The 48,175-nt window shown below is 36.8% G+C and carries 41 protein-coding genes (1 of these 41 running past the window's edge); 30 read left to right on the top strand and 11 right to left on the bottom strand.

Translation table 11 applies throughout. The features are described from left to right. Positions 1-218 precede the first annotated feature (218 nt). Entirely contained in the window at positions 219-1,265 is a 1,047-nt protein-coding gene (locus tag ACLI50_RS19085; protein ID WP_202842355.1) for a PA0069 family radical SAM protein, read from the bottom strand. Between the two features lie 122 nt (positions 1,266-1,387). Further along, positions 1,388-1,582 carry a hypothetical protein gene (locus tag ACLI50_RS19080; RefSeq protein ID WP_047426218.1) on the bottom strand — a complete coding sequence of 65 codons (195 nt, stop codon included), beginning with the start codon at positions 1,580-1,582 and terminating at the stop codon, positions 1,388-1,390. Between the two features lie 174 nt (positions 1,583-1,756). Between ACLI50_RS19080 and ACLI50_RS19075 the strand changes: the two genes are divergently transcribed. Further along, positions 1,757-2,107, top strand: coding sequence for a hypothetical protein (locus ACLI50_RS19075; protein WP_110011835.1), 351 nt, complete (start codon positions 1,757-1,759; stop codon positions 2,105-2,107). A 108-nt stretch (positions 2,108-2,215) separates the two neighbouring features. Here ACLI50_RS19075 and ACLI50_RS19070 read toward each other — a convergent pair whose 3' ends face one another. The 4 genes from ACLI50_RS19070 to ACLI50_RS19055 all read right to left on the bottom strand — a co-directional run bounded on the left by ACLI50_RS19070 (position 2,216) and on the right by ACLI50_RS19055 (position 8,829). Then, a complete protein-coding gene (locus ACLI50_RS19070; protein WP_395972009.1) occupies positions 2,216-4,867 on the bottom strand; it encodes an AsmA family protein in 2,652 nt (883 codons plus the stop codon). Positions 4,868-5,066: 199 nt separating this feature from the next. Further along, positions 5,067-5,816 (bottom strand): T9SS type A sorting domain-containing protein, encoded by a 750-nt coding sequence (locus ACLI50_RS19065; RefSeq protein WP_202842352.1) that lies wholly within the window; start codon positions 5,814-5,816, stop codon positions 5,067-5,069. 57 nt (positions 5,817-5,873) lie between these two features. Beyond that, complete coding sequence (locus ACLI50_RS19060) at positions 5,874-7,730, bottom strand: T9SS type A sorting domain-containing protein (protein ID WP_411414425.1); 1,857 nt, start codon at positions 7,728-7,730, stop codon at positions 5,874-5,876. Between the two features lie 34 nt (positions 7,731-7,764). After that, on the bottom strand, positions 7,765-8,829 hold the full coding sequence (locus ACLI50_RS19055) for an Omp28-related outer membrane protein (RefSeq protein WP_411414424.1): 1,065 nt from the start codon (positions 8,827-8,829) through the stop codon (positions 7,765-7,767). A gap of 200 nt (positions 8,830-9,029) precedes the next feature. Here ACLI50_RS19055 and ACLI50_RS19050 point away from each other — a divergent pair, with 200 nt between their 5' ends. Genes ACLI50_RS19050 through ACLI50_RS19040 form a run of 3 tightly spaced genes read left to right on the top strand, consistent with a single transcriptional unit; the run spans position 9,030 to position 13,263 of the window. After that, on the top strand, positions 9,030-9,515 hold the full coding sequence (locus tag ACLI50_RS19050; RefSeq protein ID WP_238349677.1) for a TlpA family protein disulfide reductase: 486 nt from the start codon (positions 9,030-9,032) through the stop codon (positions 9,513-9,515). A gap of 2 nt (positions 9,516-9,517) precedes the next feature. After that, entirely contained in the window at positions 9,518-11,170 is a 1,653-nt protein-coding gene (locus ACLI50_RS19045; RefSeq protein ID WP_202842345.1) for a DUF6029 family protein, read from the top strand. Between the two features lie 29 nt (positions 11,171-11,199). Next, positions 11,200-13,263: a protein-disulfide reductase DsbD family protein gene (locus ACLI50_RS19040; protein WP_411414423.1), complete on the top strand. Its 2,064-nt coding sequence runs from the start codon at positions 11,200-11,202 to the stop codon at positions 13,261-13,263. A 66-nt stretch (positions 13,264-13,329) separates the two neighbouring features. Here ACLI50_RS19040 and ACLI50_RS19035 read toward each other — a convergent pair whose 3' ends face one another. Beyond that, positions 13,330-14,127 (bottom strand): DUF2797 domain-containing protein, encoded by a 798-nt coding sequence (locus ACLI50_RS19035; protein ID WP_137904604.1) that lies wholly within the window; start codon positions 14,125-14,127, stop codon positions 13,330-13,332. An 89-nt stretch (positions 14,128-14,216) separates the two neighbouring features. On the opposite strand from ACLI50_RS19035, the gene ACLI50_RS19030 reads away from it, so the two are divergent. The 9 genes from ACLI50_RS19030 to msrA all read left to right on the top strand — a co-directional run bounded on the left by ACLI50_RS19030 (position 14,217) and on the right by msrA (position 28,000). Continuing rightward, positions 14,217-15,245, top strand: coding sequence for a GDP-mannose 4,6-dehydratase (locus ACLI50_RS19030; protein ID WP_202842339.1), 1,029 nt, complete (start codon positions 14,217-14,219; stop codon positions 15,243-15,245). A gap of 136 nt (positions 15,246-15,381) precedes the next feature. Next, complete coding sequence (locus ACLI50_RS19025; RefSeq protein WP_002662059.1) at positions 15,382-15,603, top strand: DUF2795 domain-containing protein; 222 nt, start codon at positions 15,382-15,384, stop codon at positions 15,601-15,603. A gap of 122 nt (positions 15,604-15,725) precedes the next feature. Beyond that, entirely contained in the window at positions 15,726-18,800 is a 3,075-nt protein-coding gene (secA, locus tag ACLI50_RS19020) for a preprotein translocase subunit SecA (RefSeq protein ID WP_411414422.1), read from the top strand. 151 nt (positions 18,801-18,951) lie between these two features. Next, a complete protein-coding gene (locus ACLI50_RS19015; RefSeq protein WP_343641212.1) occupies positions 18,952-21,129 on the top strand; it encodes a TonB-dependent siderophore receptor in 2,178 nt (725 codons plus the stop codon). Between the two features lie 40 nt (positions 21,130-21,169). Further along, complete coding sequence (locus ACLI50_RS19010; RefSeq protein ID WP_343641214.1) at positions 21,170-22,372, top strand: PepSY-associated TM helix domain-containing protein; 1,203 nt, start codon at positions 21,170-21,172, stop codon at positions 22,370-22,372. After that, positions 22,372-24,486 carry a TonB-dependent receptor gene (locus tag ACLI50_RS19005; protein WP_343641216.1) on the top strand — a complete coding sequence of 705 codons (2,115 nt, stop codon included), beginning with the start codon at positions 22,372-22,374 and terminating at the stop codon, positions 24,484-24,486. Before ACLI50_RS19010 ends, ACLI50_RS19005 begins: the two co-directional genes overlap by 1 nt. Positions 24,487-24,537: 51 nt before the next feature. Then, positions 24,538-25,749: a PepSY-associated TM helix domain-containing protein gene (locus tag ACLI50_RS19000; RefSeq protein ID WP_411414421.1), complete on the top strand. Its 1,212-nt coding sequence runs from the start codon at positions 24,538-24,540 to the stop codon at positions 25,747-25,749. Positions 25,750-25,828: 79 nt separating this feature from the next. Continuing rightward, the gene (locus ACLI50_RS18995) at positions 25,829-26,797 is read left to right on the top strand and encodes an ROK family protein (RefSeq protein ID WP_137904601.1); all 969 of its coding nucleotides are present in this window, start codon (positions 25,829-25,831) and stop codon (positions 26,795-26,797) included. A 648-nt stretch (positions 26,798-27,445) separates the two neighbouring features. Further along, complete coding sequence (gene msrA / locus ACLI50_RS18990) at positions 27,446-28,000, top strand: peptide-methionine (S)-S-oxide reductase MsrA (protein WP_411414420.1); 555 nt, start codon at positions 27,446-27,448, stop codon at positions 27,998-28,000. A 138-nt stretch (positions 28,001-28,138) separates the two neighbouring features. Here msrA and ACLI50_RS18985 read toward each other — a convergent pair whose 3' ends face one another. Beyond that, entirely contained in the window at positions 28,139-28,975 is an 837-nt protein-coding gene (locus ACLI50_RS18985) for a hypothetical protein (protein ID WP_411414419.1), read from the bottom strand. Positions 28,976-29,338: 363 nt separating this feature from the next. Here ACLI50_RS18985 and ACLI50_RS18980 point away from each other — a divergent pair, with 363 nt between their 5' ends. From ACLI50_RS18980 to ACLI50_RS18965, 4 genes are all read left to right on the top strand, one after another. Then, entirely contained in the window at positions 29,339-29,515 is a 177-nt protein-coding gene (locus ACLI50_RS18980; RefSeq protein WP_411414418.1) for a hypothetical protein, read from the top strand. A gap of 46 nt (positions 29,516-29,561) precedes the next feature. Continuing rightward, on the top strand, positions 29,562-31,265 hold the full coding sequence (locus ACLI50_RS18975; protein ID WP_411414417.1) for a tetratricopeptide repeat-containing sensor histidine kinase: 1,704 nt from the start codon (positions 29,562-29,564) through the stop codon (positions 31,263-31,265). Between the two features lie 12 nt (positions 31,266-31,277). Next, the gene (locus ACLI50_RS18970; protein ID WP_110011280.1) at positions 31,278-31,943 is read left to right on the top strand and encodes a response regulator; all 666 of its coding nucleotides are present in this window, start codon (positions 31,278-31,280) and stop codon (positions 31,941-31,943) included. A 206-nt stretch (positions 31,944-32,149) separates the two neighbouring features. After that, a complete protein-coding gene (locus tag ACLI50_RS18965; protein WP_411414416.1) occupies positions 32,150-32,530 on the top strand; it encodes a DUF6232 family protein in 381 nt (126 codons plus the stop codon). Between the two features lie 468 nt (positions 32,531-32,998). On the opposite strand, the gene ACLI50_RS18960 is transcribed toward ACLI50_RS18965, so the two are convergent. From ACLI50_RS18960 to ACLI50_RS18950, 3 genes are all read right to left on the bottom strand, one after another. Continuing rightward, complete coding sequence (locus ACLI50_RS18960) at positions 32,999-33,448, bottom strand: GNAT family N-acetyltransferase (protein WP_110011281.1); 450 nt, start codon at positions 33,446-33,448, stop codon at positions 32,999-33,001. After that, positions 33,441-34,064 carry a ribosome biogenesis GTP-binding protein YihA/YsxC gene (yihA, locus tag ACLI50_RS18955; RefSeq protein WP_202842310.1) on the bottom strand — a complete coding sequence of 208 codons (624 nt, stop codon included), beginning with the start codon at positions 34,062-34,064 and terminating at the stop codon, positions 33,441-33,443. Before yihA ends, ACLI50_RS18960 begins: the two co-directional genes overlap by 8 nt. Before the next feature lie 61 nt (positions 34,065-34,125). Then, positions 34,126-34,887 (bottom strand): alpha/beta fold hydrolase, encoded by a 762-nt coding sequence (locus tag ACLI50_RS18950; RefSeq protein ID WP_047426276.1) that lies wholly within the window; start codon positions 34,885-34,887, stop codon positions 34,126-34,128. A gap of 272 nt (positions 34,888-35,159) precedes the next feature. Here ACLI50_RS18950 and mraZ point away from each other — a divergent pair, with 272 nt between their 5' ends. The 13 genes from mraZ to ACLI50_RS18885 all read left to right on the top strand — a co-directional run. Beyond that, a complete protein-coding gene (gene mraZ / locus ACLI50_RS18945) occupies positions 35,160-35,618 on the top strand; it encodes a division/cell wall cluster transcriptional repressor MraZ (RefSeq protein WP_110011282.1) in 459 nt (152 codons plus the stop codon). A gap of 50 nt (positions 35,619-35,668) precedes the next feature. After that, the gene (gene rsmH, locus ACLI50_RS18940) at positions 35,669-36,562 is read left to right on the top strand and encodes a 16S rRNA (cytosine(1402)-N(4))-methyltransferase RsmH (protein WP_202842308.1); all 894 of its coding nucleotides are present in this window, start codon (positions 35,669-35,671) and stop codon (positions 36,560-36,562) included. Between the two features lie 91 nt (positions 36,563-36,653). Then, positions 36,654-37,019: an FtsL-like putative cell division protein gene (locus ACLI50_RS18935; RefSeq protein WP_002981890.1), complete on the top strand. Its 366-nt coding sequence runs from the start codon at positions 36,654-36,656 to the stop codon at positions 37,017-37,019. Then, positions 37,003-38,994, top strand: a complete 1,992-nt coding sequence (locus tag ACLI50_RS18930; RefSeq protein WP_110011284.1) for a penicillin-binding transpeptidase domain-containing protein — start codon at positions 37,003-37,005, stop codon at positions 38,992-38,994. Before ACLI50_RS18935 ends, ACLI50_RS18930 begins: the two co-directional genes overlap by 17 nt. A gap of 55 nt (positions 38,995-39,049) precedes the next feature. Beyond that, on the top strand, positions 39,050-40,510 hold the full coding sequence (locus ACLI50_RS18925; RefSeq protein WP_411414415.1) for a UDP-N-acetylmuramoyl-L-alanyl-D-glutamate--2,6-diaminopimelate ligase: 1,461 nt from the start codon (positions 39,050-39,052) through the stop codon (positions 40,508-40,510). 41 nt (positions 40,511-40,551) lie between these two features. Further along, positions 40,552-40,929, top strand: a complete 378-nt coding sequence (locus ACLI50_RS18920; RefSeq protein ID WP_137904594.1) for a four helix bundle protein — start codon at positions 40,552-40,554, stop codon at positions 40,927-40,929. A gap of 43 nt (positions 40,930-40,972) precedes the next feature. After that, positions 40,973-42,214, top strand: coding sequence for a phospho-N-acetylmuramoyl-pentapeptide-transferase (gene mraY / locus ACLI50_RS18915; protein WP_114819545.1), 1,242 nt, complete (start codon positions 40,973-40,975; stop codon positions 42,212-42,214). A 62-nt stretch (positions 42,215-42,276) separates the two neighbouring features. Then, positions 42,277-43,614, top strand: coding sequence for a UDP-N-acetylmuramoyl-L-alanine--D-glutamate ligase (gene murD / locus ACLI50_RS18910; protein WP_411414414.1), 1,338 nt, complete (start codon positions 42,277-42,279; stop codon positions 43,612-43,614). Between the two features lie 22 nt (positions 43,615-43,636). Continuing rightward, a complete protein-coding gene (locus ACLI50_RS18905) occupies positions 43,637-44,875 on the top strand; it encodes an FtsW/RodA/SpoVE family cell cycle protein (protein WP_411414413.1) in 1,239 nt (412 codons plus the stop codon). Position 44,876: 1 nt separating this feature from the next. After that, positions 44,877-45,971, top strand: coding sequence for an undecaprenyldiphospho-muramoylpentapeptide beta-N-acetylglucosaminyltransferase (gene murG, locus ACLI50_RS18900; RefSeq protein ID WP_411414412.1), 1,095 nt, complete (start codon positions 44,877-44,879; stop codon positions 45,969-45,971). A 106-nt stretch (positions 45,972-46,077) separates the two neighbouring features. After that, on the top strand, positions 46,078-46,371 hold the full coding sequence (locus ACLI50_RS18895; protein ID WP_411414411.1) for a GIY-YIG nuclease family protein: 294 nt from the start codon (positions 46,078-46,080) through the stop codon (positions 46,369-46,371). A 144-nt stretch (positions 46,372-46,515) separates the two neighbouring features. Further along, positions 46,516-47,874 (top strand): UDP-N-acetylmuramate--L-alanine ligase, encoded by a 1,359-nt coding sequence (gene murC / locus ACLI50_RS18890; RefSeq protein WP_202842293.1) that lies wholly within the window; start codon positions 46,516-46,518, stop codon positions 47,872-47,874. Between the two features lie 65 nt (positions 47,875-47,939). After that, positions 47,940-48,175: the 5' end (the start) of a cell division protein FtsQ/DivIB gene (locus ACLI50_RS18885; RefSeq protein ID WP_202842292.1), read on the top strand. Its footprint extends 733 nt past the window's final position; 236 of the gene's 969 nt are visible here — the first part of the coding sequence; it begins with the start codon at positions 47,940-47,942; the stop codon falls past the right edge of the window.

The following is a 48,175-nucleotide window of genomic DNA, read 5'->3' as shown; positions in this document are numbered from 1 at the left end:
CCTACCCTAGCCCTGATAGAAATGGTTACCCCGCAGCTTGGGTTAGAGGGTGGGGGGCTCTTCGGCTTCGCTCAGGGTGACAGCGTTGGAGTGCGTGGGCGCGAGGAGTATGAATGGATAGCAGGAAATAGCTCCTAATAAAGTTCGAGAGTTGGAGGGTTGGAGTGTGGGCGGGTTTGAAGAAATAGCAACAAGTTTATACTATATATAAAATAAGCTTAATCAAACAATCTAAGCTGCTGGTCGCGGGTTCCCGTGAAGTTGGATGTTGAAAGCTTTGGAAATTCTTTGCCTTCAAAAAACTTCTTTCTGCCGATCTTAAAGGTGGTATGAATCATTTCTGCAATATTTCCCTCTCCTTTTTGTCTTTCAAAATATCTTTTATCTCCAAGTTTTCCACCCCGCATGGATCTGATGAGATTTAGAACTTTTTGTACCCTGTCCGGAAAATGAGCTTCAATCCAGTTAACAAAAACAGGTTCTACGGTATCATTTAAGCGTACCAAAGTATATCCGAAACCTAAAGCACCGGCATCCGAAATGGCTTTCAATATATTTAAAGGTTCATCACTATTGAGTCCCGGGATAATGGGCGCTACCATAACATGTACGGGAATATTGTTTTGGGAAAGGATTTCCACTGCTTTTAATTTATTTTTTGCAGAACTCGTTCTCGGCTCCATCTTTCGTCTCAATTCTTCGTTGATGGTTGGAATGCTTAGAGAAACTGACACCAGTTTTTGTTCTGCCATAGGTTTTAAAATATCAAGATCTCTTAACACAAGCGCATTTTTTGTCAGAATATTGACAGGATGTCTGTAATCAAGACATACCTGCAGTAATTTTCTGGTAATTTCAAATTGTCTTTCCGCCGGCTGATAGCAGTCGGTGTTTCCGGACAATAGAATCGGGGCAGCTTTGTATCCTCTTTTCTGAAAAAATTTCTCCAGCAACTCAGGGGCATTTTTCTTTACCATGATTTTTCTTTCAAAATCAACCCCGGCACTATAACCCCAGTATTCGTGGGTTGGCCTTGCAAAGCAGTAAGAACAGCCATGTTCGCATCCCTGATAAGGATTCATCGAATATTCCATTGGAAGGTCTTCACTTTTAACCTGATTGACAATGCTTTTGGGAAATACTTCCGTAAAAGAAGTCTTTACGGTTTCGAAATCTTCATCTTCTGGTTCATAGGTATACCTGTCGAAACGATTGACAACGTTTCGCTGAGCTCCCTGACCTTTTATGAAATTTTCGTTTTGCATTCCGGTGTAAAATTAGAATGGAATTTTTATAAAATAATGAGTTTTAACATTAAAGTTTTCCACAAAAAAATCCAACACTTTCAAAAGCGTTGGATTTAAACATAATTAAATATATTTTTTTACTACTTCAGCGCGAATAATTCTACTCCATGAGTTTCATCATCATTATTTTTTTCATCAAAGTGTCTGTGATAGTCCGAATAGGAATCACTATATTTTTTATCTTTTTTAGTCAAAATTTTTTTAATGCTTATTAAACTCAATACTGCCAAAAGACCAACTCCTCCTGCCAGTAAAACTCCAACTTCTTTTTTCATATTTTCTCTGATTTATTATTGATACCATTGCAAAAAGCATACCTATTTTATTTTTTTTAATTATAAATTTTGTTAACATTCAACTTTATTTTTAGAAAAATTACAATCTGCTATTTTTCTTATATTTAAGATAGCAATGGTTTAATTATTGTACTTAAAAATAAAAATATTATTATGGAAAATCCAGAAAACATTGACAGAATGACAACCTTGAGCCAAGTGATGAAAACGCTTTCTGAACGAGGAATACACAGAGAGTTCAGAATGAACGAAAAATGTGAAATGAAGTTTGAAAATTCTGAGAAAGTGTATCAACCCTCTGAACTGGTCATTTTAAAAACTTATCGCTTCGAGGGAGACAGCAATCCTGATGATAACGCCGTACTGTATGTAGTGAAGGACAATGCAGGAAATCGTGGGATGATTATAGATTCCTATGGTGCAGACAGCAATTATCCAGGTGAAGAATTTGATAAGTTTTTAAGAGATATCCCTATTCAGGAAAGTGATGAATTCAATTTTTAACAACTCAATCACATATTAATTTTTTAAACCATTAAGGTTGTTTTCAATTAAAAACTGTACAGTGGTTATGACTGGCAGCCAAAGGATCTGTCTTAATGGTTTAAAGAATTATTCTTCAGTTTTTCCCTTTTTTCTGAACACATTATTCAGGAAGCCTTTCTTTTCTTTTTTCTCTCCTTCCGCACTGGGAGTTTCTTTTTTATTTTTTATTTCCTGTTTTATTTCTTTTACCGATTGTTTCATATCCTTTACAGAAGAAACTGCTTCTTTGACTTTCTTTTCTGTTTTTTCAACATTTTTACCAATCAGGGTTTTCTTCAATCCCTGCTCTATTCCTCTCCAGAAGAGATTAAAGAAAGACTTTGTGGGGTCACGTTCCACATTTTCTACAGTAACGGCTTCCGGAAAGCGCCCTGAATCCGATCTCAGAAAAACATTGGCAACAACAGTCAGAAAACCTTTCTTCTCATGATTATTCTTATTTAATACGGCAATTTTTAAGTCTTTATGTTTAAGATTAAAGGTTCCGTGCAATCCCGCAGGATTTCCTTTGAAATTAAAAAGCATTTCCTGAATAGTTCCTGCAGTAGCTGTCACATGAAGGTAAGGCCTGATAAAAGGATTGATTCCATTTGCCGGAAGACCGGTTGTTTTTCCGGAAATTGCAAATCTATCATTATGATCTGCAACATCAAAGTTCCAGTTGACAGAAAGTGGTGACAGGTTCATGAAAGAACAATTGATGTTAATATCTACTTTTGTTGATTTTCCTTTAATTTTAGCTGAATTCAGGTTTTTAACGTTCATATTAAAGTTGCTAAAGGCCAATTTTCCCGGTCCCATACTTTCGGGAGTATCTTCTTCGTAGACTAGGACAGAGTTTTTCAGATCCAGGTTATGAATGGTCATCGGAATCTTAATGGAACGCAGCATTTTAGAATATAATGCTTTTATTTTTGGATCGTCCTTAGGAATTTTACTTCTGAAAATATTGGCATTTGCAGACTCAATGCCTACCTGTGAAGCATGTATCATTTTATTATGAGAAAACAGATCCCATTCTCCTTCTGCGGTAATTTGTCCGGCTTTTATATCATAGAGATCTCTCTCAACAGGTATCATTTTGATAAACTGCGCTCTTGAAACGAGAGGTTTCATGGCAAAATTGTTAATCTGCACCTTATTTTTATTCAGCTTAAGAAGCCCAAGGCTCATGTTGTAAAACTGAGTTTTATAAGCGAGGTTTCTGGTGGTAATATAATAATCTTTCACTTTGAAGGACATTCCCGGCTGATTGGGTTTAGGTGATAATTCAATATTATTTACCGTTGCATTAAGATCGTGGAAAGTCAAGGGCTGTTTTCCTTTATCATAAGTAATGTTTGAATTTTTTAAAGATGTTTTTCTTATAATAAGTGATTTAATAATACCAGGCTCAGGAGATTTACTGGCTGGTTTTTCACCTGCTTTAAAGGTTCCGTTTACATTTTCTACAAGAAGATCCTTGATATCAACATTCAGCTTTTTGTCAATGAATTCCAGTTTATTGATATTAAAAGCAATATGATCTGTTTTTAACACTACTGTTGCTTTTCTCTCTGCAGGATGCCCTGGTGTCAGTACGACATCCCTGACTTCACCGTTTGCAGGCTTCAGCGCAAGACTTCGCATTGTAATATTCTGAGCATTGGAGTATTCAATATCCTTTCCGGCAATGGTAAAATCTTTGTAACCTATCGGAATAACCTGTTCAGAAGTTTCTTTATTAAACATCAGCTGATTGATATTTACACTAAGATTCCCTACTGACAGAAGATTATTTCCATCCGGTTTTGTGATCTTTACTATGGCATTATCCAGCTTTATATTTTTTAAATCAACTTCAAAATTTGATTTTTTTTCAGCTTTCTTAGTCTTTACTCCTGTATTATAGACTGTCAGAACAGGATTCCGGAATTCTGCATTCGTAAGTGAAACTTTATTTTTGTTTAAAATAACATCCGTAAAATCCATTTTGGGAACTGCAAATTCAAATAATCGAGCCTTTTTAGGATAAAACTTTTTAAACTGAGCAAAGGAGAGCAGCGGAGTCAATCTGAAATTCTCAACAGCCATCTGCCCGTTACTTGTATTGATACTACTGATGGTAACCGCATACGTATCATCAGGACGAAGAAAGAATTTTTCTCCTTTGATGCTGTATTTGTCAAAAACGACGGGTAGTTTATTTTCTACAGATTCTTCTGTCATCTGTAAATTTTCTACAAACAGATCCAGTTGTTGTACAGATAGAAATTTCTGCTTTGTATGCCTGAAAACAGCAATTTTACCTTCGTTAATTCTTATATTTTCAAATGAAACCGGATTTCTTTTCTTTCCGGTCTTGCGGTCGACAGGTTTAGCAAGAATGACATTCAAATTAGGTTTAGCCAGCAAAAGGTCTGACGAGCTGATTCTTTTATTAAAAACAGCATCATAAATTCCGAAACGGCTTATTTTCAAGGTATCAATAGTTCCCTGCAAACCAATAACGTCTGTATTTTGCGGATCTTTACTATTAACTGAAATTCCAGTAGCAAAAATATTTCCGGTTCCTAAATCCACATCTAGGGTTTTGTAGGAAACCTGATAGTCAGTATTCTTTTTTATATATTCCGGAAGCTGGGTTTTGAGCCAAATATTTAAACCGAAATTCGCGGCAAGAAGAATTCCTGCCAGAACTCCGAAACCTATGAGTAAATTTTTAATCCACCTATTCATATCCTGATCTTGTTAAATGTAAGTTTAAATATAAGATTATTAAGTGCAATTTTTACTTGTTTACACTTTGTAATAATAAAATTAATATGATTTATCACTTTAAAAAGGAAAATATTTCATTCTAAAAACAGCAAAAGACCATCTCAATTGAGATAGTCTTTTGTCAATAAAAACAACATTCGTTTATTGTAGTAATTAATTATTCTTTTACTATTTTTTTTGACGCAGCTTCTCCTCGTCTGTTCTTAAAAAAAACAATATAATTTCCCTGCTGCAGATGAGAAACATCTATAACATTTTTTCCATTCTTAAGGTTTCCAGCCAACGCAGTTCGCCCGTCAGCGGTATATAAGACATAGGATATATCTTCTTTGGAAATTACACTAATCACATTCTTAACGCGGGTTGCATCAATTTCAGCAAAAGACAACTTACCTTTTGCCATATCATGTACTGCTAATGTTGCATTAGGATTATATCTGTAAGTAAATGTTACTGGCATTCCGTATTCATTATTAAAATCATCCACCAGATAATATTTTATTATATAGTCAATTGGGAATGTTCCGGAACCTGTATCTGCATTCCACATAGTATACCCACTTGAAACTTCAGAATTTGCAGGAATATTGATTGCCGGTTTGGAATTTCCGGGATAAACTGCTCCTAAAATTATAAATGGCAGACATGTATTCTGGTAACAGAATTGAAAACTACTTCCGTCAGCATTGATAATATTCATAACTTTTGCACGAACATTAATCGGAACAGCAGAGTTATTTTTAATTTTATAGTGTAAGGTTGCCAGATTTTCATCTACAGTGTTATAAGTAATAACACTTCCGTCATTTATTGGTGTCTCATCTTCTCTTGCTAGACTAAGCTGCGCTTTCCCATAAAAAGAGATAAGAAAAGACAGAAATATCATGTAGTAATTAATATTTTTCATAATTTTTAATTTATAAAACCAGGAAGCTATATAGCAAGCTTCCCGGATTGTGAGAAATTACTTAATAATTAACTTTTTAATAACCGGTTCCGCATCTTTTTCTTTAATAGAAACCAGATAAGTTCCTTTTACAAAATTGTGTACAGAAATCGGAGTATTAGGCTCTGCATTTTCTTTTTCAAGAATTGTTCTTCCACTGACATCAAAAATTTTAATGTCTGCCTTTCCTTTTCCGTCAATTTTGAAATAGTCTTTTGCAGGGTTAGGATATAACATATGTTCATTATTTGTCTTTTCAGCAGCATGAACCCCTAGTGTTGTGTTTATGGCAAATGGCCCTGCTGCATTAACAATTTCGCCGGTTGTACCATCCAATAAAAGCAAAGCAACTTTTATTTTATCCAGGTTATATGCAGTTGGAACATCTGCTGTAAATGTATAGTTTACAATCTGACCGTCAGTTAGTGTGGAAGGTATAGATCCTGCCTGCCCGGCATATCCTCCCAACAGCATTCTGCCCACATGATCATAAACCATATCCGCAGCAGGCACCGGGTTGGGTTTACTTTCATATCCACCCATAGATGTAGTGCTCCCTGCATAGTAATTTGCCTGGTTATAGCCCGAAGTAGTACCTTTTACTTCATCTTCAATAACTACAGCAGCGAATCTGAGGCTAGCATTGGCAAAGTTGGTTCTGAAAACAGCAGATGCATTGAATGTTAAAATTCTTCCTGCCAGGGAAGATGTTGCATTTAGTGCAACAGGAACAATCAGTGATTTCCTCGCACTAATAAACTCAGAGAAATCAGAACTAACACCCTGTCTCAGAAGACTTCTGTCTACATTCATTCCTGGAAAGCTATTAAAATTTGCTCCTGTATTATATTCAGCCAAAGTCATAGGATCATTATTATGTACTGCAATTCCTATAAAATCATTAGGAAAACTATTTTCAGCATTATGCATTGCAACAGCTCCTCTCGGGCAATAACCACACCATGTTCCCGTACCTTCTTCAATCACTACTTTTTTAGGCGAATTCTGGCTAACAGTATTAAATAAGACTGAAAGTGTATTGTCTGCAGGAGTAGAATCCGGAAAGCCATTGACCCCTGTAACAGATACATTAATATTCTTTTCTACTAAGGAAGAGTAATTTACAGCAACCGAATGCATAATTATTTTTTCATCATCAGGAGCTAAAGGCGTAGGTAATGCTATTACAGCAGAATGGTCTGCACCATCATTCCAGTTTAGGGTGATATTATTAATAGTTTGTGCTCCATTATTTTTTACAGTTGCTTTGATAAAATAATCTGTATTTGTCAATCCGTAACGGCTCAAAGAGACATTTTTAAGACTTACATCATAATCTGCAAGACTCTTGACCCGGATATTATCCAAAATAAGATAATACTGATTTGTGCAATCATAATGTCTGAAAGAAATATAGACTTGCTGCCCGATAAAGGAACTTACATTGATAACTCTGGACTGAACCCCACCTGCTGCCACCGTTTCTGTATACACAGGTGTGGAAGCGGTAATAGCTCCTGAAGCGTTGGTTGTTGTAACATATACTGAATACTTTTCGTTTGGCTTGTTAGAATCTGTTGCCAAATTATAGATCAGATATGCATTAGAAGCAGTAACAGCACTTAAGTCTATTAATGGAGAAGTAATCAGGTTATTGGGAGTAAGTGCCTGTTTCGAATATGAAGCCATACTTCCCGAGCCGAGATTGGGATATATATTGGAAGCACTTCCATAAAACCATTGTTTCCCATCACCGTCGATATCTGTACTCACCCATCCGTTGAGCCCACCAGTATTAAAATCCTGACTGTAATAAGTCTGTGAATAGTGTATCCCGAATATCAGGATAAGCACTGAAAATAAAATCTTTTTCATTTGTTTTAAAATTTAAGATTAGTAAATAATAGTTTTATAAAAATTCATAGGTGTTGGTTATGCCTATCTTTTCTTCTCTCACATTCAGTACGGTTCCATTACCATCCATTACCATCACGATAATTTTAAGATGATCACGATGGTAATCTGAAGGAATAGAGTATTGAAATGACCGGGAGTATTCATTGGAAATTTCTGTCTGGGAATCCGGAATATTTTCTCCTGCAACAGATGAAGTCAGTTTAGCCCGTAAAACATTATGGTGTACATAATCATAAATTGTAGGTGGCCCCAAAGCAGGAACATAATTCTTTTGTTTACCCACCAGCTCGTCTTCTACTATAAACGCAGCCAGCTTAAGTCCTAAAAAGGCTTGGGCAAAAGAAATCCGGGCATCAACATTCAGAGTATTGCCAGATATATCAGAGCCTATTCTTATCCCTATTTTACTGAAGGCTTTTAACTGAGACAGCGGTAAAGACATATCTGTATAATTTTCACTGTCATCCCACATCGTATTTCTGTTAATGAACATTGTGGGCCAGCCCAGATCCACCCCGGTTACATTTTTAAACTGCTCTACCTCAGCACTTACGGCATTCGACCATGGATCCTGCCCACTAGGGCCATGAATTCCGATAAAGACAAAACCATCATCGGTCTGCAATTTCAGATTTTTAGCTCTGGCCCCTGCACGGGTACAGTTTCCACACCATGTGCCGGTAAAATCTTCATATAAAATTCTATGTTTAAAGTTGACTCCGTCATTGATGACAGCATTTACAGATATAGGATTTGCAGGGAGGTTTCTGTATCGGGCACTAATAGTATAAGCTCCTTTCTCTACAGGCGTATAGAGATTTCCGTTTATCAGCTGGTTATTGACAAAAATTTCACTTTCTGCCGTAATGTCATTATTGAGATTATCCTTTATTCTGAAAGTAAAGCTTTTTCCCAGTAATTTTTCGTTACCACCTTCTGAAGAAATGGTAATATAAGTTGCAACAGTATCTCCCTCATCACTCGCAGACCCCCTACAGGAAGACAATACCAAAAAGAATAAAATCACACAATTTAGAAATAATAACTTTTTTTTCATTGTTTGTTGAATTTTTTAATAGGTTTAAATAAAAACTAAAATTTTATATGGAGTTGTTAATAAATGAGTTTAAAATTTAAACATTAAAATTTTGATAAAATCAAAATTTTCTTTATTTTAATATGAACTTCGCATTAAAATTACACAATTAATTATATATTAGCAAAATAATATTTGTTTAATTATTAAAAATAATATTTATGATGAAAATGACTTTTTCAGGGCTTTTTATTTTTTGCTTAAGCTTTTTTTATGCCCAGGACATCCCTAATGTCTCTTTAAATACTATATCGGGTGACAGGATCGATTTTTCCAAAATAGATTCCTCCAATCCTGTTATTGTCAGCTTTTGGGCCACCTGGTGCCTTCCCTGCATGGAGGAACTTACTGCTATTAATGACAAATACGAAGATTGGAAGAAGGAAAGCAAGTTTACCCTGCTGGCAGCTGCTACAGATGATGCCCGTACAGTTTCAAAAGTGAAAACCCTTGTCAAAAGCAAAGGGTGGCCCTACACGGTATTACTGGACTCTAACCAGACTCTTAAGAGAGCATTGAATATCAACAGTATCCCCCACACCATACTCATCCATAAAGGTAAAGTGGTATATTCTCATGTGGGCTACTCTCCCGGAGATGAAGATGAACTGATCAAAAAGATTAAAGAATACAATACCAGCAATTAATTATGCGAAAAAAAATAATTTATGGAACTGCTCTATTAACCAGCATTCGTCTTTTTAGCCAGTTATCTGTAAATCTTGAATCCAATTCACAATATTATATTGATGACAGCAAAGTAAAACTCTCCGAAACCGAAAAAGAACAAAGGCTAAGATCAAACAACTACCTGAATATCAGCTATAAATTAAACAAATTCACAGCAGGGGTACAGCTTGAAGCTTATGAACCAAAAGCCTTGCTCAATTACTCACCGGCTTTGAATAAAACCAACCTGGGAACTTATTTTGTTAATTATAATAACGAAAAGGCGGGAGTAGATGTCACATTAGGGCATTTTTATGAGCAGTTCGGCAGCGGTTTAGCTTTACGTGTATGGGAAGACAAACAGCTTGGGATTGCAAATTCCCTGCTGGGAGGAAAAATAAAATATACAGATCCCAGCCAAACCGTCATCATGAAAGCATTAATAGGTAAACAGAGGTTAGGATTTAATCTTTCAGACGGATTAATAACAGGACTGGATAGCGAACTGAAACTGGACAATATGATAAAGGCAAAAGACCTTCATACCAGTATCGGATTCAGCTATGTCAATAAATATGAGGACAATAAGGAAAACAGCAAATTCCCTAAAAACGTAAGTATCTATTCGTCCAGAATGAAAATGGAATATTCAAATTTCGCAATGGAATTGGAATACCTTTACAAAACCAAGGACAATATCAAGCAGGTAAACGTATTGGATCCGAATAATATATTTTCAGGCAATGCTTTTCTGCTTAACCTTTCCTATGCTACAGACCGGTTCGGAATCATTGCGGGACTAAGAAGACTGGAAAACTTTAATTTTTATTCACAACGAGACCAAATCGGAAATATTTATCATAATTCCGTACTGAATTATATCCCCTCACTCACCAAACAATATGACTATAGCCTGGCCAATATTTATGTTTATCAGGCACAACCAAGGCTGTCATTTCTTCCTCAAAAGAAATCCGGGGAAATAGGTTCCCAGCTAGACATCTTTTATAAGATAAAAAAGGGAACACTATTGGGTGGAAAATACGGAACTGATCTTTCTCTGAATATTTCAAACTGGTATGGATTAAAGGGAACCTACAGATCATACATTAATGATATCCGTGACTATAAAACGGATTTTCTTGCTTTAGGAGAAAAATATTACTCAGACCAAAGTCTTGATATCAGAACCAGGCTGAAGGATAAATGGAAGGTTGCCCTGGTATTTATTAACCAGTACTACAACACCTACAGAGTCGAAGAAACAAGTGGAGAAGTAAAAGCACAGACCCTTATTCTGGATAACATTTACAGATTTTCCAAAAGTTCTATGAAACTGGAACTGCAGCATCAATGGGCAAACGGTTACCATGGAAATTGGGCTGCCGGTCTTTTCGAATATAATTTTAACAAAAACTGGTCGATTTTTGCCAATGACCTTTACAATTACGGAAATTCTGATAAAGAAAAGCAAATGCACTATTATACCGGAGGCCTGGTTTTTAGAAAAAACAGTACAAGAATTCAGGCTTCTTATGGCAGACAAAGAGGAGGATTGCTTTGTGTAGGCGGTGTTTGCAGATTTGTTCCTGAGAGCGCCGGCCTTTCCCTGGGCATCAGTACCAGTTATTAAGTACCAGTAATTCAAATTAGATTAGTACTATGAAATTCAGAAATTGGTTTTTATTAATTCTACTATTTTTAGCGACAGGAATTAATGCGCAGATAAAAAATCCTGTAAAGTTTAAATTCACCATCAACGATCTGGGGAACAATCAATATGAAGCCGTATTGAATACTACCATGGAAAGCGGATGGCATATTTACTCTAAAGATTTACCGGAAGATACCGGAATTCCGACGGAGTATAAAGTGACAGGAAAGAATATTGAGTTGATTGGAAAATTTACCGAAGTCGGGAAAAAACATGAAGAATTTTCTGAAGCATTCGGAGGTACTATTGTTTTTTATTCCAATTCTGCCGGATTTAAGCAGAAATTTAAATTAAAAGATCCGGCAAAACCTGCAGATGTCACTTCTGAGATCACGTATCAGACTTGTGATGACAGAGTTTGTCTGGCTCCCAATACATTAGAATTCAATCAAAAAGTTACTCCAAAAGAAACAGCGGAAGAGACTGCAGCCGAGGAAACCGCAGGCCCTGCAAAAGACTCTGTAAAAATAACTGAGACGGTTACTGAAAATCCTGCAAAAACTGAAGCTACGATCACTGAAACTTCAAAACTGGATCCAAAGCAGCTCAAAATTGCCACCATCGATTTCAAAAAGCCATTGACAGATTGCGGTACAGCGTCTACCAAAGTGGATGAAAATTACTGGACGTATCTATTCCTTGGATTTATCGGAGGATTAATCGCTTTGCTTACGCCATGCGTGTTCCCGATGATTCCATTGACGGTTTCTTTCTTTACCAAAGGAAGTAAAAACAAAGCCAAAGGAAAAAGAGATGCTCTTATTTATGGGTTTTTCATTCTTCTGATCTTTGTTTTACTAAGTATCCCTTTCCATATTATTGACGGAATTGCCGGAAATATCTTCAATGAAATTTCCACAAGTGTATGGTTGAATATTGCATTTTTCATCATATTCATCTTCTTTGCCGGAAGTTTCTTCGGGTATTATGATATTACACTGCCAAGTTCTATTGCCAACAAATCTTCCAAAGCGGAAGAAGCAGGAGGAATTATCGGTATTTTCTTCATGGCATTAACCCTGGTGATCGTTTCTTTCTCATGTACAGGACCTATTTTAGGAAGTTTACTGGGAAGTGCAGTAACAGGTTCATCCAATGTTCCTATGCTGCTGACATTTGCGCTGGCAGGATTCGGGCTGGCATGGGCAATTATTTTTGGACTGCTGGCATTATTTCCGCAGGCATTACAGAGCCTTCCGAAATCCGGAGGATGGATGAATACGGTAAAAGTTGTTTTAGGATTCGTAGAACTGGCATTGGCATTGAAATTCTTATCTAAAGCAGATCTTGTTTCCAAAACATTCTTCTTAAAAAGAGAGCTATTCATTGCCATCTGGATTATTATCGCCTTAGGATTGGCTTTATACTTATTAGGATTCATCAGATTCCCGCATGATGATAAAAAGCCTAAAATCTCCATAACAAGGAAGATATTGGGAGTATTGGGAATTGGGTTTGTGATTTACCTTGTTCAGGGGTTAATCCCGTCTGACCGTCCTAAACTTCAGTTATTAAGCGGAATTTTACCTCCGCTGAATGTGAGCTATTTCCATGATGAAAAAGATGGAATTTTAGGAATGCATCCGGAGCACGACTTCTTCAAAGCTGTGGAACTGGCCAAAAAAGAGGACAAACCCATCCTGATCGACTTTACAGGATACGGTTGTGAAAACTGTAGAAAAATGGAGGAATTTGTATGGAGCGAACCGGATATCTTACCAATTCTTCAGAACGATGTAGTACTGGCTTCTCTCTATGTAGACGACAAAGAAGAACTTCCTGAGGATCAGAAAACCAAAATTGACCTGGGAGACGGACAGATCAAGAAGGTAAAAACAATTGGGGACCGATGGAGTTTATTCCAGCAGGTGAACTTTAACAACAACTCTCAGCCTCACTATGTTTTAATTACTCCTGATGGTAAAGTAATCAACACGCCTGTTTCAGGATATATGCCTAAAGAGGATTTCAAAAAATTCCTTGAATGCGGGGTAAATTATTATGCCCACTGAGAAAATTCATTTTTAAATAGCCTTAGCTTAAGATATCTGCATCTAAGTTAAGGCTATCATTTAATATTAGTTCTTTATTTCGAGTTCGATCACATATCCCTCATGTCCTCTTACATTGATAAAGTTCCCTCCTTCAAATCCCAGATACTGTCCTTTAATTCCGGTAAGCCTTCCTGTAAATTCAGGCTTTTTATCCAAAGTAAATGAAGAAACTTTTTCAGGTTTTTCAAAAGGATAATCAAACATCCACAGCTCTTCACCATCACTGTAAAATTTCTGGAAATCGTCAGGAAAATATTCTTTTATCTTTTGTCGGAAATCGGCAAGGTCTACTTCTCCTTCAAAATCATCCTGCAGCATCTTTCTCCAATTGGTTTTATCTGCCAGATGTTCTTTTAAAGCTACTTCTATCATTCCTGCTTCGTAACGGTTCTCTGTTCTTGCGATAGGCAATGCAAAAGTTGCACCCTGATCAATCCATCTTGTAGGAATCTGTGTATTTCTGGTTACTCCTACTTTTACATCTCCTGTATAGGCCAGATAAACAGTGTGTGGCTGCAGCTGAATTTGTTTTTCGATCTCAAGATCGCGTTCTGCAATATCTAAATGTGCTGTAGAAAGTTCCGGGCGGATAATGGTATCGCTTGCATAAGGGCTTTCAAAAAAACAGTTTTTGCAGAATCCCATTCTGTAAATCGGTTTATTTTCACCACAATTTACGCACTGGAATCCTGTATGTTTTATGCTTAACTCCTTTCCAAACAGCTCATTCATGTGGATCAGATCCCCGGAAAGATTGAGGTAGTATTGGATTGGCTTAGCATCGTAGCTTGTCATCTTTAAAATTTGCCCTTGAAACTGCATATTATATTTATATTACTTTTTTAAGTAAATTTAATGATTATATTTTTCAAAAAGTAAAATTTATATTTTTGTAATCATAAAAAATACAAATGGTTTATCTTGTAACAGGCGGTAGTGGGTTCATCGGTTCCCATTTAGTTGAACGATTATTAAGAAATGGACATTCTGTCATAAACATTGACAATTTTGATAATTTCTATGACTATCAGGTAAAAATTAAAAATACTTTGGAGTCAATCGGTAAAAATTCGGATTTTGAGTTCTCGGATAAAGAGACGGATATTCCTCGTTTGGTTTCCCTCACCCATTCAGACCAATATTCCCTCTATTGGCAGGATATCAGGGACCTAAAAGGCCTTGAAAACATCTTTAAGAATCATCATATTGACATGGTGATCCATCTTGCTGCACTTGCCGGTGTTCGCCCTTCTATTGAACGTCCTCTGGAGTACGAGGAAGTGAATGTACGAGGTACTATGAATCTTTGGGAACTGTGTAAGGATTTCCATATTAAAAAATTCATCTGTGCATCTTCATCAAGTGTTTATGGAAACAATGAGAAAATTCCCTTTGCGGAAACAGATAATGTAGACAATCCTATCTCTCCTTATGCTGCTACCAAGAAAAGCGGAGAAATTATAGGACATGTTTACCATAATCTATACCATATAGATATGATCCAGCTCAGATTTTTTACAGTATATGGACCAAGACAGAGACCTGACCTTGCCATACACAAGTTCACAAAGCTTATTTCGGAAAATCAGGAAATTCCTTTCTATGGTGACGGAAATACTGCCAGAGACTACACTTATATAGATGATATCATTGATGGAATTACCAAATCTATTCTTTATCTGGAAAACAATTCAGGAATTTATGAAATTGTGAATCTGGGTGAAAACCAGGTAATCACTTTGTCTGCAATGGTGACTACTATTGAAAAGACATTGGGAAAATCTGCCATCAAAAAAATTCTGCCAATGCAGCCGGGAGATGTCACAAAAACGAATGCCGATATTACAAAAGCAAAGGATTTGATAAGGTATAATCCGGCCACAGACTTCCAAAATGGCATAAAAAAATTTGTGGAATGGTTTTTGAGAAAACGACAATAAGTAAATGGCTGACATAGCTGCCAGTTAGTTTGTGACAGCCATTTATAAGAAAATATTATAAAAAGAATTGAAAATCAAGTATAAAAAAGTTTATTATACAACCTATTTTTATACTTTTGCAAAAAATTAGAAAATTATGTACTGGACATTAGAATTAGCTTCATATCTAAGTGACGCACCTTGGCCAATGACAAAAGCAGAGCTTATTGACTACGCAATCAGAACTGGTGCACCAATGGAAGTAGTAGAAAACCTTCAGGCCATTGAGGACGAAGGAGAAATTTATGAATCTATCGAAGAAGTATGGAGTGACTATCCTACTGACGAGGATTTCCTTTGGAACGAGGACGAATATTAATAAAGCGATAAGCTTTAGGCTGCGTGCTTAGAGCTTTTTTGCCCTTTTTATATATAATTTACACGATAAGTGTTATTTAAAACGCTTAAAGCATTTTGCATTAAGCATAAAGCAAAAAATTTATGAGTTTTTTAAACAAAGTTCTTAAAGGGTTTTTGGGAGACAAAAAAGCGCAGGACCTAAAAGAAGTAAAAAAAGTTGTAACAAAAATCAGAGCTGTAGAACCTAATATCCAACAATTGTCGGATGATGGGTTGAGACAAAAGACGGCTGAGTTTAAAGAGAATATAAAATCTGCAACCAGCAAGATCACCGCTCAAATAGAACAGATAAAAGAGCAGATAAAAAATTCAACCAACGTTGATGAGAAAGAAGCTCTTTTCTCAAAAATTGAGTCTTTAAAGAAAGAATCTTACGAAATTGAAGAAAAAGTTCTGGTTCAGATTCTTCCCGAAGCTTTTGCATTGATCAAAGAAACGGCAAGAAGATGGGCTCAGAATGGAGAAATCCGTGTAACGGCTAGTGACTGGGACAGAGAACTGGCTGCTGCAGGGAAAGATTTCGTTAGTATTGAGGGAGACACAGCTGTTTGGAAAAACTCATGGGACGCTGCCGGAACTCCTGTAGTTTGGGATATGGTCCACTATGATGTTCAGTTTATCGGAGGGATTATTCTTCACAGTGGTAAAATTGCCGAAATGGCAACCGGTGAAGGTAAAACTTTGGTAGGAACATTACCTATTTATTTAAATTCACTTCCTGAAAGAGGGGTACACGTTGTAACCGTGAACGATTATCTTGCAAAAAGAGACTCGGCATGGATGGGTCCTCTTTATCAGTTCCACGGCATGTCTATCGATTGTATCGATAACCACCAGCCGAACTCTGATGGAAGAAGAAAAGCATACAACTCGGATATTACCTATGGAACGAATAACGAATTCGGTTTCGATTATCTGAGAGACAACATGGTGACATCACCTTCAGAACTGGTACAAAGAGAACTGAACTTTGCTATCGTGGATGAGGTGGACTCTGTATTGGTAGACGATGCCAGAACACCATTGATCATTTCAGGTCCGGTTCCTCAGGGAGACAGACAGGAGTTTGATGTTCTTAAGCCTTCTATCGACAGAATTGTTGAAGTACAAAAGAAAACCGTTTCTGCTATTTTCAATGAAGCGAAGAAATTAATCGCTGCAGGAAATACAAAAGAAGGTGGATTCAAATTACTTCAGGCATACAGAGGTCTTCCAAAAAACAGACAATTAATCAAATTCTTATCGGAAAGCGGAAACAGAGCATTGCTTCAGAAAGTTGAGGCGCAATACATGCAGGACAACAACCGTGATATGCCGATCGTAGATAAAGATCTTTACTTCGTAATCGAGGAGAAAAACAATCAGGTAGACCTTACAGACAAAGGTGTTGAATACATGTCTCAGGGTAACTCTGATCCTAACTTCTTCGTACTTCCTGATATCGGAACTGAGATTGCTGAAGTAGAAGCTAATAACCTTTCTAAAGAAGAAGAGTTCGAAGCTAAAGAAAAACTTTTTGCTGAATTTGCTGAAAAATCTGAGCGTGTTCACACCATGAGCCAGCTATTGAAAGCTTACACATTATTTGAAAAAGATGATGAGTATGTGGTGATTGATGGTGAAGTAAAAATCGTTGATGAGCAGACAGGACGTATCATGGAGGGACGTCGTTACTCAGACGGTCTTCACCAGGCAATTGAAGCGAAAGAGAATGTAAAAATTGAAGCAGCTACTCAAACTTTTGCAACCATTACGCTTCAGAACTATTTCCGTATGTACAACAAGCTTGCGGGGATGACAGGTACTGCTGAAACCGAAGCTGGAGAGCTTTGGGAAATCTATAAATTAGACGTTGTGGTAATTCCTACCAACCGTCCTATTTTAAGACATGACAAACAAGACTTGGTTTTCAAAACCAACAGAGAAAAATATAATGCTGTAATCGAAGAAATTGAAAAATTAACAGCACAGAAAAGACCGGTATTGGTAGGTACGACTTCTGTTGAAATTTCTCAATTACTATCAAAAGCACTTCAGCTAAGAAAGATCCCACACCAGGTATTGAACGCGAAGCTTCACAAAAAAGAAGCGGAAATTGTAGCTGGAGCAGGACAGCCGGGAGTTGTAACCATTGCAACCAACATGGCAGGTCGTGGTACGGATATCAAGCTTTCTAAGGAAGTAAAAGATGCAGGAGGTTTAGCGATTATCGGTACGGAAAGACACGATTCAAGACGTGTTGACAGACAGTTGAGAGGTAGAGCGGGACGTCAGGGAGATCCGGGAAGTTCTCAGTTCTATGTGTCTCTTGAAGATAACTTAATGCGTTTGTTCGGTTCTGAAAGAATTGCTAAAATGATGGACAGAATGGGTCACAAAGAGGGAGAAGTAATTCAGCACTCTATGATCAGTAAGTCTATTGAAAGAGCTCAGAAGAAAGTGGAAGAAAATAACTTCGGAACAAGAAAAAGACTTCTTGAGTATGATGACGTAATGAATAAACAGCGTGACGTAATCTATAAAAGAAGAAAGAATGCTCTTTTCGGAGACCACTTGAAGTATGACATCACCAATATGATTTTTGATGTAGCTAATTCTATCGTTGCGAAAGGGAAAGCTTCAGGAAATTATAAAGATTTTGAATATGAAATCATTAAAACATTTACGATGGAATCTCCGGTTTCACAAAATGATTTTAATAATAAGAATGTTCAGGATCTGACCAATATTTTATTCAAAGCAGCTCAGGAGGATTATAGAATGAAGCTGAATCTGTTGAAAGAAAAATCATTCCCTATCATTGAGAATGTATACCAAAATCAAGGTTCAATGTTCAAAATGATCCAGGTTCCTTTCACAGACGGACACAAAACAATGACTATTGTAGCTGATCTTAAAGAAGCATATGATACTCAGTGTGAAAGTTTAGTGAATGATTTTGAAAAGAATATCACTTTATCGATTATCGATGAAAACTGGAAGCTTCACCTTCGTGAAATGGACGACTTAAGAAGATCATCACAGGGAGCTGTGTATGAGCAGAAAGATCCATTGGTAATCTATAAGCAGGAATCTTTCCACTTATTCAGTGAAATGATCGATAAATTAAACAAAGAAATTATTTCTTTCTTATATAAAGGAGAAATTCCAGCGTAAGAAAAATTTAATAATATCATCTAAAAACCGCTCTGGCATTGGCCAGAGCGGTTTTTTGTTATTCATTATATAATAATTTTATGATAAATATCAATATTATTATTTATTTAGAACAGTTAAAAATAATATATTTGCAGAAAATTTGATTTTCATGAAAAATGTACTGATCTGTGCTTCCGCACTGGGAACAATGTTGGTTTCTGCACAAAAAAAAGACACCATCAAATCCAATGATATTGAAGAAGTAGTTGTTAACGGAAGATATTATCAGAAGTACAAGCTGAATGAGGTTTCAGGTTCACTGAGAATTCAGACCCCTATTCTTGAGCTGCCACAAAATGTACAGTCTGTAAGTTCACAGGTTCTTGCTGATCAGATGACTCTAAATATGTCTGAAGGAATTGTCCGTAACGTAAGTGGGGCAAGAAAAGTAGAACACTGGGATAATGTATATTCCAATGTTTTCATGAGAGGAGCAGGTATTGCTACTTTCATGAACGGGATGAATGTTTCTTCTACTTGGGGACCCATCAATCCTGACGCATCTATCATAGACAGAATAGAGTTTGTAAAAGGTCCTGCCGGATTTATGGGTTCTATGGGAGATCCTGCTGGATTTTATAATGTAGTGACTAAAAAACCTACAGGAAAGTTTGCCAACAGTGTGCGTTTCACAACGGGAAGCTATAATCTTTTCAGAGGAGAAGCTGATCTGGATGGAGTTTTTGTAAAAGACGGGGTTTTAGACTACCGTATCAATTTAATGGGAAGCTCCAACAATTCCTGGGTAGAAAATGATAAAACAAGCAAAATCATTGTTGCACCTTCCATTACTTTCAGACCTACAAAGAGCACTACATTTACGGCTCAGTATAACTATCAATACTTAAAATTCAACCAGCCTGGAGCTTATCTGATGTCAAACGACGGATACGCTTCACTGAATGTACATACCAACTTTAATGATCCGAACTTCAAGAAAACTGAAGTAAAAGACCAGAGTTTATTCTTAAGTTTAGACCAGAAGCTTTTCAAAGACTGGGTTTGGAGCACACAGTATGCTTATATGGATCTGAATTACGACGGAGGTTCTTGGTGGGGAACTTTTGATGCGAACAATAAGAATGTTTTCAACAGAACTTTAAGCAACTGGCAGGCAAAAGGAAAAAATCACATTTTCCAGACCTATGTTAGAGGAAAGCTTAATACAGGAAATATTGTTCATAAAATAATCGCAGGATTCGATTACGGAGACAGAAAATACAATGCTGACTTTTCATCCTATTCGAAAATTGTAGATGGTAAAGAAACCTTATTATTTCCTATTAACATTTATAATGTGAATTATGGTGTAGATCCTTCTCAACTTCCGTCTTCTGATTTTTATACATTAAACACTTCTGCTCCGTTTTATAATGATCAGGGCGTAAAATATACATCTTATTATGCTCAGGACCAGATTGAAATGTTTGACAATAAACTGAGATTAACATTGGCAGGAAGGTATACCAGCGGTAAAACCTATTCTGCATATCCTAATCTGAGCCCGGGAACACCTGTTGTACCAGATACAGCGGGTGAGTTTACTCCAAGAGTTGGGGTGAGTTACTCTATCAATGAAAACTTCTCAGCGTACGGAATTTATGATAAGACTTTTGTACCCCAATCCGGAACAGGAATTAACAAAACCAAAATTACAGATCCCTTCAGAGGCCAGAATATTGAATTCGGACTTAAAAAAGACTGGTTCGGTGGAAAATGGAATACCACTTTTGCGGTTTACGAAATCCGAAGACAAAATATTCTTGTAGCAGGAAATGCCAATGAAAACGATGGAGTTGCGTTTCAAGTTGCTACAGGCGAGCAAAGAGCAAGAGGTTTTGAAACCGATATCAAAGGAGAGATCATCAAAGGTCTGAATCTTATCATCAACTATGCTTATACAGACGCTAAAACCGTTAAAGACACAGATCCTGCAAGAATTGGAGTTCAGTCTCCAGGAAATGCAAAAAATGTTCAGAATACCTGGATCAACTATAGATTCCAGAATGGTGTTTTAAATGGTTTCGGTATTTCTGCAGGATATCAATATCAGGGAGGAAGACAATCCTGGTATGGGGTAAGTGCCACAAAAGATCAGAGTCTTCCTGATTATTTTGATACCAACTTCGGCGTTTCTTATGTTGCTAAAAAATTCGATATTAACTTTATGTTGAACAATGTTCTTAACAGAAAGCTTTACAGCGGATATAGAGGTGATGGAGGAGAATATGCCTGGATCTACAATGCTCCGCGTAACTGGAGAGTATCAATAGGATATAAATTTTAAAAAATCAAAGGTTAGCCCCTCATGGGGTTAACTTTTTGCTATGAGAAAAAAGCATCATCATAAAAAGAAAGTGTCTCCCGCAAAAAAATGGTCTGCAAAGCTGCATTTGTGGCTGGGTTTATCTGTTGGAATCATTGTATTTATAGTCTCTCTTTCAGGGACTTTATATGTTTTTAAGGATGAAATACAGAATAGCTTACGCAAAGAAGCCATTTACCTGAAAAAGGAGGATATCGGAAAAAAGCCATTGTCTATTCATCTGCTTCGTGAAAAAGTTACGCTGGAACTTAATGAAAAATATCCCGTAAGTGCTGTAGAAATTCCTTTAGACAAAACAAAAGCCTATCAGTTTGAATACTATGACAAAAGCAAAAAGGGATGGAATTATTTTCAGCAGGTACACATCAACAAACTAGTCTATGTGAATCAGTACACCGGGCAAATCCTGGCAGTTTATGATGAAAAGTATGATGTGTTCAATATTCTGAAATATATCCACTGGGGACTTCTGCTTAATTCAGAATGGGGACCGTATACTGTAGGAATCCCAACTGTTATTTTCGTCATTATGCTGATTACAGGGATCATTTTATGGTGGCCTAAAAACAAAAATGCAAGAAAAGGACGTTTTTGGTTCAATTGGGAAAATGTAAAAAACTGGAAGCGTAAAAACTATGATCTTCATAATGTTCTTGGATTCTATGCATCATTTATTGCGCTGCTTCTGAGTGTTACCGGACTATATTTTGCCTATCCCTATGTAAAAAACACTTTTACTTTTGCACTGTCTGGTTCATGGGAACTGCCAAAGGAAAAAGAAAGAAAATCCCCGGACTCTCTGATGGCAAAGAATGAAGCTGTTTTTGATCTGGCTGCGGCACAGACTGAAAAATTATATACAAAATCATCCAGCTTCAGAATGACTTTGAACGGAAAGAATAAAAAAGGAAAAGAACTGAAAAATCTCCCGGTAACGGTTTACGGAATGGATGGAAGATACAGTGAAAGAAACATCCTGACATTCGACAAATACTCCGGAAAACTACTCTCCAATAAACCTCATCACAATCTCAATACTGCCGAGAAATATTCCAACGCCAATTATGACATCCATACCGGTTCCTACTTCGGAATCATTGGAAAAGTGATCTGGTTTATAGCCGGCCTCACATGTACATCGCTCCCTGTAACCGGATTTCTGGTCTGGTGGGGAAAAAGAAAGAAAAAAGGAAAGAAAATATAATGAAAAAAGTGCTTTTATCAGCTGCCTGCTTAGGAACTGCCACTGTTTTTGCTCAGGTAAAAGATAGTTTACAAACTAAAAATGTAGACGAGGTTGTCATGACTGCTTCCAGAAAAAAGGAAAGCATAAAAGAAGTTCCAAGTTCCATAACGGTGGTAGGAGAGAAACAGATTCAGTCTCAGCTGACCGTTAACTCAGATATCACAAGCATCCTGCAGTATACCGTTCCCAGTTTAGGAACCAATTCGGGACAGACATCCAATACAGGACAGACCTTAAGAGGACGTCAGGTTCTGGTTTTGATTGATGGAATTCCACAGTCTACCCCACTTCGTAACGGAGCAAGAGATTTAAGAACCATTGACCCTTCAGCCATTGAAAGAATTGAAGTAATCAAAGGGGCTTCTTCCATTTATGGTAACGGAGCAGACGGAGGGATCATCAATTATATTACAAAAAGAAGCAAAACAGATAAAAAAATCTCCGGAATTTCACAGGTCGGGCTTACAGGGCAGCCTTATGGAGGCACTTTAGGAGTAAGAGCCAGTCAGCTTTTATCAGGAAAGATCAACAAGTTTGATTATACCCTTTCATTAGCCTACGAAAGAACAGGATATACAAAAGACGGTGATGGTGTTTTGATAAGTCCTACCTATAGCATTGCGAAGATGGACAACTACAACGGACTGTTGAAAATAGGTTATGACATCAACGAAAATCAGAGAATTGAGGCTTCTTACATTGGCTATTCATCAAGATCAGATCTGAATGTAGGATTAAAAACAGGAAAATACGGCATCAAGCCAACGATTGGTGAAGGAATTGGGAAAGGTTTGGAAACAACTCCCCAGGGAACTCCTAAAAACCACAACATAAGAGTAAGCTACGACAATAAGAACCTGTTTGCAGGAACTTCTTTGAATATCAACCTTTACTATCAGGATTTTAAAACCGTTTACGGCTACAGTGACACCTTTTTCAATGGCGGACAGTCTAATGTCATTTCAAAAAAGGCAGGAGCAAGATTCAATTTTGATACCCAGCTTTGGAATTCAGCAAACTCTCAGGCGGAAATCATCTACGGAGCCGATATTCTGAATGATGAAACCGTTCAAAAGCTGGAAGACGGACGTTTCTGGACTCCCAATATGAACATGACCAATATTGCACCTTTCGTACTGGCAAAAATAGATCTGTTTAAAAAGTTCACCATCAAAGGAGGACTTCGTTACGAAAACATCAAAGTAAATGTAGATGACTTCAATACCCTTTCTACCCTGAAAAGTGACGGAACTTTCACCAAAAGTATTCCTGTCGCGGGTGGAAAACTGAACTACAATGCATTGGTAGGAAATATTGGAATTCGTTACAATATTGAGCCTTATATCAACCTTTTCGGAAGCTTCTCTCAGGCCTACTCTATCAATGAGTTAGGAAGAATTTTAAGAACCTCAACCTCTGAAACCATCAAAAACCTGGAAACAAAACCAATCATCGTAAACAACTACGAATTGGGAGCAACAGGACAACTTTCCGGCTGGTTGAACTATGAATTAACTTCTTATGTGAGTACCTCTAAACTGGGAGCATCATTCGTACAAAGTCCAGACAGAGCATTGATGATTCAGAGATCTCCCGAGGTTGTATACGGGGTAGAAGGATTTTTACACTTTAGCCCTATAAAATGGATTCAGTTTGGTGGAAGCTACAGCTGGATGGAAGGAATTACTTCTGTAAAAGATGACGGTGATTATTCAACAAAAATCAACAACAGCAGAATTTCTGCGCCTAAAGTATTGGCATATGTTCAGGCAAGACCTGTTCCAGCTCTATCCGTTGGTCTTGATATGCTTCACTCTTTCCAGCAGAACAGATTTGAACCAAATGCCAAGACGGGATTGTATGCTTATGGTGAAGGATATGTACCTGAGTATACTGTTTTCAATTTCAAATCCAGTTATGAGGTTAACAACAACTGGAGAGTATCATTAGGTATTGAAAACCTTTTCAACAAACTGTACCAGCCTGCCATTTCATGGTGGACAGCAAGAGACAGTGATTTTACTAATGCTCTTGGATTGAGAGGGACATTCATGATTGAATACAAATTTTAATTAATCTAAATAAAAAGTAAAGCATATCTTTGCTTTACTTTTTACTGTTATATGAAGAAAAAGCATCATCATAAAAAGAAACCGGGCTTTATCAAAAAATGGTCCGCCAAACTGCATCTGTGGTTCGGATTGGGAATAGGCTTCCTGATCTTTATTATCTCTGTTACCGGGGCATTGTATGTCTTTAAGGATGAAGTGGAAAATATCACCCGAAAAGATGTCATCTACCATCACGAGCAAAATATAGAGCAGAAACAGGTCCTTCCCATCAGAGTGATGGAAAAGGCTGTTGCGGAGCAGGTAAAAGAAAAGTATCCTATCCACTGGGTAAATGTTCCTATTGATAAAAAAATGTCCTATATGTTCTTCTGGTATGAACATAATACAGATGCCTGGAACTATTTTGATGAATTTCCTATCTACAAACAGGCCTATGTAAACCCATACACCGGAAAAGTACTGAGAGTCTATGATGAGAAAAACGGATTCTTCAATATTGTAAAAATGATCCACTGGAGCTACCTCCTGAAACAGGACTGGGGAACTTATGTAGTGGGAATTCCTGTTATTATTTTTATTATCATGCTGATCTCCGGGATCATTCTATGGTGGCCCAAGAACAAAGCAGCCAGAAAACAGCGTTTTGCCTTCAAATGGAAAAATATTAAAAGCTGGAAGCGAAAAAACTACGACCTTCATAATGTACTGGGATTTTACGCATCGATCTTTGCTCTGATCTTTTCCATCACGGGACTTTTCTATGCATTCTTTGTGGTGCAGGCGATGATCTATGTGATATTTTCCGGTGGAGAAACAAAATATCCCGACTTCTCACATATTAAAACAAAGGCACCTATCGAATTGAGAACAGAAGGAACACTGGATAAAATCATCAATACAGTACAGACAAAATATCCTGAATCTTATGGTTTCGCCATCGATTTAGGACATCCGCATATGGATGATCACGAGCACCCCAACTTTGAAGTATACGTAAAGCATCTTTCTTATTCATACCATAAAAGCAGCAGCTTAATCTTCGATGAAAACTCAGGAGAATTGCTGCATACTCATGACCCGAAAGACAAAAACTTCGGAGAAAAGGTTGTGAACGCCAATTATGATATTCACGTAGGTGCTATTCTGGGACTTCCTACCAAGATCATTGCATTTATTGTAAGTATCATTTGTGCCTCGCTTCCGGTTACCGGATTTATGATATGGTGGGGCAGAAAAAAGAAAAAAATAGTAAAAACGGTTTAACATATTAAATAAAACCCTATTAATAATCCATTAATACAATCTTTTTTATAATTTTAGCCCCTAGAATTTAATAATAGAAATGTCATTAATAGATTTATCAAAACAAGTTGCCCTTGGAGTTGACATCGGCGGAACCAATACTAAATTCGGAATCGTAAACCACCGTGGAGAAGTTCTGGATAAAGGAAACCTGAGAACCGATGCTTATGACAAAGTTGAGGATTTCATTGATGCTTTATATGACCATGTTTATCCAATGATGGAAAAGTATGGAACTGAAGCACACTTTGACGGAATTGGAGTAGGCGCACCTAATGCAAACTACTACAAAGGAACGATAGAACTTGCTCCTAACCTTCCCTGGAAAGGCGTTATTCCTTTCGCTGAACTGATGACGGCAAAATTCAATCTTCCTTGTACAGTAACCAATGATGCCAATGCGGCAGCTCTTGGAGAAATGCTTTTCGGAGCAGCAAGAGGAATGAAGGATTTCATCATGATTACACTGGGAACAGGGGTAGGCAGCGGAATCATTGCCAATGGAAGTTTAATCTATGGACATGACGGGTTTGCCGGAGAATTGGGTCATACGATTGTAAAACCGGGTGGTAGAAAGCATTGGAGCACAGGATCAGAAGGAAGTCTGGAAGCGTATGCTTCTGCTACAGGAATTACCATTACAGCCAAAAAAATGAGGGCGGAATTTCCGGAATCCATGTTGAACCAATATCCTGAAGATGCGATCAATTCTAAAACAGTATACGAATGTGCTATCAAGGAAGATCCTATTGCGATTGAGGTTTTCAGATATACGGGTCAGAAACTGGGTGAAGCCCTGGCTAATTTTGTTATGTTCTCTTCACCGGAAGCTATTCTTCTGTTTGGAGGAGTAATCAAAGCGGGAGATTTTATCTTAAAGCCTGCTAAACTGCATATGGAGAGAAACCTTCTTCCTATTTTCAGAAATAAGGTAAAACTGGTATTCAGTGAGCTTGACGAAGCAGATGCTGCCATTCTTGGAGCAAGTGCTTTGGTTTGGGAAAAATAACTGAACGCTATTTTAAATAATTCAGAGCATCCTCTTAGGGTGCTTTTTTTGTTCCCACAGATTGCACAGATTTTCACAGGTTATTATTCTATATTTTCTTGTGATGATTTGTGAAAACATTCGTGTTATTCGTGTTTAAAATTAAAATGCTTCGACTAAGCTCAGCATGACAGTGCTAATACCGGCTGCTTTAAAATGTCTCAGATATCAACCATTCACATTTGTATTGAATCCATTTTGACCACAGATCGCACAGATTTTCACAGATGATTATCCTATATTTTCTTGTGATGATTTGTGAAAAACATTCGTGTTATTCGTGTTTAAAATTAAAATGCTTCGACAAAGCTCAGCATGACAGCGCTAATACCAACTGTTTTAAGCTATCTCAGACATCAACCATTCACATTTGTATTGAATCCATTTTGACCACAGATCGCACAGATTTTCACAGATGATTATCCTATATTTTCTTGTGGTGATTTGTGAAAACATTGGTGTTATTTGTGTTTGAAAACCATTTGTCACATCTATCATTGTAATTTACGTTTCAGACATAAAATCGTGTTCAAATGAAAAAGTTTTTCCTATTTTTGATCAGCTTTTCCGGATAAAGGAAGAGATCATAAAACAATATAATTACCTACAATGGACAATAATAATTTAGAACAGATTACTTTCGGAGGCGGATGTTTCTGGTGCGTGGAAAGCTGTTTCAATATGCTGAAAGGGGTACAATCTGCTATTTCAGGATATTCAGGTGGACATAAAGACAATCCGACTTATCAGGAAGTCTGTACAGGAGAAACCGGACATGCGGAAGTGGTACAGATTACTTATGATCCGTCAGTTATTTCTTATGAACAGCTGATGGATGTGTTTTTCTTCCTTCATGATCCCACCCAACTGAACAGACAGGGAAATGACATCGGAACCCAGTACCGTTCTGTGATTTACTATAAAGATGATGCAGAGAAGGCAAAAGCCGAAGAAGCCATTAAAGTATCTCAGGAATCGGGAAGATGGGCTGGTACCTATGTAACGGAATTAACGAAATTTGACAAATTCTGGCCGGCAGAACAATATCATCAGGGGTATTATAATGAAAATCCGACACAGCCGTATTGCAGCGCTGTAGTGGGACCAAAAATCCAGAAGTTTAAAAAACACTTCGGAGAGATGGGAATGCTGAATGCAGAATAAAACAAAATGTAATTCGGACATTTACAATCAATATAAAAATAACAGAAGCGAAGAGGAACCTCTTCGCTTCTTGTTTGATGCAAACATGCGTATACCGGGAAACATTCCTGTTGAATTTTAAATATTGGTGAAGGAAGTCTATTCTGCCTGTATCATTTCGTGTTTACCCGAATATTTTCTAATGATGTATTCTGTGGCTGGTTTTAATTCTTTTTTGTTTTCCGGATCAACTCCATCCATAGTAAAAAACTCAACTTTCCCTCTGACTTTTGAATACCACATTTTTCCCAAAGCATTTTCTACTGTAAGTGTATCTTTTCTTGTAACCCGTTTAAAGTACTTAATCCGAATATCATCCTTAGGAACAATATTCAATACAAGATTTTCTTCATTGCAATCGGCAAGCTTATATTCATTTTGATCCCAGTACATACAATTCTTTTCAACTGCGGGAAGAGTCAAAAAACCGAATGGTTCATATACATTTCTGTTTCCTGATGAGCAGTAATAATTTCCGATCAAAAATCCTCCAAGCATTAATATCCCTAAGAGACCAAAACTATTTTGTCTGGCAAACTCCGGCATTTTAAAATGCTGCTCATTAATGATATTAATATTAATTTTAGACAGCCTCTCTGATATAACCTCCTCATCCTGATCCACACTTATTTTTACCGTGGTCAGATTCTTTTTTTCATCATTTCTGATAAAAGTCCTTGAAAAATCATTGAAGTCTTTATAGCCTATATACTGGCTCATCTTGTTGAGCCTCTCTGCCTCAATATTCCTGCAGCTGTTCCCTTCTACAAAGTCTTCATAATATCGTATGAATGTTTTCTCTGAAATATCATAGAATTTCAGATTATCAATAAAACAAAGATGCAGATAAGAAGCCAATCCACTTTTTGTGGTTTTCTCCGACTCTTTTCTTGCCTGCTCAAATACTTCATTAATCAGTAGTTTTTTCTTGGACATAAACAGTGTTTTCGGGCATTACAAAGTAGATGATTTTCAGTCATACCTCATTACGGATTTCCGTAATAACTCCACACTTCATTACTGTCTATTGATGTCTATGTTTTGTCTAACATCTCTATTCTTTTTTACCGCAAATTTGCCTTAGAAATCAACAAAACATGACCAAAAACTGATTTCAAAAAAACCAGAGAAAACAGAGATTAAACTCCGGATCGGGAAGCAGATGTTTCGCCTCCGTTTTTAAAGGTTCACTTCCCTAAAAAATTAAGAAGCGCTTCGAAATTTTAACAGTGTACAGCTCATGATCAATGCATCGTGAGAGGAAGAAATACGATTTCAATTTCGAAAATTTTAAAGGAAATGATCCAAATTATAATGATGCTATTAGGCTTAGCATTTTCAGATAGTAATGCCAATACAACAGCAACTGATAACAATAACTACGAATCCTCTACAATGAGTTTTACAACCGAAACAGGAATGGCTCCGGAAGACACCAGTGGAGAAACAGGGCAGATTTTGCCTCCAAAAAAATAATTAAACAAAAGGGCAATGAAAATTGTCCTTTTTTTAATATCTTTAGTTGTTATCAATTATTATCATGTATCCCGGTTTTAAATTTGTAGGAATTTTTCTTTTATTCATTAGCTGCAATTTTTCTGAAAACAGAAATCCTCCGGTAAAAGCCCCTTCCACTGAAGCGGACAAAATGTATAATGAAGCGGCAGCTTTATATAATAATGATAATGAAAAGGCATTTACCCTTCTATCTAAAGCAGAGAGCATTTATAAGCTAAAAAATGATTCAGCTGATATTGCATCGTGTTTAATTATCAAGGCTATTATCCTCAATGATATCGGAGATTACCTTAGCAGTAATGAAAGAGCTATCGATGCATTGTCCTTTTTAAAACTGCCCAGAGACTCTGCCTATCTTCCTTCCATTTATAATAACCTTGCAATATCTGAAAAAAATCTCAAGCATTATTCTGAGGCTCTCAACTGGTATCATAAAGCTTTACAGCTGAGTTCGGATAATTCTCAGAAAATCACTATTAAAAATAACATTGCAGACACCTACGGAAAACTGAAAAATTATCCGAAGGCAATTCATATCTATCAATCTCTTCTTAAGGAAAAAAACCTGCAAAAAAATGAGATTGATTATGCCCGGATTTTAGATAATTACAGTTATATAAGCTGGCTTGAAAACAAAAACTACAATGCAGAACCCAATCTGTTAAAAGCTTTTGCTCTCAGACAAAAAATCAACGATAAAGCGGGTATGATATCCAGTCATTCTCATCTTGCTGAGTATTACTTACACTCGGATAAATCAAAAGCCTTGTATCATAACCATCAAAAATATCTTTTAGCAAAAGTAATCAAAAATCCAGGTGACAGGATAGAAGCCATCGAATTTCTGGTAAAAAGTGATACAAAAAGCAACTTACAAGACTATTTTGCAGAATATCAGTATCTGAATGACAGCATCCAGCTATCTAAAGATAAAGCAAAAAACAGATTTGCATTAATAGAATTTGATGTAGAAAAGAAGAACGCAGAAAACCAAAAGTTAAAAATTATTACTGTTCAAAAACAAAACAGGATTCTGAAGCAGAATGTAGTTTTAGGAATTCTGTCTTTAACTCTGATTGGCGGCTGGATTGTTTACAAGAGAAGAAAAAAAGGGCTGCAGCGGGAAAATGAATTAAGAATAAAAGAAAATCAACTTCATCTTTCCAAAAAAGTACATGATGTGGTGGCCAATGGGATTTACCAGGTGATGACGAAGATCGAAAATCAGGAAGATTTTGACAAAGAAAGAGTACTTGATGAGCTGGAATTTGTCTACGAAAAGTCCAGGGATATTTCTTATGAGAAGACCGCTTCTGAAAATAAGCCGGAATTCAGTAAAAGAATATCTACCCTTATTGCATCGTTTAATAATGAAAATGTAAAAACTTATCTTGCCGGAAACGACGAAACTATATGGAAGACCTTGAATGATTTTACCCGGGAAGAAATCTATCAGGTGATGCGGGAACTTCTTATCAACATGAAAAAACACAGTCATGCCACCCTTGTTGCCTTTAAATTTGAAAGAAAAAATAACATCATACAAATTCAGTATACAGACAATGGCATCGGTATCCCGGGAGGAATTATCTACAAAAATGGTTTAACAAATACGGATTCCCGTATTGAAACTATTCATGGAGAAATTATTTTTGACACTGAAACCGAAAAGGGATTGAAAATTTATATTTCATTTCCTGCTTCTTAAAAAAGAAAAAGAATGTTCAAAAAAATTTTAATAGCTGAAGATCACGAAAGCAGCAGTATTTCTGTACAGAAAACATTAGAAGACCTTCATATTTCCAACACAGATTATGTTTATTATTGTGATGATGCATTAGCTAAAATTCAAAAATCCATTCGTGAAGATGATCTTTATGATTTGTTAATTACAGACCTTTCTTTTGAAGAAGACCATAATATACAGAATCTTAAAGATGGAAAAGAACTGATAAAAACCGTTAGAGAGCTTCATCCTTCGCTGAAAGTTATTGTATTTTCAGCTGAGCACAGATCCGGGATTATAGATAGCCTGTTTAATGAATACAAAATCAATGGTTTTGTCCGTAAGGCCAGAAATGATTCAAAAGAACTGAAAAAAGCAATCGCTTCTACCTACGTGAATGAAAATTATCTTTCCCTGGATCTTAAACAGGAAGTAAAGAAGCTCAACAATTATGAGTTTTCCAACTATGACATTACTTTGGTGTCTCTCTTATCGCAGGGAGTTTTACAGAAAAATATACCAGTTTATCTTCAGAATAACGATATTAAGCCCAACAGCTTAAGCAGCGTAGAGAAAAAACTCAACAGTATGAAAGAAGATCTTCAAATAACAAGTAATGAACAGCTTGTTGCTTTTTGTAAAGATCTGGGAATAATTTAAACTTTATCAGAGTCATTTTCGTATACAAACCTTTCATTTTTTGGAAGGTTTTTGCTTTACGGTTTTCCGTAAGGATTGGTTTTTAGAGGATTGTACTTTTGGGATGTTAATCAATAAATAATTTTATGAGTTCACAGATAGCTTTTCGAAAGTCTCAGAATTAGGATTTTGATCTAAACCTTTACAATAATTAAAAATACTAAATAATGGAAGCGATCACCCAAAATGAAACAATATTTTATCATGACAGCTCTATAAAAGTTACGCAGTCAAGATATATAACACATTCAAAAACATATGCTATGAGGAATATCTCTTCTGTTTATATTTTTGAAATTATTAAAAGTAAAAACAAGGCCCTTCTACTGATCATTGTAGGTTTTATACTCCTTTTCTCAAAAGAGTTTTTTTGGATGGGAATAATAATTTTAATTCTAGGTTTTTGGTGGTTTTTTACTATTAAAAATCAATATGCAGTACGAATAAGCACAAATGCTGGAGAAGTTAATAGTATTGTATCAAAAGACAGAGATTACATTCAAAAAATTGTAAACGCATTAAATGAAGCAATTATTCATCGAGGATAATTAAAAATTAAATAAATACCATGAAAAAACTATTTTTTACAGGCCTCTTTGGTTTAGCAATATTATTTCCCGACAGCCTTTCAGCTTATAGCACCAATGTGATTTTTATCAAAGAACTTTCTGGCAAAAAACCCAGAAAAAGTAAGATGAATAAAAAAAAACAAGTCGAAAAGACAAGTTTATGCAAGATCATACACTTCCAGTAAAGGATGTTCGTATAATGGTCAACAATTATATGTAGGATCCAGAGGAGGATGTTATTATTATTCAGGAAGCAGCAAACAATATGTGGACAGATCATATTGTACCAACTGCAATTAATATTAAAAAATTAAGTTAATTACGGTTTTCCGTAAGGTTCTTTTTCACAATAGACTTACTTTTGATGTAAGAAATGATGAAAAAAACTAATAACACCCAATATAATTTTATACAGTTCGAAAAAGGTACCTCGTCTGAGATACCTTTTTACTTTCTTATCATTTCCGTATGCGGAATATCATCTTCCAGATATTTTTTCCCTGTATCTACAAATCCGAACCCGCTGTAAAATCTTAAAAGATAATCCTGTGCGGATATTTTGATTTCAGAAGTGTGAAAACGGTTTTCTATAGTTTCTACGGCATATTGTATCAACTGTTTACCGAGGCTTTTTCCTCTCGCCAGCTCTGTGGTCAGAACCCTTCCTATAGAAGTTTCATCATACTTTATTCCTTTATCAAAAATCCGGCAGTAGGCCAGTACCTGTCCCTCTTCTTCAGCCCAGATATGAACGGCTTTCTGGTCATAATTATCCAGATCAGGATAAGGACAATTTTGCTCGATAACGAAAACATCAATACGGGCTTTCAGTACTGCATATAGTTCCGGAACAGTAAACTCATCAAATGTTTTGATTTTCCAGATCATATTACTCATCGAAACTTATATTATTATTAGTTAAAAACTCATTGGTCTTTTGGATAAAGTCAAGAATTTTATCTCCTCCTTCTTTCTTTTCTGCTGAGGTGATATACAATTCGGGAAGATCTTCCCATGTTTTATGAAGTTCAGCTTTATAGTCTTCAACATTTTTGATAACGGCATTCGGTTTCAGTTTATCTGCCTTTGTGAAGACAATGGAAAACGGTATTCCACTTTCACCACACCACTGGATAAATTCCAGATCGATTTTCTGCGGAGTATGCCTTACATCTACCAATACAAAAAGGTTGACCAGATTTCTTCTGTTCAGAATATAATTGGTGATCAGCTTTTCAAAATCCTTTCGCTGGACTTTTGAAACCTTTGCATAACCATATCCAGGTAAATCGGTAAGATACCAGTTCTCGTTCACTAAAAAATGATTGATCAGCTGGGTCTTCCCGGGAGTCTGCGATGTCTTGGCCAGATCTTTATGATTCATCATGGCATTGATCAGTGATGACTTTCCTACGTTCGACCTTCCGATAAAAGCATATTCGGGAATATTGGGTTCAGGGCATTCCTGCCATTTTCCACTGCTCTTTACAAACTCTGCTGTTTTGATAATCATTTTTGAATGTATTTTAGAAAAATAAACCATTAAGAAAAGCTCTTAATGGTCATTATATGTTTTAAACTTTATCTTTTATCCAGTTATACAGGATTTCATTGAATTCATCCGGCTTTTCCATCATGGCAGCATGGCCGCATTTGTCAATCCAGAATAAATCGGAATTCGGAATAAACTTGTGCATATCTTCTGCCACTTCCGGTGGAGTGACATTATCCTGTTTACCCCAGATCAGACAGGTAGGTGTCACAATCTTCGGAAGATCATTCAGCATGTTGTGTTTGATGGCACTTCTTGCCAGCATTACCGTCTTTATTCCCTTCATTCTGTCATTAACGACTGCAAAAACTTCATCTACAAGATCTTCTGTGGCCACCTTTGGATCATAGAAAACTTCTTCTGTTTTCTTTCTGATATAAGAACGGTCATTTTTTCTTGGAAAGCTGTCTCCGAAAGTTCTTTCATAAAGACCGGAGCTTCCAGTAAGAACAAGATTCTTAACCAGATCAGGTCTCGCCAAAGTCAATATAAGTCCTACATGCCCACCCATTGAGTTTCCTACAATAGTTACGGGACCGGAAATATGACTTTCTATAAACTTGATAATATATTTTGCAATCGTGGTAAGATTCGTATTGAGTACCGGCAGATCATAGATCGGCAGCTGAGGAACATATACTTTAAAGCCTCTATCCGAAAAAAAATCTACCATTTTATCGAAATTACTCAAACCACCCATTAACCCGTGCAACAGCACTAATGGATGTCCTTCTCCCGCTTCTACATAGGAATATTTCTTTTCTTTTTTTGTACTAAATATCATAAAACGCCTTAATAAAGCCCTGCAAAAATACAAATTAAACCTCAAAAAAATTTTGATAATCCTAATTTAAGATAAAAATAATATAATATTCTCCTTTTTAACTTTTTTTTTCAGAACCTCTCTATTATGGCTTAGATAACACTTTCAACAAGTCTCTTCATATCAGTATTTTACATTATTGAAATTCAATCTTTAATAAAACTTATTAACATTGAGTCAAAAAGTGGGAAAAAGTGGGAAATTTTGGAAATTATTATATAAATTTGTCCCAAATGAAAAATTTCATTGGGACATATGAGTGTAAAATTGACGACAAAGGCCGCTTAAAAGTTCCTTCATCTTTAATCAAACAGATGGAAAACTTCGACGATAAGGCGTTTGTAGTCAAAAGATCTGTGTTCCAACCTTGTCTGGAAGTTTATCCTATGAATGCATGGGACAAACTGATGGGTAAAATTAATAAACTGAACAGATTCATAAAAAAGAATGCTGATTTCATACGAATGTTTACGGCAGGAGTAAAAACAGTAGAGTTGGATAATGCAGGACGATTACAGATCTCGAAAGATCTTACGGTTTTCGCAAATCTTCAGAAGGATATTGTGATCACCAGCGCAGGAGAACTCTTTGAGATTTGGGATAAAGAAGCCTATGAAAAGGTAATTGCCACCAACGAAGCTGATTTTGCAAGCCTTGCCGAAGATGTGATGGGCTCTTTCGATGAAGAATAATAGCAGTAGGTTATTAATTGATTAGTAGTAAATAAAAAACACAATTAAGCATGTATCATAACCCCGTTTTGTTGAAGCAGAGTGTTGATGATTTGGTGACGAATCCTGACGGAATATATGTGGACTGCACCTTTGGAGGCGGAGGCCACTCAAGAGAAATCCTGAGCAGACTTTCCGACAAAGGGAGATTGTTCAGTTTTGATCAGGATCTGGATGCACTTAAAAATACAATTGATGACCCAAGGTTTACATTAGTGAATCAGAATTTCAGATTCCTGGAAAACTCCTTGCTGATGTATGGCATTTCACAGGTAGATGGTGTTTTGGCAGACTTAGGTGTGTCTTCCCATCAGTTTGATGAAGCAGACAGAGGATTCTCAACAAGAAGCAATGCTCCTTTGGATATGAGAATGAATGTGATGCAGAATCTTGATGCCAAAAGAGTGATTAATGAATATGAGGAAGAAGAACTTGCAGACATTTTTTACCACTATGGAGAATTGAGAGAAGCAAGGAAGCTGGCGAGAGAAATTGTTCATCACAGAAAAACAAAAAGTATAGAAACCACGGAAGATCTGAAAAAATTGTTCAGCTACATTCCGCCTCACAAAGTGAATAAGTTCTATGCCCAGCTCTTCCAGGCAGTAAGAATTGAAGTCAACCAGGAGCTTGAAGTATTGAAAGAAATGTTGGTTCAGGCTTTTAATGTGTTGAAACCGGAAGGAAGATTAGTCGTTATTTCTTACCACTCTCTGGAAGACCGTTTGGTAAAAAGATTCCTGAAAAACGGAATGTTTGAAGGAGAACCGGAAAGAGATATCTACGGAAATTATAAAAAGGCATTTGAACTGATCAAGAGTAAAGCGATCATTCCTGATGAAAAGGAGATTGAAGAAAACTCAAGAGCAAGAAGTGCCAAGATGAGAACGGGAATTAAAGTATAAATGTGAATGAGTGAATCGTGAATCATTTAGCAAAATAAAACTGACTATTGACGCGAAGTAAATTCACTGCGAATCAAATTGACATAATAAATTGGCAAAAAGAACAACAAATCGCCCTCAGAAAAGACTCACTTTTATAGACATTATAAAAGGAAATTTTCTGAATCGTGATGAGATCAAAATACATTACAAGTATTTTCTTCTCTTGTTCGTTCTGATGATGGCCATGATTTATACTAACCATCTCGTCAATAAAAAAATAAAAATTGTAAACGCCTTAAAGGAAGAAACAGAAGAATACAAATCACGGAACGCTTACGCTCAAAGTAAGCTGATCAAAGTAAAAATGGAATCAGAACTGGGGAAAGAGGTTGCACGGGATTCATTGATGACCCTGGAAAACCACCCTCACAAATTGCTAATAAAACTGGATAGTACAGATGCAAAAGCAAAATGAATACGACAATAAACGTAAGAAAACGTTACGATGGGGCTACCTCTTTGCAGTGGTAGCTTTGTGCGTGTTTGTAATGTTCTTGGCAAGGATTGTGATCCTTCAGAATACCAATGTCCAGGAAATAAAAGATGATTACATTAATAAAAACTATCGTGAGGCCACTTTAAAAGCGGCCCGCGGAAACCTTTTTGCCTCTGACGGCTCTATCCTTGCAACCACTGTAATGCGATACGACATCTATCTTGACTTCAAAACAATGAAAGATACGGTGTACACCAACAACATCGGAGCGCTTACTGATTCTCTGAGCAAAATGTTCGGAAAACCAAGAAGTGAATTCAGAAAGAAGTTTGACGAGCAGAAAAAAAAGAAAAACCAGTACTACACTTTGGTGAAAGGACTTGATTTTGATCAATATGACAGAATCCGAAAGTTCCCGATCTTCAAAAAAGGTAAAAATAAAGGGGGATTTATCGTTGACAGAAACTATAAAAGAGAGTTAGCAACATCAGAAATCGGAGCCGGAACCATCGGTATGGACAACGGTGAACTTAAATCCGGACTGGAAGGTGCTTTCTCAAAATATTTAACCGGGACAGACGGCAAAAGACTCGAACAAAGAATCAATTCTTCCCAGTGGAAACCTATCGACTTCTGGAAGGTTCAGGAGCCGGTAGACGGTGAGGATGTTTATACGACTTTAGATCTTAGAATTCAGGACATTGCACACTCTGCTCTTGAGAAACAGCTGATTAATTTCGAAGCCAAACATGGCACCGTAATTGTCATGGAAGTTGAAACCGGAAAAGTACGTGCTCTTGTTAATTTAAGAAGAACAGAATCAGGAGATTATGAAGACTCTTACAACTATGCCCTGAAAGATAATATCGAACCTGGATCTACTTTTAAAACCATTTCTCTTTTAGCAGCAATGGATGACGGATTCATTGATGAAAATACAACAGTAAATGTAGGAAACGGAGTTTGGGTATATGCAAAACAAAGAATCTCTGACGGCCACGGTGGAGGAACATACGATATCAGTGATGTGTTGGCGAAGTCCAGTAATGTGGGTACAGCTAAGCTGATCACAAAGTATTATGCTGAAAAGCCACAGATTTTCCTTGATCACCTGAAACGTTGGAAATTATTCGATAAAATGGATATCGAGCTTCCGGGAATCACAAAACCGAAGATCGTAACACCGCAAAATAAAAGATGGAATGCCGCAACACTGGCTTCTATTTCTTACGGATATTCTTCCAACATCAATCTGCTGCAGCTGACAACCTTCTACAACGGAGTTGCCAACGGAGGAAAAATGCTTAAGCCCTTATTCATTGATAAAATCATGAAAGACGGAAAAGTGATGTACAGCGCAAAACCTGAAGTAATGGTAAACAAAATGGCTTCGGAGAAAGCTATTAAAATGATGACCAGTGCATTAACCAAAGCAGTAGAAAAAGGAACCGGACGAAGCATCTTTACTCCCAACCTGAAAATGGCAGGAAAAACAGGTACCGCAAGATTTGAATACTGGCTGCCTGGCCCAATGAAGTACCGTGCATCATTTGCGGGATTTTATCCGGCTGATGCTCCAAAATATACATGCTATGTCATGATCAGTGAACCCAATACCGCAAAAGGATTTTATGGAGGTTCCGTTTCAGCGCCGGTGTTTAAGGAAATTGCAGGAAAAACATTCCTGAAAACGCCTCAGAATATTGAAAAAGAAATGCTTGTAGACAAAAAGGTAAACCTTAGCAAAATGGTGGAGCCTAATGTCAAAGTAGCGGTCAATGATAAACAAATGCCTAATGTGGTAGGATTAATCGGGAAAAATGTAATCCCACAGTTGGAAAACTTAGGCTACCGTGTCGATTATAAAGGAGTCGGAAGAATCAAAGAACAATTCCCTCTGGAAGGCACCACGATAAGTAAAAACCAGAGAATTTATTTATCTCTGCAAAATTAAAACAAGGTTCGGAAGATCCATTAAACCGGAATAGGGCAAAGCCTTATTGATAAAGATGATTATAACAGAATTAGTAAACAGAATCCCAGTACTGGAAATCCACGGCGATAGCAACCGTGAGGTAACTGAGTTGGTGATCGACAGCAGAAAGGTTACAAAAAACTCTCTTTATATTGCCATGAGAGGAACAGTGGTGGATGGACATTCATTCATTGCCTCTGCTATTGAAAAGGGAGCTACCGCAATTGTTTGCGAAGAATTCCCTGAAACATTGGTGGAAAATGTAACCTATGTTCAGGTAAAAGATTCTTCTAAAGCCCTTGGTCATCTTGCTTCAAACTTCTATGGAAATCCTTCTCAGAAATTAAAACTGATAGGAGTTACAGGAACTAACGGAAAAACATCCGTTTCGACCCTTCTTTTTGATGTTTTTAAAAACCTTGGATATCCGGCCGCTTTACTTTCTACTGTTGAAATCAGAATTGGTGAAGAGGTTATTCCGGCTACCCACACCACTCCTGATGTGATTACCATCAACAGGATTTTAGCGGAAGCTGTTGAAAAAGGATGTGAATTTGCTTTCATGGAAGTAAGCTCACATGGAATTGCCCAAAACAGAATTGAAGGATTACACTTCAAAATAGCGGGCTTCACCAACCTTACTCATGATCATTTAGATTATCATAAAACGTTCGAAGAATATTTAAAAACAAAGAAAAGATTCTTTGATCAATTAGAAGATACCGCTATTGCCATCACCAATGTGGATGACAAAAACGGGAATGTCATGCTTCAGAACACCAAGGCTAAAAAGAAGTCTTACGCTTTGAAAACCATGGCAGACTATCACGGGAAATTATTGGAAGTGGATTTCAACGGAATGTTGTTGAACTTCAACGGAAAAGAGTTCTGGACGACATTAACCGGGAAATTCAATGTATATAATTTACTGCTTGTCTTTGGAATTGCTGCTGAACTAGGTTTTGAGCAGGATGAAATTCTTCAGGCTATCAGCAAATTAAAAAGAGTTTCCGGAAGATTTGAAACCTTCAAATCCGATGGTGGAATTTTCTTTATCGTAGATTATGCACACACTCCGGATGCTTTGGAAAACATTCTGGACAGCATCAACGATATCAGAACCAAAAACGAAAGATTAATCACCGTATTCGGCTGCGGAGGAGACAGAGATCACTCCAAAAGACCTGAAATGGGAAATATTGCCACTAAAAAATCAACCCTGGCAATCATCACTTCAGATAATCCGAGAACAGAAGATCCTGCACAGATCATCAAAGAAATTGAAGCAGGCGTTGAACCACAGAACTTCAGTAAATACACTTCAATTCCGGACAGAAAAGAAGCCATAAAAATGGCCATCAAGTTTGCAGAACCTAAAGATATCGTTTTAGTTGCCGGAAAAGGCCACGAAAACTATCAGGAGATCAATGGTGTGAAACATCATTTTGACGACAAAGAAGTAATTAATGAGCTTTGGAAATTAATGTCCAAATAGATTGAAAGATTGAATTCATTTAAAGATTTAAAAATTTGATAATGACAAAGAATTTTGAAAATTTTCCTGTATACATCAAAAGCTTAGATCTTATTGAAAAAGTCTATATTTTTCTTCAAAGTCAAAGTTTTGAAAAAGAATATGAATTTAATAACCAGATAAAAAGAGCGAGTTTTTCTATAAGTAATAATATTGCAGAAGGCTCAGAATATAATAATAACAGACAATTTATTAGATATTTAAAAATTGCGAAAGGCAGCTGTGCTGAAGTCAAAAGCATGCTGATTGTAAGTAAAAGATTAAAATTAGGTGACGAAAATAAAGCGGAAGAAATTATTGTCCTTTCAAGAGAAGTTTCTTCAAACATATCAAAGTTTATTAAGTATTTAAGTGAAAATATTGAGAAGCCCAATCTTTAAATCTTTAAATAAATTAAATTTTTAAATAATAAAAAACAGAAACATGCTATACTATCTATACGAATATCTAACCAACCATGGAATTCACGTTCCGGGATTAGGAATGTTAAAATACATTTCCTTCCGTGCCGGAATGGCTGTACTGTTCTCATTGATTATTGCTCTTGTCTACGGGAAAAGAGTAATCAATTACCTGAGAACTAAACAAATGGGAGAATTGGTGCGTGATCTGGGATTGGATGGGCAGAAACAAAAAGAAGGAACTCCTACAATGGGAGGGCTTATTATTATTTTGGCAACCATCATTCCGGTATTGCTGTTTACAAGAATTACCAATGTGTACATTGTGCTGTTGTTAGTTTCTATGTTCTGGATGGGTGCTATTGGTTTCCTTGATGATTACTTAAAGAAAATTAAAAAAAATAAAGACGGTTTAAGTGGTAAATTCAAAATTGTTGGTCAGGTCGGATTAGGGCTAATTGTCGGAATTACAATGTATTTCCACCCGGATATTACCGTTAAAAGAAAATATGCAGATGCTAAAGTGGTAAACAGGAACAATGTAGAGCAAAACTTTATGCCTACAGAAAAAATTACCGTTTCCACTGTTCCTTTTGCCAAAAATAATGAATTCGATTATAGTGGAATTTTATTCTGGATGAATGATAAAGATGCCCATGAGTGGGCATGGATTGTCTTTATTCCGATCGTGATCTTCATTGTAACAGCCGTTTCAAACGGAGCGAATATCACCGATGGAATTGATGGTCTGGCAGCAGGAACAAGTGCCATTATACTCCTCACGCTGGCTCTTTTCGCCTATCTTTCAGGGAACATCATCTTTGCAGATTATCTGAATATCATGTTCCTTCCGAATATGGGAGAAACCACCATTTTTGCAGTGGCAATGGTAGGTGCCGTAATTGGATTCTTCTGGTACAATACCTATCCTGCACAGGTTTTCATGGGAGATACCGGAAGTTTGATGCTGGGAGGAGTAATTGCCGTTTTGGCCATCATTTTAAGAAAAGAATTGCTGATTCCTGTATTATGCGGAATCTTCTTAATTGAAAACCTGTCTGTAATGCTTCAGGTAGTTGTTTTCAAATACAGAAAAAGAAAATATGGGCTGGAATATGCTCAAAACAACAGACTCTTCAAAATGTCACCATTACACCATCACTATCAAAAGGAAGGATTCCACGAGAGTAAAATCGTGAACCGAATGATTATCATCGGAGTAATATTGGCCATTGTATGTCTGATCACATTAAAAATGAGATAAAAAATAAAAGCTGTAAGCAATAAGCCTAAAGCTTAAAGCCTATAGCATAAAGCTTTTATAATATGAAAATAGTTGTTTTAGGAGGTGGAGAAAGCGGATGCGGAGCTGCTTATCTGGCTAAAAAGAAAGGTCTGGAAGTATTTCTTTCAGATAAAGGAGCCATTAAGGATAACTATAAGCAGTTTCTTACCGAAAATGAAATTGAATTTGAAGAAGGAAACCATGATGAAGAAAGGATTTTAAATGCTGACTGGATCGTAAAAAGCCCGGGAATTCCGAAAAAGGCAGACATCATCAATAAAATTCATGAAAAAGGAATCAGACTTTCCTCTGAAATTGAATTTGCTTCTGAATTTACAGATGCCAAAATCATCGCCATTACCGGAAGCAACGGAAAAACAACCACAACTTCCCTGATCTACTATATCCTGAAAAATGACGGATTGAATGTAGGTTTAGGAGGAAACATCGGATACAGCTTTGCCAAGCAGGTGGCAGATGAAAACCATGAATATTATGTACTGGAGGTAAGCTCTTTCCAGCTGGATGATATTCAGAATTTCAGACCTTATATTTCTTTATTGTTGAATCTGTCTCAGGATCACCTGGATCAGTACAACTACAATTATGAAGAATATGCATTGGCCAAATTCCGAATCACAGAAAATCAGGAGAATGATAACTTCTTCATCTACAATAAGGATGATGAAATGAGTAAAAATCTTCTGGAAAAGCTTGAAATAAAGGCGAAAATGATTCCTTTCTCAACCAAAGAGAAATTAACGGAAGGAGGTTTTGTGAATGATGATGAAATTGTGGTTAAAATGAAAGACGAATTCGCAATGAAAGTTGAAGAATTGTCTCTATTGGGAAATCACAATGTGGCCAACAGCTTAGCAGCTTCTATTGCCGGTAAGATATTAAAAATCAACAATGAAAGCATCAGACATTCATTGATGACTTTCCAGGCCGTAGAACACAGATTGGAGTTCGTTACTGAAATTGATAACGTAAAATACATCAACGACAGTAAAGCAACCAATGTAAATGCCACTTACTACGCTTTAGAAAGTATGAAAACACCAACCGTATGGATTGTTGGTGGATTAGATAAAGGAAACGACTATACCGAAATTGAAGATTTAGTCAAAAGAAAAGTAAAGGCAATCGTTTGCCTTGGAATAGATAACAAGAAGATCATCGATTTCTTTAAAGATAAAAAAGAGCTTATTTATGATACTTCAAGCATGGAAGAAGCAGTGAGAATTTCAAAATCACTGGCTAAAAAAGGCGATACCGTCTTATTATCTCCATGCTGCGCAAGCTTTGACTTGTTCAAAAGCTATGAAGACAGAGGACGCCAGTTTAAAGAACAGGTATTAAATACCAATGGCCACTAGCCATTAGCCAATAGCATTAAATATGGACGAACAGAACACAGAAAGCAGATTTGAATTTCTAAAGGGCGATAAAGTACTTTGGATGGTCATCCTTGTGATCTCCATTTTCTCTATTTTCCCGGTATACTCTGCAAGTTCAAATCTCGAATACATAGTCAATAACGGGACCACAACAGGCCACGTTATCAAACATATGTTCTTTGTAGTTCTGGGACTAGCCATTATGAGACTGGTAGGAACTATAAAATATGAATACATCGGAAAGCTCAGCAGTATTTTGCTCGGCCTGATGATTATTCTGTTGGTTGTTACCATGTTTACCGGACAAACCATTGATGGAGCCAGTGCTTCCAGATGGCTGAAAATTCCGGGAACACCAATCTCTTTTCAGCCTTCATCATTTGCCTTTTTAATGCTGATCATCTATCTGTGCAGGTATCTGACCAAAAAGATCACCAGGGAAAGGCTTCCGATAGAGAATATCATGTATATTTTCGGGCCTATCCTGCTTGTTTTTGTATTGGTAGCCAAAGATAACGGCTCAACGGCATTGATGATTTTAATGGTTTCCGTGGTGGTTCTTATCATAGGACAGCTTCACTGGAAATACATTGCAGGATTTATCTCCGCATCATTTGTAGCCATTGTGTTCTTTTTATTGATTGCTTTAAATACCAATATGATCGGTGGAAACCGTGTTCACACATGGATGAGCCGTATTGAAACCTTTACATCAAGCAAAGCCAAAACAGCAGATGTAGATGATGAAAGTGTAAAAGCAAAAAATTATCAGGTAATGCAGGCCAAAGCAGCCATTGTACACGGCGGAATTACCGGAATGGGGCCAGGAAAAAGTGCATTGAAACAAATGCTTCCGCAATCTGCCTCCGACTTTATTTTCGCAGTGATTGTAGAAGAATATGGAGTGATAGGAGCCGCATTCCTGATCAGTTTATACCTGATCATGATGATAAGGATTGTAATGATCGCCAGTAAAATGCCGGCATTCTTTGGATCGTTGCTCGTGCTCAGCCTCGGGGTGATGATTTTTATTCAGCTTTCAGTAAATATTGCTGTAGCGGTGAATCTGATCCCGGTAACAGGACAGCCTCTGCCTTTGATCAGTTACGGAGGAACCTCAATGCTGGTGACTTATTTACAGTTAGGTATTATTTTAAATATAAGCTCAAGAATTCAGATTTATGACGAAGAAGGAATGGGCAAAAAACAAAGTATAGCAGAAATAAACGATATCGCTTAAAATGGACAAAAAATTAAGAATATTATTATCCGGCGGAGGAACAGGAGGACATATCTTCCCTGCCATTGCCATTGCTGATGAGATCAGAAAAAGATTTCCTGATGCAGAATTTTTGTTCATTGGTGCCAACGGAAAAATGGAAATGGAAAAAGTTCCTCAGGCAGGCTATAAAATTGAAGGAATTGATATCGCAGGAATCGACAGAGGTAATCTGTTATCCAACCTGGGACTTCCTTTTAAGATTCTGAAAAGTTTATCAAAGTCTAAAAAGATTATCAAAAACTTCGCTCCTGATTTTGCTGTAGGAACAGGAGGATTTGCCAGTGGACCTGCTCTTTATGAAGCTAGCAAAATGGGAATTCCGATTTTCATACAGGAACAGAACGCTCACGCTGGGGTAACCAATAAAATTTTAAGCAAGAAAGCCAAAGCCGTTTTCACAGCCTACCCAAAAGTAGAAGGCTTTCCTACAGAGAAAATAAAGTTTCTGGGAAATCCGATTCGTGAGAATATTGTTTCAGGAATGCAGGAAACCGCTCAGGCAAAAGAGAAAATGGGATTGGATAAAGATAAACTTACGATTCTTTCTGTAGGAGGTTCTTTGGGATCCAGAACATTGAATAATGCCTGGAAAGAAAATATTGAGAATCTGAAAGAAAAAGGATATCAGTTAATTTGGCAAACAGGAAAGTTGGATTACAAAGAATTATCTTCCAGCCTCCAGCTTCCAGTTTCCATTCATTTGAAAGAATTCATCAAAGACATGGAACTTGCCTACTCTGCTGCTGATATCATTGTTTCCAGAGCCGGAGCTATTGCCATTTCAGAGTTGGCTGTAGCACAAAAGCCGGTGCTTTTGGTACCTTTCCCTTTTGCAGCGGAAGACCATCAAACCAAAAATGCCATGAACCTGGTTGAAAAAAATGCTGCCAGAATGGTAAAAGACACTGAAATGCAGGAAAAATTCTGGAATACATTATCAGAAATCTGCGAAAATGAAAGGATAAGAAAAGAAATGTCCGACAATCTGAAATATTTTGCCAAACCTAATGCCGCAAAAGAGATTGTAGACGAGATTTTTAACGTAATAAAATAGTTAGGAAAGGCTTCGACAAGCTCAGCCTGACATGAGTAAATAAAACAGTTAGTATTAGAGGTGTCACCCTGAGCTTGTCGAAGGGCCAGTAAGCAAACACTAATGAATGAAAATATATTATGTATACATTGTAAAATGTTCCGATAATTCTTACTATACAGGCTTTATCAATGATTTGGAAAGAAGAATTAACGAACATAATGACGGATTAAATTCTGAAAGTTACACGTATACAAGAAAACCTGTGGAACTTGTTTTCTACCATGAGTTTAATGATGTTAATCAAGCTATAAGATTTGAAAAACAAGTTAAAGGCTGGAGTAGGAAAAAGAAAGAAGCAATAATAAATGATAACTGGGATTTATTACCACTGTTATCAAAAAATAGGATGAAAGATTAGAAGGCTTCGACAAGCTCAGCCTGACACCGTTAAAATATAGTTTATTAAAGGGGCATGGATGTTAGTTGATGAAAGTCTTATAATATAAAATATTAGTAATAAAACTCTGAACTGGTTAAAGAGTTATTAAAGATTAAAATATAAATGAACATTTTACAAACATATCAGACTTTTTACTTCGTCGGAATCGGAGGTATCGGAATGAGTGCATTGGCACGCTATTTCAATGCGTCCGGAAAAAAAGTATTGGGTTACGACAAAACCAATACAAAACTTACTCAGAATCTGATGAATGAAGGCATTGATATTGTTTTTGAAGACCTTATTGATGAAAGGATCACATCCCTTCAGAAAGAAGATACGTTGGTAATTTATACTCCGGCTATCAAAACGCTTGGAATATTGGATTATTTCAATCAAAATCAGTTTGAAGTTTTAAAACGTGCTAAAGTTTTAGGCTTAATTACTGAAAATACAGACTGTATTGCCATTGCAGGAACTCATGGGAAAACCACCACGTCTACCCTTGTAGCCCATTTGTGTAAAGAGGCCGATCTTCCTTTCTCATGCTTTTTGGGAGGAATTTCTGAAAACTTTAAATCCAACTTCCTGTACAACGGTTCTACCTATTCTGTAGTAGAGGCAGATGAGTATGACAGAAGCTTCCTGAACCTTTCTCCGGACTGGGCAGTAGTAACTTCTACAGATGCAGACCATCTTGATATTTATGGAGATAAGAGCCATATCGAAGAAGGTTTCAGACACTTTGCAGCTTTAGTACCTCAGGACAAACAGCTTTTTGTAAGAAAAGGTCTGGAAATTGGCAGAGGGCACCAAACCTATGCAGTGAATGAGCCGGCAGATTATTATTCAGACAATCTGCGTATGGAACATGATAAGATTTATTTTGACTTCCATACCCCCACTGAAACAGTGAAAGATTTTGTCTGGGAAATACCGGGAATTCATAATGTGGAAAATGCCACTGCAGCACTGGCTATCCTGCATAATTTAGGCGCAGATTTTGATACGCTGAAAAAAGCAATTGCCAATTTTAAGGGAATTAAAAGAAGATATACCAAACATATTTATCAAAACGGTAAAATTTACATTGATGATTATGCTCACCACCCTACAGAAATCAATGCTGTAATGAGCTCAATCAGAACATTTTATCCGGATAAAAAACTTCTGGTAGCCTTCCAGCCTCACCTTTTCAGCAGAACAAGAGATTTCGCAGACGGATTTGCGGAAAGCTTAAGTAAGGCAGATGAACTCATTCTTCTTGATATTTATCCTGCAAGAGAACTTCAGGAAAATTTTGAAGGAATCACTTCAAACTGGCTGCTGGAGAAAGTAACATTAGATAAAAAAGAGGTATCGCCTTTATCCGATGCTTTTGAAAAAATAAAAGAAAAAGATTTTGACATCCTTCTTACTGTAGGTGCAGGAAATATAGACACCCTGTATGATCCTATTTGTGAATGGATAAATAAATTGTAAAAAGTAATAATGTATTTACGTATTCATGAATACATTTTACATAAATACATGAATACAAAAAATGTATGAAAAATAAATACAGAATATTAAAAATTGTTGTCACCGTAATTATCCTGGGATTGTTACTGAGCTTCTCGTTGAGGAGATTCAGCCGTGAGCAGATTACGGACAATAAGATTTCTGTAAAAATGAGTGAGAAAACACCGGTGTATTTTGTTGATGAAAAAGACATCAGGGAAATTGTAAAAAAAGAAAATCCATCAGGGAAAGTAGGCGATCTTAATATTCCTGCTTTAGAAAA

The sequence above is a fragment of the Chryseobacterium cupriresistens genome, assembly GCF_046614675.1.
GTDB classification, from domain to species: domain Bacteria; phylum Bacteroidota; class Bacteroidia; order Flavobacteriales; family Weeksellaceae; genus Chryseobacterium; species Chryseobacterium cupriresistens.
This window is presented reverse-complemented; position numbering and strand designations above follow the sequence as displayed.

Coding starts and splice junctions, on each gene's coding strand:
- ACLI50_RS19045 (WP_202842345.1), top strand. CDS start 9,518: ATGCGAAAAAAAATAATTTATGGAACTGCTCTATTAACCAGCATTCGT.
- murG (WP_411414412.1), top strand. CDS start 44,877: ATGGACAAAAAATTAAGAATATTATTATCCGGCGGAGGAACAGGAGGA.
- ACLI50_RS18985 (WP_411414419.1), bottom strand. CDS start 28,975: ATGTCCAAGAAAAAACTACTGATTAATGAAGTATTTGAGCAGGCAAGA.
- ACLI50_RS18925 (WP_411414415.1), top strand. CDS start 39,050: ATGATTATAACAGAATTAGTAAACAGAATCCCAGTACTGGAAATCCAC.
- murD (WP_411414414.1), top strand. CDS start 42,277: ATGAAAATAGTTGTTTTAGGAGGTGGAGAAAGCGGATGCGGAGCTGCT.
- ACLI50_RS19070 (WP_395972009.1), bottom strand. CDS start 4,867: ATGAATAGGTGGATTAAAAATTTACTCATAGGTTTCGGAGTTCTGGCA.
- ACLI50_RS19010 (WP_343641214.1), top strand. CDS start 21,170: ATGAGAAAAAAGCATCATCATAAAAAGAAAGTGTCTCCCGCAAAAAAA.
- ACLI50_RS19040 (WP_411414423.1), top strand. CDS start 11,200: ATGAAATTCAGAAATTGGTTTTTATTAATTCTACTATTTTTAGCGACA.
- ACLI50_RS19025 (WP_002662059.1), top strand. CDS start 15,382: ATGTACTGGACATTAGAATTAGCTTCATATCTAAGTGACGCACCTTGG.
- ACLI50_RS19060 (WP_411414425.1), bottom strand. CDS start 7,730: ATGAAAAAGATTTTATTTTCAGTGCTTATCCTGATATTCGGGATACAC.
- ACLI50_RS18960 (WP_110011281.1), bottom strand. CDS start 33,448: ATGAGTAATATGATCTGGAAAATCAAAACATTTGATGAGTTTACTGTT.
- mraY (WP_114819545.1), top strand. CDS start 40,973: ATGCTATACTATCTATACGAATATCTAACCAACCATGGAATTCACGTT.
- ACLI50_RS18980 (WP_411414418.1), top strand. CDS start 29,339: ATGATCCAAATTATAATGATGCTATTAGGCTTAGCATTTTCAGATAGT.
- ACLI50_RS18920 (WP_137904594.1), top strand. CDS start 40,552: ATGACAAAGAATTTTGAAAATTTTCCTGTATACATCAAAAGCTTAGAT.
- yihA (WP_202842310.1), bottom strand. CDS start 34,064: ATGATTATCAAAACAGCAGAGTTTGTAAAGAGCAGTGGAAAATGGCAG.
- ACLI50_RS19075 (WP_110011835.1), top strand. CDS start 1,757: ATGGAAAATCCAGAAAACATTGACAGAATGACAACCTTGAGCCAAGTG.
- ACLI50_RS18965 (WP_411414416.1), top strand. CDS start 32,150: ATGGAAGCGATCACCCAAAATGAAACAATATTTTATCATGACAGCTCT.
- ACLI50_RS19005 (WP_343641216.1), top strand. CDS start 22,372: ATGAAAAAAGTGCTTTTATCAGCTGCCTGCTTAGGAACTGCCACTGTT.
- ACLI50_RS19015 (WP_343641212.1), top strand. CDS start 18,952: ATGAAAAATGTACTGATCTGTGCTTCCGCACTGGGAACAATGTTGGTT.
- ACLI50_RS19085 (WP_202842355.1), bottom strand. CDS start 1,265: ATGCAAAACGAAAATTTCATAAAAGGTCAGGGAGCTCAGCGAAACGTT.
- murC (WP_202842293.1), top strand. CDS start 46,516: ATGAACATTTTACAAACATATCAGACTTTTTACTTCGTCGGAATCGGA.
- ACLI50_RS18905 (WP_411414413.1), top strand. CDS start 43,637: ATGGACGAACAGAACACAGAAAGCAGATTTGAATTTCTAAAGGGCGAT.
- secA (WP_411414422.1), top strand. CDS start 15,726: ATGAGTTTTTTAAACAAAGTTCTTAAAGGGTTTTTGGGAGACAAAAAA.
- ACLI50_RS18995 (WP_137904601.1), top strand. CDS start 25,829: ATGTCATTAATAGATTTATCAAAACAAGTTGCCCTTGGAGTTGACATC.
- msrA (WP_411414420.1), top strand. CDS start 27,446: ATGGACAATAATAATTTAGAACAGATTACTTTCGGAGGCGGATGTTTC.
- ACLI50_RS18895 (WP_411414411.1), top strand. CDS start 46,078: ATGAAAATATATTATGTATACATTGTAAAATGTTCCGATAATTCTTAC.
- ACLI50_RS19035 (WP_137904604.1), bottom strand. CDS start 14,127: ATGCAGTTTCAAGGGCAAATTTTAAAGATGACAAGCTACGATGCTAAG.
- ACLI50_RS19000 (WP_411414421.1), top strand. CDS start 24,538: ATGAAGAAAAAGCATCATCATAAAAAGAAACCGGGCTTTATCAAAAAA.
- rsmH (WP_202842308.1), top strand. CDS start 35,669: ATGTATCATAACCCCGTTTTGTTGAAGCAGAGTGTTGATGATTTGGTG.
- ACLI50_RS18970 (WP_110011280.1), top strand. CDS start 31,278: ATGTTCAAAAAAATTTTAATAGCTGAAGATCACGAAAGCAGCAGTATT.
- mraZ (WP_110011282.1), top strand. CDS start 35,160: ATGAAAAATTTCATTGGGACATATGAGTGTAAAATTGACGACAAAGGC.
- ACLI50_RS18950 (WP_047426276.1), bottom strand. CDS start 34,887: ATGATATTTAGTACAAAAAAAGAAAAGAAATATTCCTATGTAGAAGCG.
- ACLI50_RS19030 (WP_202842339.1), top strand. CDS start 14,217: ATGGTTTATCTTGTAACAGGCGGTAGTGGGTTCATCGGTTCCCATTTA.
- ACLI50_RS19065 (WP_202842352.1), bottom strand. CDS start 5,816: ATGAAAAATATTAATTACTACATGATATTTCTGTCTTTTCTTATCTCT.
- ACLI50_RS19050 (WP_238349677.1), top strand. CDS start 9,030: ATGATGAAAATGACTTTTTCAGGGCTTTTTATTTTTTGCTTAAGCTTT.
- ACLI50_RS19055 (WP_411414424.1), bottom strand. CDS start 8,829: ATGAAAAAAAAGTTATTATTTCTAAATTGTGTGATTTTATTCTTTTTG.
- ACLI50_RS19080 (WP_047426218.1), bottom strand. CDS start 1,582: ATGAAAAAAGAAGTTGGAGTTTTACTGGCAGGAGGAGTTGGTCTTTTG.
- ACLI50_RS18930 (WP_110011284.1), top strand. CDS start 37,003: ATGCAAAAGCAAAATGAATACGACAATAAACGTAAGAAAACGTTACGA.